Source organism: Chromobacterium sp. LK11 (assembly GCF_001043705.1).
Classification (GTDB): Bacteria; Pseudomonadota; Gammaproteobacteria; order Burkholderiales; family Chromobacteriaceae; genus Chromobacterium; species Chromobacterium alkanivorans.
Window position 1 is genome coordinate 165,166 of record NZ_LDUR01000004.1, and the last position, 57,671, is coordinate 222,836.

The window sequence follows — 57,671 nt, forward strand, 5'->3', positions numbered from 1 at the left end:
CGCTGAGCATCGCCCTGGGCGGCGTCACCGGCATCGTCAGCGCGGTGGGCTTCGGCTGGCTGTTCGGCTTGCCGCGGGAGGTGTTGTTGTCGCTGAGCACGCGAGCGGTGACCACGCCGATCGCGATGAGCGTGTCGCAAAGCGTGGGCGGGGTGCCCGAGCTGGCGGCGATGTGCGTGATCCTGTCCGGCATTTTCGGCGCGGTGGCGGCGCGGCCGCTGTTCAACGGCCTGCGGCTGCGCGACGATGTGGCGCTGGGGGTGGCCACCGGCATCTCCGCGCACGGGATTGGAACGGCGCGGGTGTTTCAGCTGTCGGAGACTGCGGGCGCCTTCGCCGGTCTGGCTATGGGCTTGAACGGGGTGTTCACCGCCTTGTTGGTGCCCTTGCTGTTGGCGCTGTTTCCGTTGTAGTGGGCCGGCGGCTTTTATTTCGCAGTCGCGCCAAGCCGCGCATCCCGCCTGGGGCGGGTGCTCGACTTGGCCCGCTTGCGCCTGGATTGAGAATATTTTAACGAGGGGTGTGTATGGATTTGATTTTGTGGCGCCACGCCGAGGCCGAGGACGGCTCCGATGATCTGGCGAGGGCGCTGACGCGGCGCGGGCAGCAGCAGGCGAGCCAGATGGCGGCTTGGCTGCGGGTGCGCCTGCCGCGTGATTATCTGCTGCTGGCCTCGGAGGCCAAGCGTTCGCAGCAGACGGCGGCCTTGCTGGCGAAAAGCTTTCAGACGCTGCCGGCTCTGAACCCGACGGCGTCGCCGGAAGAGGTGCTGGAGGCGATAGGCTGGCCGGAGGCCAACCGCACCGTGGTGCTGGTCGGCCATCAGCCCTATATCGGCTGGCTGACGTCCAGCCTGTTGTCCGAGCAGCAGCAGTTGTGGAGCGTGAAGAAGGGCTCGATCTGGTGGCTGAGCCACCGCGAGCGCCACGGCATAGAACAGACGCGCTTGAAGGCGATGATGACGCCGGGCATGTTGCAGCCCTGAGTCGGAAGGTAAAAAGGCCCCTCGATCGAGGGGCCTTTTCTTTATGCCGGCGGATTAGACGTTTCAAACCACGGCGTCGGCCTCCTGGGCCAGACGTTGGCGCAGCGTCTTGCTGACTTTGACCATGCTGGAGAGCGCGGCCTCCACTTCCGGCCAGCCGCGGGTTTTCAGGCCGCAGTCGGGGTTGACCCACAGTTTTTCCGGCTCGATCACCTGCAGCGCCTTTTCCAGCAGCTGTTGGATTTCGGCTTCCGGCGGCACCCGCGGGCTGTGGATGTCGTAGACGCCGGGGCCGATGGCGTTGGGGTAGCGGAAGTGGCCGAAGTCCTGCAGCAGCTCCATGTCGGAACGCGAGGTTTCTATGGTGATCACGTCCGCGTCCAGCGCGGCGATGGCCGGCAGGATGTCGCCGAATTCCGAATAGCACATATGGGTGTGGATCTGGGTGGCGTCGGCCACGGCGTGGCAAGACAGGCGGAAGGCCTGGCCGGCCCAGTCCAGGTAGGCGGCGCGGTCGGCGCGCTTCAGCGGCAGGCCTTCGCGGATCGCCGGCTCGTCGATCTGGATCACGCGGATGCCGGCGGTTTCCAGGTCGCGGACTTCGTCGTTCAGCGCCAGGGCGATCTGGCGGCAGACTTCGCCGCGCGGCAGGTCGTCGCGGACAAAGCTCCACTGCAGGATGGTGACCGGGCCGGTGAGCATGCCCTTGACCGGGCGCGGAGTCAGGCTTTGCGCGTACTCCGCCCATTCCACGGTCATCGCTTGCGGCCGCGCCACGTCGCCGAACAGGATGGGCGGCTTCACGCAGCGGCTGCCGTAGCTCTGCACCCAGCCGCCGGCGGTGAACACGAAGCCGGACAATTGTTCGCCGAAGTATTCCACCATGTCGTTGCGCTCGGCTTCGCCGTGCACCAGCACGTCGATGTCCAGCGCCTCCTGGCGGCGGATCGCCAGCTCGATTTCCTGCTGCATCGCCTGGCGGTAGGCGTCGGCGGACAACTCGCCGCGCTTGAAGGCGGCCCGGGCGCTGCGGATGGCCGCGGTTTGCGGGAAGGAGCCTATGGTGGTGGTGGGCAGCAGCGGCAGCTTGAGCCAGGCTTGCTGCGCGGCGGCGCGCGCCGGATAGGCGCTGTGGCGGCGGTCGGCGTCGGCCGGCAGCTCGGCCAGCCGCTGCTGGACGTCGGGGCGGTGGATCAGCGGGCTGGCGGCGCGCTGCTGACGAGCGTAGTCGCTGCCGGCCAATTCATTGGCGATGGCGTCGCGGCCTTGCTCCACGCCGCGTTTCAGCACTTTCAGCTCATTGAGCTTTTGCACCGCGAAGGCGAGCCAGGTCTTGACGTCGACGTCGAGCTGGGTCTCCGCGGCCAGGTCGAAGGGGGTGTGCAGCAGCGAGCAGCTGGGGGCGATCCACAGCCGTTCGCCCAGGTCGGCGGCCAGCGGTTGCAGGCTGGCCAGCACGCGGGACAGGTCGGCGCGCCAGATATTGCGTCCGTCGATGACGCCGGCGGACAGCACCTTGTCCTGCGGCCAGCCGTCGGCGAAGGCCGCCAGTTGCAGCGGCGCGCGCACCAGGTCCAGGTGCAGGCCGGCCACCGGCAAGCGTTGCAGTAGTTCCGCGTGTTCGGCGACGCTGCCGAAGTAGGTGGCCAGCAGCAGACGCAGCGGCGCGTCTTGCAGTTGACGGTAGGCGGGCTCGAAGGCGGCCAGCCATTCCGGCGGCAGGTCCAGGGCCAGGATGGGCTCGTCGATCTGCACCCACTCCACCTTGGCCGCCGCCAGCGCGGCCAGCACCTCGCGATAAGCCTGCAGCAGGGCGGGCAGCAAGGACAGCTTGTCCAGGCCGGCGTGCTTGGCCTTGCCCAGCCACAGCAGCGACAGCGGCCCCAGCAGCACCGGCTTGGCGCGCAGGCCCAGCGCCTGGGCTTCGCGCACTTGCGCCAGCAAGCGTTCCGGCTGCGCTTGGAAGGCGGTGTCGGCATGCCATTCCGGCACCAGATAGTGGTAGTTGGTGTCGAACCACTTGGTCATTTCCAGCGCCGGCTGGCCGGCGTTGCCGCGCGCCAGTTGGAAATATTGCTCGGTGCTGAGCTTGGCGGCGTCGAAGCCGAAGCGCGGCGGCACTGCGCCCACCAGCAGTTGCGCGTCCAGCACGTGGTCGTACAAGGAGAAGTCGCCTACCGGGGACAGTTCCACGCCGGCGCCTTTTTGCAGCAGCCAGTGGCGCTGGCGCAGTTCGCGCGCGCCGCCCAGCAGCGCGGCTTCGTCGATGTCGTTTTTCCAGTAGTTTTCCAGCAGGGTTTTCAGTTCGCGCTTGGCGCCGATGCGGGGGAAGCCGAGCAAGTGCAGGGTGGTCATGGTGGACTCCTTGGTTCGAGATGTCCCTAGCATTGCGCAAGCTGCTGTATGATACAAACTCATTATTTTGCCAGTTAATATGAAATGAATTCATAATGAGCGTTCTGGAGATTAGACATCTGCGCACCCTGCTGGCGCTGGCCGAAACCGGCAGCGTGTCCCTGGCCGCCAGCCGGCTGTTCCTGACTCAGTCCGCCTTGTCGCATCAGCTCAAACAGCTGGAGCAGGCCTACGGCATGGGCTTGTTCGAGCGCAAGACCCAGCCGCTGCGCTTCACCGCCGCCGGCGAACGTCTGCTGACGCTGGCCCATGATCTGAACGCCCGGGTGGCGGCGGCGGAGCGCGATCTGGCGCGGCTGCGCCAGGGCGAGGCCGGCGAGTTGCGGGTGGCGGTGGAGTGCCATACCTGCTTCGACTGGCTGATGCCGGCGATGGACGCGTTTCGCCAGCACTGGCCGGGCGTGGAGCTGGACATCGTGTCCGGCTTCCACACCGATCCGGTCAGCCTGTTGCTCAGCCACCGGGCGGATCTCGCCATCGTGTCCGAGGTGGAGCCTCAGGCCGGCGTCGATTACCAGCCGCTGTTCGCTTACGAGATGGTGGGCATCGTGGCGCGGGATCACCCGTTGGCGAACAAGCGCTGCTGGCTGGCGGAGGATTTCGCCGGCGAAACGCTGATCCATTACCCGGTGCCGGACGAGATGCTGGACCTGATGCGCAAGGTCTTGCGCCCGGCGGGCGTCAATCCGGCGCGGCGCAGCAGCGAACTGACCATCGCCATCATCCAGCTGGTGGCCAGCCGCCGCGGGGTGGCGGCCTTGCCTTACTGGGCGGTCAAGCCCTATCTGGAGCGCGGCTACGTGGTGGCGCGGCCGATAGGCGAGCGCGGGCTGAGCAGCGAGCTGTACGCCGCGGTGCGCGACGACGACGGCGGGCTGGCCTATATGCAGGATTTTCTGGCCACGGTGCGGGAGCAGAGCTTCGCCACTCTGCCGGGGCTGACGCCGCTGGGCGCGGCCGGCTGATTCAGGGCAGGGCCAGTTGCCGGCGCAGCGGCGGCAACTGCCGCCAGACGCAGCGCATGCGCTCCGGATGCGCCTGGCCGTAAGCCTTGCCGAACACCAGATAGTTGTTTTCGGTTTTCAGCGGCGGCAGCAGCTTTTTCATGCGCAGTTGCGGGTGTTGCGCCAGATAGGCGTCGCCGCCGGGTTCATGCATGGCGAAGGCGGCGATGCGCCCGGCCTGTAGCTTGGCGAAGTTCTCCTCCAGATCGGCGCCGGCCTCGGTCGGGATTCGGCGGGCCTTCAGCTCGCGGATGACCGACCAGCCGCGGTTGACGCCGACGCTGTCGTCTTCGGGCAGGTCCAGCCGGTAGCCGTCCCAGCGCAGCGTTGAGTCCTGCGGGACGTAGAGCACGTAGGACAGCGCGGTCAGCCTGAGCCGGCTGTCCGCCTGCCCGTCGCGCATCGGGTAGAGCATCTGTTTGGCGCGGTCAGCCTGGAAGGACAGCATGGCGGCGGCGTCGGCCTGGTCCAGCGCCAGGCTGCGCAGCAGCCGCCGCGCCGGCAGCTGCCGGAACTGAGCGTTCAGGCCGCAGTGTTCCGCCGCTTGCCGGGCGAGCTCGATGACGGGGCCGGACAGCTGGGCGGAGGCGTGTTGGATGAAGGGCGCCGGTTCGGCGCTGCCGACGACGATGCGCAGAACGGGGGCTGCATGGACCCACCCGCCGGCCAGCAGGGTGAGCAGCGCCAGCGCGGACTTGGACATGGGCGAGCCCTTGCGGAATGATCATGGCTTCATTTTATGAGCCCGAGATCGGCCTTGTCATGGCTTTCGTCGGCATGGGCCTCCAAACCCAGCTCCTGGATCTTGCGGGTCAGGGTGTTGCGACCCCAGCCCAGCAGGTGGGCGGCTTCCACCTTGCGGCCGCCGGTGTGGGCCAGGCCGCTGCGGATGCAGCTGGCCTCGAAGCGCCGGGTCAGCTCGTCGATGATGCCGGCCTCGCCGGCGCGCAGGCGGCGGCTGACTTCCTCCGCCAGCAATTGCGGCCAGTCCAGTTGCCCCGCGTCGGCGCCGCCGGCGTGGCGTCCGCCGGCGGCGGGGTCGCGCAGCTCCTGCGGCAGGTCGGCCACTTCCACGGTCTGGCCGGGCGCCATCACGCTGATCCACTGGCACAGGTTTTCCAGTTCGCGCACATTGCCGGAGAACAGGCTGTGCTTGACCACGTCCATGGCGGCGTCGCTGAGCCGCTTGGGCTCCACGCCCAGCTGGGTGGCGCTCTTGGCCAGGAAGTGGCGGGCCAGCAGCGGAATGTCTTCGCGCCGTTCGCGCAAGGGCGGCAGCCGCAGGCGGATCACGTTCAGGCGGTGGTAGAGGTCTTCGCGGAACAGGCAGTCGCGCACCCGTTGTTCCAGGTTCTGGTGGGTGGCGGCGATGACGCGGACGTTGGCCTTGATCGGGGTGTGGCCGCCGACGCGGTAGAAGTGGCCGTCGGACAGCACGCGCAGCAACCGGGTTTGCAGCTCGGTGGGCATGTCGCCGATCTCGTCCAGGAACAGCGTGCCGCCCTCGGCCTCTTCGAAGCGGCCGCGGCGGGTGGCTTGCGCGCCGGTGAACGCGCCTTTCTCATGGCCGAACAGTTCCGACTCCAGCAGGTCCTTGGGGATGGCGGCGGTATTGAGCGCGATGAAGGGCTTGCCGGCGCGCACCGAGTGGCGGTGCAGCGCTTCGGCCACCCTTTCCTTGCCGGTGCCGGATTCGCCGGTGATCAGCACGGTGACGTTGGACTGGGACAGCCGTCCGATGGCGCGGAACACGTCTTGCATCGCCGGCGCCTGGCCCAGCAGTACCGGCATCGCTTCGGGATGATCGCTGACCGCGATGTCCGGGCGGCTCTCCGCCAGCGCGCGCTCGATCAGCAGCACCGCCTGATCGACGTCGAAGGGTTTGGGCAGGTATTCGAAGGCGCCGCCCTGAAAGGCCGCCACCGCGGAATCCAGATCGGAGTGCGCGGTCATGATGATGACCGGCAGCGCCGGGTGCTCGGCTTTGACCTTGGACAGGAATTTCAGCCCGTCGGTGCCCGGCATGCGGATGTCCGAAACGATGACTTGGGGCGCGCGGTCGTACAGCGCGTTCAGCGCGTCGTCGGCGCTGGCGAAGCTGTCGAAGCCGATGCCGGCGCGCCCCAGCGCTTTCTCCAGCACCCAGCGTATCGCCTTGTCGTCGTCAATAATCCATACCGCTTGGTTCATCGCGAAATCCTTGTGCTCGGCGCCGCCGGCGAAGCGGGCGGCGGCAATGTGTTTGTGGGCGGGCGGCTCAGTCAGTGGCGAAAGGCAGCGTCACGGTGAAGCAGGTCTGTCCCGGGCGGGAGTCGAATTCGATGTTGCCGCCGTGTTGGTGGACGAAGGCCTGGGCCAGGGTCAGGCCCAGGCCGGTGCCTTCGGCGCGGCCGGTGACCAGCGGGTAGAAGACATGGTCCTTGATCTCGTCGGGGATGCCGGGGCCGTCGTCGATGATTTGCAATTTCAATGCCAGGGTGTGGCGTTTGCGCGCCAGCGTCACCTGGCGCGCCACCCGGGTGCGCAGAACCAGTTCGCCGCGGCCCTTCATCGCCTGGATCGCGTTCTTGACGATGTTGAGCGCCACCTGGATCAGTTGTTCCTTGTCGGCCACCAGCTGCGGCAGGCTGGTGTCGTAGTCGCGGCGGATCAGCAGGCCCTGCGGGTATTCGGCCAGCGCGATGCTGCGCACGCGCTCCAGCACTTCGTGGATATTGATCTCCCCGCGCACATGGCTGCGGTGCGGCGCCAGCAGCCGGTCGACCAGCGATTGCAGCCGCAGCGCCTCTTCCTTGATCACCGCGGTGTATTCCTTCAGTTCCGGGCGGTCCAGCAGCTCGTGCTCCAGCAATTGCGCCGCGCCGCGAATGCCGCCCAGAGGGTTCTTGATCTCATGCGCCAGATTGCGGATCAGTTCGCGGTTGGCCTGGTGCTGCAGCAGCAGCCGTTCTTCGTTGGCGATTTTCAGCTGCTGATCCAGCGGCCGCAGTTCGATCAGCGCCAGGCCGCCGTCCGCGTCCACCGGCGCGACCGACAGCGCGATGTGCAGCGGCTGCTCGCTGTGCTGCGGGACCAGTTCCAGATCGTGCTCGATGAAGCTGGCGTTGTGGCGCAAGGCGGTGGACAGCGCCTGGCGCAGCGCCGGGCAGGGCTGGAACAGATCGAACAGGCTGTGACGCAGCAGTTCGCGGCTGCCCAGCGCCAGCAGGTTTTCGCAGGCGGGATTGACGAAATGCAGCGCGCCGTCGGCGTCGACGATCAGCACGGGGGTGTCCAGCAGTTCTAGTCCGGCAAAGCTGGTCGGCGGCATGGTGCGGTGTGTCCTGTAGGCTGGAGCGGGGGCTTGCGCAGGCTGAGCAAAATTCGGGCCATGCCCGCGTGCCCGGGAATGGCCCATTCATCGTCAGTATGCACCACGATGGTGCGTCAAACTAGTTCTGTCCTAGCTCGCGGCGCAAGGCTTCCACGTTTTTCTGGCGATCGGTGACTTCGTCCTGCAGCTTCTGCACCCGGTTCAGGTATTTCTGGTAGTTGCGGGTTTCGTCGCCGTTGCGGGTGGCCTTGCCGTCGGTCAGCGCCTTTTCCGCTTCGGTCAGCGCTTTCTGCTCATTGGCCAGTTCCTGCTCCAGAATCTTGCGGCGGCCGTTGTCGCGCTGCTTCTGGGTGCCGGGATCGACGCTGGGGTAGCTGCCGGCGGGCTTGGCGTCGCCGTTGCCGCCGCTGCTGTTGCCGACGGCGTTGTTTTTCTTGTGCTGGCTGGGATAGGAAGACAGCGGATTGAGCCGGATCGCTTGCGCGCCGCGAATCGGCACATTGGTGAAAGTGACGTTGCCGTCTTTGTCCACGTACTTGTAAACGGTGGCTTGAGCGTAGGCGCTCAGCAACAGCATCAGACAAAGCGATAGAGTTTTCATGGGCGGCGTGTCGAGTTCCGGGTTTCAGCTCTGCAATGATATGCAAATCCGCCGGACAAGTCATATATGAAAACGGCAGCCCTTGGGCTGCCGTTTTTCCGCGCGCCGGTTTACAGCGAGTAATACATCGCGAATTCCACCGGATGGGTGGTCATGCGGGTCAGGTTGACTTCCTGCATCTTCAGCTCGATGTAGGCGTCGATCCAGTCATTGGAGAACACGCCGCCGCGGGTCAGGAACTCGCGGTCCTTGTCCAGCGCGGCCAGCGCCTCGTCCAGGCTGGCGCAGACGGTCGGGATCAGCTTGTCCTCTTCCGGCGGCAGATCGTACAGGTTCTTGTCCGCGGCGTCGCCCGGGTGGATCTTGTTCTGGATGCCGTCCAGGCCGGCCATCAGCAGAGCGGAGAAGCACAGGTAGGGGTTGGCCAGCGGGTCCGGGAAACGCGCTTCGATGCGGCGGCCCTTGGGGCTGGCCACGTGCGGAATGCGGATGGACGCGGAACGGTTCTTGGCGGAGTAAGCCAGCTTCACCGGCGCTTCGTAGTGCGGCACCAGGCGTTTGTAGGAGTTGGTGCCCGGGTTGGTGATCGCGTTCAGCGCCTTGGCGTGCTTGATGATGCCGCCGATGTAGTAGAGCGCGGTTTCGGACAGACCGGCGTAGCCGTCGCCGGCGAACAGGTTCTTGCCGTCCTTCCAGATGGACTGGTGCACGTGCATGCCGGAGCCGTTGTCGCCGACGATGGGCTTGGGCATGAAGGTGGCGGTTTTGCCGTAGCTGTGCGCCACGTTGTGCACCACGTATTTCAGGATCTGGGTCCAGTCAGCGCGCTGGGTCAGGGTGCTGAACTTGGTGCCGATCTCGTTCTGGCCGGCGGTGGCCACTTCGTGGTGGTGCACTTCCACCGGGATGCCCAGTTCTTCCAGCAGCAGCACCATGGCGGAGCGGATGTCCTGGGAGGAGTCCACCGGCGGCACCGGGAAGTAGCCGCCTTTAATGCCCGGGCGGTGGCCCATATTGCCGCCTTCGAACTCCTCGGCGGACGCCCAGGCGGCTTCTTCGGCCTTGATCTTGACGAAGCAGCCGGACATGTCGGTGCCCCAGGTCACGCCGTCGAAGATGAAGAATTCCGGCTCCGGGCCGAAGTAGGCGGTGTCGCCGAGGCCGGAGGCTTTCAGATAGGCTTCGGCGCGCTTGGCGATGGAACGCGGGTCGCGGTCGTAGCCCTTGCCGTCGGCCGGGTCGATCACGTCGCAATGCAGGAAGACGGTGGGTTCGTCGTAGAACGGGTCGATGCGGGCGGTGGCCGGGTCGGCCATCAGCAGCATGTCGGATGCCTGGATGCCTTTCCAGCCTGCGATCGAGGAGCCGTCGAAAGCGTGGCCGTGTTCGAACCATGCGTCCGGATCGTCCAGCAGGACGTGGGCCGGAATCGACACGTGTTGTTCTTTGCCGCGGGTGTCGGTAAAGCGCAGGTCGATGAACTTGACATCATTTTCGGTAATCAGCTTGACTACGTCTGCAACCGCCATGGTTTTCTCCTGAAAGGCTACATGCATCATGTGCGAATGAGTGGATGGCTAGCACTTAAGCATTAAGCGTGCCAGCTTTAAAATCGCTGAGATTCCATTGTGTCATAGCCCAAAATCGGGCGCTAGCGAAGTTGAATGAACCAGGCTGGTGCCTGGGCTGGATTTATGCACCAATATGGGGCGTTAATGGCGTTGCGGCCATCATCGTCGATATGGATAATCCGTATATAAGGTAACGGGGCGGCTGACAGCACCTCGCGGAGAGCCTGAGGCAAGACGCGCTGACGCGGACCGTGGCGAGTCAGCCCAAGGCGGAGGCGGAGGAGCGTCGGCGGCTCCGCAAGGCGGCGAGGCCGCGGGGAGAGCTTGCATGGATCAAGTGACACAGCTATTGCAGCAGGCGCGGCGCCGGGCCGAAGAGCAAGGCTTGCCCTATCGCGGCGCCTTGACGCCGCAGGAGGCGCACCAGCTGAAACAGGCGATGCCGGAGGCGGTGCTGCTGGACGTGCGCAGCGCGGCGGAATGGCAGTTCGTCGGCGTGGTGCCCTACGCGCAGCGGCTGGAGTGGCGCAGCTTCCCCGGCATGCAGCCCAACCCGCGCTTCATCGAGCAATTGCGGGACATGCTGCCCAAGGAGGGCGTGCTGATGCTGATGTGCCGCTCCGGCGTGCGTTCCGACGAAGTGGCGCGCATGGCCGCCGCCGCCGGCTACAGCGAGGCTTACAACGTGCTGGAGGGCTTCGAGGGCGACAAGGACGCCGCCGGCCACCGCAACAGCGTGGGCGGCTGGAAGGCGCGCGGCCTGCCCTGGCAACAAGGCTGAGCCGGGGCCGGCGCGGCGACGTCGTGGTTGATGTTTGGCGTATTCCACGGCAAAGTGTCATAGCGCCGCCGCGCCGTCGGCGCGGGCATGGCGAGAGCCGCCAACAAAGTCAGGCGCGAAGCGGCGCCGGGGGTTTTGTTAGCCGCTCTCTATCCGATACCGAAAACATACCCAATCTTGGAAAGCTGACTCATGACCGACCGTTACGCCGTTATCGGCAATCCTGTTTCGCACAGCCAGTCGCCGTTCATCCATAACGAATTCGCGGCGGCCACCGGCCAGGATATCGCCTACGACAAGTTGTTCGCCGAACTGGGGCGCTTCAACGACGTGGTGGCCGAGTTCGTCGCCGCCGGCGGCAAGGGCCTCAACATCACACTGCCGTTCAAGGGCGACGCCTACCGTTTCGCCAATGAGCTGACCGAGCGCGCCCGCGCGGCGGAGGCGGTCAACACCCTGTGCTTCCGCGACGGCAAGATCTACGGCGACAACACCGACGGCGTGGGCCTGGTGCGCGACATCGTCGACAATCTGGATTACCCGATCGCCGGCGCCAAGGTGCTGATCCTGGGCGCCGGCGGCGCGGTGCGCGGCGTGCTGGAGCCTATCCTGGCGCAAAAGCCGGCCTCCCTGACCATCGCCAACCGCACGCTGATCAAGGCCGAGGCGCTGGCCCACCACTTCGCGCCCTGGGGCAAGGTGGAGGCCATCGGCTACGAGCAATTGAAGGGCCGCAGCTTCGATATCGTGATCAACGCCACCTCGACCAGCCTCAGCAATGAACTGCCGCCGATTCCCTACGGCCTGTTCACCGCGCGCACCCTGGCTTACGACATGGTGTACAGCAAGGGCCTGACCCCTTTCCTGCAGCGCGCGCAGGCGGAAAACGCCGGCATGCTGGCCGACGGCCTGGGCATGCTGGTGGAGCAGGCGGCCGAATCCTTCTCCATCTGGCGCGGCGTGGAGCCGGCCACCCGCAAAGTGACCAATATGCTGCGCGAAGTGCTGGCCTGACGCTTCCCGGAGCCGGCCGGGCCGGCGCCGGAAGCGCGGCGCCGCCGGTTTCCTCCCGCGGTTTGAATCCCAATCCCCCGCCTTGCGGGGGCTCGCGTCGCGAGTCAGATAATGCGTCTCTTCCTGAAAGTGCTGGCGGCCCTGATGGCCGCCTTTCTGCTGTATAACCTGTGGATCTTCGGCCATATCGTCTATTGGCGCAGCCACGATCCGTCGGCCAGCTCCTTCATGAACGAACAGCTGGCCAAGTTGCAGCAGGAGGATCCCGAGGCGGAGTTGCGCCACAAATGGGTGAGTTACGAGCAGATTTCTCCCAATCTCAAGCGCGCGCTGATCGCGTCCGAGGACGCCAAGTTCGTCGATCACGAGGGTTTCGACTGGGACGGCATCGAAGTCGCTTTCGAAAAAAACCTGAAGAAGGGCAAGATCGTCGCCGGCGGCTCCACCATCAGCCAGCAGCTGGCCAAGAATTTGTTCCTGTCCAGCAGCAAGACGCCGTGGCGCAAGCTGGAGGAAGCCTTGATCACGGTGATGCTGGAGGCGGTGCTGGACAAGCGGCGCATCTTCGAGATTTACCTGAACGTGATCGAATGGGGCAACGGCGTGTTCGGCGCGGAGGCGGCGTCGCGCCATTACTACCGCAGCAGCGCAGCGCGGCTGTCCTCGGCGCAGGCGGCCAAGCTGGCGGCGATGGTGCCCAATCCGCGCTATTACGACACCCATCGCGCCGCGCCGGGCCTGGCGCGCAAGACCCGCATCATCCAGCGGCGCATGAGCTATGTGGAACTGCCGTGAGCGTCCGGAGGGCGGATTGGAGCGGCGCAGGCGGCATGTTACAATCGCGACTTTCTTTTTAGAGCGCGCCATGCGCGAGGCATGGCGGCTACGCAATGGACTTACCCAGTTACCCCGTAATCCAATCCCGATTTACCGTTAGAGAATAAGCCCGCCTCAGACCGCCCGCGCCGCGCGCGCCATCTGGGCGGAAGGAGACGTGCATGACGGTTGCCTTCAAGCAACAATCCGCCGATCGTCTGCAAGAAAGCCTGGCCCTGGTGCAGCGCCTGATCGAGCGCCAGCGGCAGTTGGAAGATCTTGTATCCCGTCCGGAGGTCTCCGAGCCGCCGACGGACCCGCTGGCCCCGCATTACAATCTGGAAGCGCTGCGCCTGAAGCTGGAACAGCTGCACCCGGCCGACGTCGCCCATATCCTGGAAGCCTTGCCGCTGGAAGACCGCCTGCTGGTCTGGGACCAGGTGGACGGCGCTCGCGACGGCGCCATCCTGCTGGAAGTGTCCGACGCGGTCAGGGAATCGCTGATCGAAGTGATGGAGCACGGCGAGCTCGTCAACGCCGCCGAGCAACTGGACGCGGACGAACTGGCCGAACTGGCGCCGGACATGCCGCGCCAGGTGGTGTACGAAGTGATGGGCGGCCTGGACGAAGAGGAACGCGCCCAACTGCAGTCGGCCTTGTCCTACGACGAGGACAAGGTCGGCGCGCTGATGGACTTCGACCTGGTCAAGATTCGCGCCGACGTCAGCTGCGAAGTGGTGCTGCGCTATCTGCGCCGTTTCGACGAGTTGCCGGCGCACACCGATAAAATCTTCGTCATCGACGACCTGGGCCTGCTCAAGGGCGTGCTGTCCATCCGCAAATTGCTGGTGTCCGATCCCGACGCGCTGGTGGCCGAAGTGATGGCCACCGAACTGGTCAGCTTCAGCCCCGACGAGGACGCCGCCGACGCGGCGCTGGCCTTCGAGCGCTACGACTTGATCACCGCGCCGGTGGTGGACGAGGCCGGCAAGCTGATCGGCCGGCTGACCGTGGACGAGATGGTGGACGTGATCCGCGAGGAGTCCGACAGCGAAGTGCTGAACCTGGCCGGTTTGAAAGAGGAAGAAGACCTGTTCGCCCCGGTCATCGATTCGGTGAAGAACCGCTGGGCCTGGCTGGCGATCAATCTGTGCACCGCCTTCGTCGCCTCGCGCGTGATCGGCGTGTTCGAGCACTCCATTTCCCAATTGGTGGCCCTGGCCGCGCTGATGCCCATCGTCGCCGGCATCGGCGGCAACTCCGGCAACCAGACCATCACCATGATCGTGCGCGCGCTGGCCATGGGGCAGATGCAGCTGAGCCAGGCCTGGCGCTTGTGGCGCAAGGAACTGCGGGTCAGCATGATCAACGGCGTGTTGTGGGGCGGGGTGATAGGCAGCGTCGCCTGGTTGTTGTACGGCAGCTTCTCGCTGGGCCTGGTGATGCTGGGCGCGATGCTGCTCAATCTGATGCTGGCCGCCACCATGGGGGTGTTGATCCCCTGCCTGATGCAGCGCTCCGGCCGCGATCCGGCGCTGGGCTCCAGCGTGCTGATCACCGCCTGCACCGATTCCGGCGGCTTTTTCATTTTCCTGGGGCTCGCCACCCTGTTCCTGTTGTGACGACCATGTTGACGATAGCCGAGGCGCTGCGCCTATACCCCTTGCCCCGTCTGGAGGCCCGCATGCTGTTGCAGCAGGCGGCGCCGGAACTGAGCCACGCCCGTATCGCCGCTTATCCGGAGCAGGAACTGAGCGCGGAACAGGAAGCGTGTTTCCGCGCGCTGGGGGCGCGCCGCGCCGCCGGCGAGCCGGTGGCTTACCTGATCGGCCGGCGCGAGTTCTACGGCCGCGATTTCTCCGTAGGGCCGCAGGTGCTGATCCCCAGGCCGGAAACCGAGCATTTGATCGAGGCTGCGCTGGAGCGGACCGGCCGCGGCGCCGCCCGCGTGGTGGACCTGGGCACCGGCAGCGGCGCCATCGCCGCGACCTTGGCGCTGGAGGCGCCGGCGTGGCGGGTCTGCGCCGTCGATCTGTCGGCGGAGGCGCTGGCCGTCGCGCGCGGCAACGCCGAGCGCCTGGGCGCGCGCGTCGATTTTTACCAAGGCAGCTGGTATCAGGCGCTGCCGGCGGACGCGGTGTTTGATCTCATCGTGTCCAATCCGCCCTATATCCGGCGCGACGACGAGCATCTGGGGCAGGGGGACGTGCGTTTCGAGCCGCGGATGGCCTTGACCGACGAGGCCGACGGCCTGGCCTGTCTGCGCGCCATCGCCGCCGACGCGCCGCGTCGGCTGGCGCCCGGCGGCTGGCTGATCGTCGAGCACGGCTACGATCAGGGCGAGGCGGTGCGCCGGCTTTTCACCGAAGCGGGTTTGCTGCAAGCGGAAACCATTGTCGACCTGGCGGGTCTGGATCGAATCACCCTTGCAACGATGAAAGCTGACTGATGTGGTTTAAGTGGTCCTGTTTGCGCCGGCTGTGGCCGGCGTTGTTGTTGTCGCCGCTGGCTATTCTGCTGGCGCTGTCGCCCGCCTCCAATCGCGAACTGTTCCTGATCTTGCACGAAGCCGGCCGCATCGCGCCCGGCGCGTTCTGGCGCTTGCTGAGCGTGTTGGGAGACTGGCCCACGGTGCTGGCCCTGCTGCTGGCCTTGAGCTGGCGGCGGCCGGACAAGCTGCCGGCCTTGCTGGTCGGCTGCGGGACGGGCGTGTTTCTGGCCATCGCGCTCAAGGCGGGCTTCGCCGAGCCGCGGCCGCCGCTGGTGTTGCCGCCGGGATCGGTGCGGCTGCTGGACGACTTGCCCGGCAACGGCTCCTTTCCTTCCGGCCACGCGATGGCTTCCGCCACGCTGGCGAGCTTTCTTTACTATTCCGGCATGCTGCGCCGCGGCGCGCTGCTGACGGCCGCGGTGGCGCTGGTGATGTTGTCGCGGCTGGCGATAGGCGTGCATTGGCCGTTGGACGTGGTCGTGGGCGCCTTGCTGGGTTGGGCGGCGATGTGGGGCGCCTGCCGCTGGGCCTGGCCCCGGGGCTGGCCGGCGGATTTAAGCGCGCGGCTGCAGTCGCTGATGCTGCCGGCCCTGGCGCTGCAGTTGCTGTGGCTGCTGTACAAGTCCGGCAGTCATGAGGAATACGGCTTGAGGCTGGCGCTGTGCGCGCTGGTGCTTGTCGCCGGTTGCCGCCGTTGGTGGCGAGGGCGTTCGGGATAGCGCGACGGATTCCGCGCGCAGGCATGACAAAGGCGGCCCATGGGGCCGCCTTTGTCGAAATCAGGCCGGCGCGCCGGCAAAAGCATTACAATGACGCCGATGCCGGCTGGGCCGGATGCCTGATCAATGGTGGTGGCCGTGCTCGCCGTGGGCGTGGCCGTGGCTGATTTCATCGGCGCTGGCGGCGCGGATTTCCACAACCTTGGCGGCGAAGCGGATGCTCTGGCCGGCCAGAGGGTGGTTGGCGTCGACCACGGCCTTGCCGTCGGCGATGTCGGTGACGCGGAACAGCAGCACGTCGCCGGTTTCCGGATCGTCGGCTTCGAACATCATGCCGACTTCGACGTCAGCGGGGAACACGTCCAGGTCTTCCAAGCGGATCAGTTCTTCTTCCGGGTCGCCGAAAGCGTCGTCCGGCGTCATCTTGACGTCGATGGCGTCGCCAACGGCCTTGCCTTCCAAAGCTTCTTCCACCAGCGGGAAGATGCCGTCGTAGCCACCGTGCAGATAGCTGATCGGCTCTTCGGTCTTGTCGAGGAGGTTGTTGTCAGCGTCGAACATCTCGTAGTGGAGGGTAACGACGGTGTTTTTGGAGATTTGCATGAGTGCGGATCCGTGAAGGAAGGTAAATAAAGCAGACGGCGGCGCAAGCCGGCCATCGAAAACGATTTTCAGGTGCGCCGCCATTGCGCGCATCCCATATTGTAAACCATTGCCGGGCGTTTCAGCCCGTGAAACTGCCATGAACACAACAACTTTGCTGGGCGGGATGTCGCCCGAACAGTTCCTCGCCGAGTACTGGCACAAGAAGCCTTTGCTGATCCGCGGCGCCCTGACCGAGGTGGGGCCGCTGGCGGATTTTTCGGTGTTGTCGCAACTGGCGACCCGCGAAGACGCGGAGTCGCGCTTGATCGAATGCCGCGACGGCCGCTGGAGTCTGGAGCGCGGCCCGTTCCGCCCGGCGCGCTTCCGCCGGCTGCCGGAAACGGATTGGACCCTGCTGGTGCAGGGCGTCAATCAACATCTGCCGCACATCGACGAACTGCTGTGGCGCTTCAACTTCATTCCCTACGCGCGGCTGGACGATCTGATGATCAGCTACGCGCCGCCGGGCGGCACCGTGGGTCCGCATTTCGACGCCTACGACGTGTTCCTGCTGCAAGTGGGCGGACGCAAGCGCTGGCAGATCTCCACCCAGCACGACGACGACTTCATCGAAGACGCGCCGATCCGGGTGCTGAAGGATTTCCGCTGCGAGCAGGAGTTCGTGCTGGAGCACGGCGACATGCTCTACCTGCCGCCCAAGTGCGCGCACCACGGCGTGGCGCTGGATCCCGGCATGACTTACTCGATCGGCTTCCGCGCGCCGCCGGCGCAGGAGTTGGCGACCCAATTCCTGGTGCACCTTCAGGACCGCATCTGCGCGGAAGGCGTGTACGCCGATCCCGACCTCAAACTGCAGCGGGAACCGGCGCGGATCGGCGACGAGATGGTGGAGCAGGTCAGCCGGCTGCTGGAGCAGATCCGCTGGGACAAGGCGGCGGTGGGCGACTTCCTCGGCCATTATCTGACCGAACCCAAGGCGCATGTATTTTACGACGCGCCGGAAGAAGAGCTGGACGAGGCCGAATTCGAGAGCGAAGCGCGCTTGCGCGGACTGGAACTGGACCGCAAGAGCCAGATCCTGTTCTGCGGCGACAGTTTCTATTGCAACGGCGAGAAATTGGAGGCGGAGGAGGGGGATTTCGCCGCCTGGCGCGCCTTCGCCAATGCCAGACGCATTGCCGGCGCGGCTTTGGGGCCGGGCATGCAGGAATGTTTGTACGAGGGATACCTGGCAGGCTATTGGCATTTGGCGACGAATGTAGCAAAATAACCACAGAAATTGTTCGGATGCGCAAGTGATATCGACAAATTCTGGCCTCAACGACAGGGGTAAACGCCCGTTTTTGTGGCTATGCTGCTTTGCGGAAGAGGATTATGGGCAAAGGTGTTTTTTTGGAATTTTGCCCCCTATACAGCCTTTTTTTTCGTGATACAATTTGCGCACTGATGGATTTTCAGTCGCCCGGCTTATTTCGAAGACCGTGCGATAACTGACGTCTTGTTCAACTTATCCTCAAAGGTAATGAAAAAATGAAACAGTCGCTCCTCGTTGCTGCCCTGCTGGCTGTAGCCCTGTCCGCTTGCGGTAAGAAAGCTGAAGCTCCGGCTGAAGCTTCCGCTCCTGCTGTTGAAGCATCCGCTCCGGCTGCCGCTCCGGCATCCGCTCCGGCTGCTGAAGCTTCCGCTCCGGCTGCTGCTTCCGCTCCGGCCGCTGAGGCTTCCGCTGCCAAGTAATTCTTGGCCTGCGACAAAAAAACCGGCTATGGCCGGTTTTTTTGTGCCTGTAGCAAATGGAACAAGAGGTGTTGCAACATGAAAACAACACAATTGTCTGTTCGCTACAAAGTGTTACATTTCGCTTGATTGTCGAAAGCCGGAGGCTTTGATCGCTGGTTTGACAATTAAGGCGCAAAACAAAGCCCGCGATAGCGGGCTTTGTTTTTTAAGGACGCGTGGATTTCGCGTCTTATTGCAGCTCGGTTTGCAGCTTGGACAGCGCGGCCTTGCTGAAGGCGTCCGACAGCGGCTTGCCCTGCTTGTCCTGGAGGGACACCGTGCTGGAGCCGGGCGCGGTTTCCTTGATCTGCACGCGGTACTCCTGCTCGGTGGGCTTGGCGGACTTGCCGTCGTCGCTCTTCCAGAAGGCCAGGCTGGACCAGAAGCCGCCGGATTCGTTCTTGTCGGTCTCGCTCTTGGCCGGTTTGACGAAGTAAACGCCCTGGGAGCGGTCGCGGTCGCTGACCACCAGGCCGACGCGGTCCAGCGCCAGGCCGACGCGGCGCCAGGCGCGGTCGAACTCGTCGCTGAGCACCAGCTGGCCGTCGACGATGGGCGTCTGCGGCTTGGCCGGCGCGCTCAGCGTCTGCTTGACCTGTTCGCGCGCCTTGTCCTCCGCCATGCCCAGATTCATCATGAAGCGGCCTAGCAACTCGGCCTCCAGGCCCGGGTCGGTGGCGCGCGGCTGCCAGATGGTGTTGGTCTTGGTGGTGTCGGCATAGACTTCTTCCATGCCGCGGTGCGAGAAGTAGACTTCGGTGCCGTTGGCGGTCTTTTCCAGACGGATGCGGAACTTGTCGCGCTCGCCGGTGGAGTAGACGCTGCCGAGGCCGACGGTTTCCAGCAGCTTGCGCAGGCCGTCGTTGGGCAGCTTGGCGCGGTTTTCCGCCCAGTCCGTTTCCATCACGCCCACGGCCGGGTCTTCGCTCTTGATCACGAAGCCGTTGTCCTGCCAGAAGGCCTTCAGCGCCGGCCACAGTTGTTCCGGGCTCTTGCCGGACACCACCAGCCAGCGTTGGGTGCCGGCGCGCTCCATCTTGACGTTGTCAAGCTGGTTCAGCGCGACCGAGCTGCCGGCCGCCGGCTGCTGGGCCGGAGCGTCGGTCTTGGCGCCTTGGGCCGCGGCGCTGGCGGCGCCGGGGATGGTGTATTTGTTCTGGACTTGCGGCGCGGTCAGATCCGGCGGCACTTCCAGAGTGTTGACGCTTTTGGGCTTGTCGGACTGATAGTCCAGCTTCTTGGTCAGCGGCTGTTGCGAGCTGCAACCGGCGATAATGCCGGTTGCCAGCAGAATCGCGGCGGGCGCGGTTCGTTTCATGCGGTCTCCCATCGTTTCGGCAGGGGAAAGGTTAAAGGACGTCGGCTTGTTTCATCGCCGCTTCCACGGCGGCTTGCGCGTCGGTGGAGAGCGGGGTCAGCGGCAGGCGGATGCCGGAGGGTATCCGGTTCATCCGCGTCAGCGCCCACTTGGCCGGAATCGGGTTGGGTTCGATGAACAGCTGCTTGTGCAGGCCTTGCAGCTTGTCGTTGATCTCGCGAGCCCGCTTGGCGTCGCCGCCGGTGGCGGCTTTGCACAGCTCGCTCATGAATTTGGGGGCGATGTTGGCGGTGACCGAGATCACGCCGTGGCCGCCGCACAGCATGAAGGCCATGCCGGTGGCGTCGTCGCCGGAATAGAGGATGAAGCCTTCCGGAACGCGCATGACCAGATCGCAGGCGCGGCCAATGTCGCCGGTGGCGTCTTTCAGGCCGACGATGTTGGGGTGCGAGGCCAGGCGCAGCGCGGTGTCGTTGCTCATGTCGGCGACGGTGCGGCCGGGCACATTATAAAGAATGACCGGCAGCTTGCTGGCGTCGGCTATCGCTTTGAAATGCTGATACAGACCTTCCTGAGTGGGCTTGTTGTAATAAGGCACGACCGACAGTACGTAATCGGCGCCAACCTCCCGGGACAGGTGGCTCAGTTCGATCGCTTCGGCGGTGGAGTTGCCGCCGGCGCCGGCGACGACTTTGACGCGGCCGGCGGCGTATTCGACAACCGCCTTGACCACGGCGATGTGCTCGGTCACGTTCAATGTGGCGGATTCGCCCGTGGTGCCAACCGCGACAATGCCGTCGGTGCCATTCTCAATATGGAAATCGACGAGTCGTCGCAGTGCCTCGTAGTCGACCGAGCCGTCTGCGGACATCGGGGTGACCAGGGCGACCAAGCTGCCGGTAAGCATAGTTCAGCCTATCTCAGGGAATAGAAAACAAGGCTTACGATTGTAGCGGAATTCGAGAAGCTGGCAAAAGGTAGGCGGCGTTTCCTTGACGGACGGCTCGGGAAAACGCCGGCACTGTGCTAGAATCCCACGTTTTTCCGATACTTACGGCTATTTGGCTGAAGGATCCCTAAGCGTGATTACCACAAGCAATATTACCATGCAGTTTGGCGTCAAACCTTTGTTTGAAAAGGTTTCCGTCAAATTTGGCGAAGGCAACCGTTACGGCCTGATCGGCGCCAACGGTTCCGGCAAATCCACTTTTATGAAGATTCTGGGTGGCGACCTGGAGCAGACCAGCGGCGAGGTGGCCATCGAGAACGGCCTGCGCCTGGGTAAGCTGCGCCAGGATCAGTTCGCCTATGAGGATCAGCGCGTCATCGACGTGGTGATGATGGGCCACACCGAGATGTGGGCGGCGATGAGCGAACGCGACGCCATCTACGCCAACCCGGAAGCCAGCGAAGACGATTACATGCACGCGGCCGAACTGGAAGCCAAGTTCGCCGAGTACGACGGCTACACCGCCGAAGCGCGCGCCGGCGAACTGCTGATGGGCGTGGGCATTCCGGTGGAGCAGCACGGCGGCCCGATGAGCGAAGTGGCGCCGGGCTGGAAGCTGCGCGTCTTGCTGGCGCAGGCGCTGTTCTCCAATCCTGATATCCTGTTGCTGGACGAACCGACCAACAACCTGGACATCAACACCATCCGCTGGCTGGAAAACGTGCTCAACGAGCGCAACTCCACCATGATCATCATTTCGCACGACCGTCACTTCCTGAACTCGGTGTGCACCCATATGGCGGACTTGGACTACAACACCATCCGCATCTACCCGGGCAATTACGACGACTACATGATCGCGTCGGCCCAGGCGCGCGAACGCCAGCTGTCGTCCAACAGCAAGGCCAAGGAACGCATCCAGGAACTGCAGGAGTTCGTGGCCCGCTTCTCCGCCAACAAGTCCAAGGCGCGTCAGGCGACCAGCCGGCTGAAGCAGGTGGACAAGCTGAAGTCCGAAATGGTGGAAGTGAAGCCGTCCAGCCGTCAGAACCCGTTCATCCGTTTTGAAATGGACGACAAGTTCAAGCTGCACCGCCAGGCGGTGGAGGTGGACCACCTCAACAAGGCCTACGACGCCAAAGTGCTGTTCAAGGACTTGAGCCTGATCCTGGAGGCCGGCGCCCGTCTGGCCGTGATCGGCCCCAACGGCGCGGGCAAGACCTCGCTGGTCAAGCTGCTGGCCGGCGCCTTCAACGCGCCGTTCGCCGAAGGCCTGAGCGCGGACCGCGGCTCGATCAAATGGGCGGAGAAAGCCCAGGTCGGCTATTTCGCCCAGGACCACGAGGCTGATTTCGACAGCGACATGACGCTGACCGAATGGATGCGCGAGTGGGGCCAGGAAGGCGACGACGAGCAGGTGATCCGCGGCACGCTGGGCCGCCTGCTGTTCGGCGGCGACGAAGTGGGCAAGCCGGTGCGCGTGCTGTCCGGCGGCGAGAAGGGCCGCATGCTGTACGGCAAGCTGATCCTGCAAAAGCCCAATGTGATGATCATGGACGAGCCGACCAACCATATGGACATGGAGTCGATCGAGTCCCTGAACATGGCCTTGGAAAAGTACAAGGGCACCCTGGTCTTCGTTTCCCACGATCGTCAGTTCGTCAGCTCGCTGGCGACGCACGTGCTGGAATTGGACGGCAAGGGCGGTTACGACTACTACACCGGCAATTACGAAGACTATCTGGCCAGCAAGGGCCTGGAATAAGCAGGGGCTTGATCCGGGCGGTTACACGCGGTAACTGACCTGTAGAGCAGTTGCTTTACCGGCGGGAGTGAGTGCGCTATATTGCAGTGCGTCTTGTGCGCTGCAATGGCTGCGGTGCACAAACTCCCGCTTTTCTTTTTTGTACAGAAAATAATCAATAAAAACAGGTGTTTGGCCATAGGTGGTCGATGGTGGAGTTGTGAGTCCGGCCTCCGGGCGGATTGCCTGTCATCTACAAAGTCAGTAAGGAAAATCCATGCGCTTGAAAGGTAAAGTCTCCATCATCACCGGCGCCGCCAGCGGCATCGGCAAGGCGACCGCCGAGAAATTCGTCAAAGAAGGCGCAGTCGTCGCCGTTTGCGACCTCAATCTGGACGCGGTCAACGCGGTGGTCGAGGAGTTGCAGCAGGCCGGCGGCGAAGCCATAGGCTACAAGGTGGACGTCACCGATAAGGGCCAGATCGCCGACATGGTCGCCGATCTGAAAAACCGCCGCGGCCGCATCGACGTGTTGGTCAACAACGCCGGCATCGTCATGGACGCCCAACTGATGAAGATGACCGAAGACCAGTTCGACAAGGTGATCGACATCAATCTGAAAGGCGTTTACAACTGTGCCCGCGCAGTGATCGACACCATGGTGGAGCAGGGCGGCGGGGTGATCCTGAACGCGTCCTCGGTGGTGGGCGTCTACGGCAACTTCGGCCAGACCAATTACGCGGCGTCCAAATTCGGCGTCATCGGCTTCGTCAAGACCTGGGCCAAGGAATTGGGCAAGAAGGGCATTCGCGCCAACGCGGTATGTCCGGGCTTCGTCGCCACCCCCATTCTGCAATCGATGCCGGAAAAAGTGATTCAGGCGATGGAGGACAAGGTGCCGATGCGTCGCATGGCCGACCCGACCGAGATCGCCAACGTCTACGCCTTCCTGGCGTCCGACGAGGCCAGCTACATCAACGGCGCGGCCATCGAAGTGACCGGCGGCCTGACGCTCTGATCCGGCGCCGGTGAACGCGAAAACGCCCCGATATCGGGGCGTTTTGCTTTGCCGGGCCGCAAAGGGCTCAATCCTCGCTGTCGGGGTCGCGCGCCAGCAGCGCCGCCTCGACTTCGCGCCGGTGCAGATGCGGCGCGAACAGCTCGATGAAGGTGTAGGCGAAGCCGCGCAGATAGGCGTCCTTGCGGATGCCTATCTTGGTGGTGGACGGCTCGAACAGATGGCCGGCGTCCAGCAGCTGCAGATTGAGGTCGCGTTCCGGCTCGTAGGCCATGCTGGCGATGATGCCTATGCCCAGCCCCAGGCCGACATAGGTCTTGATCACGTCGGTGTCTATCGCGGTCAGCACCACGTTGGGCGCCAGGCCCTGATCGGCGAAGGCCTTGTTGATCTTGGAGCGGCCGGCGAAGGCGAAGTCGTAGGTGACGATGGGATAGCGGGCGATGTCCGCCAGCGTCAGCGGACGCTCCAGCGTTGTCAGCTCGTGCCCTTCCGGCACCACGATGGAACGGTTCCATTCATAGCAGGGCAGCATCGCCAATTCCTTGTACAAGGCGATGCCTTCGGTGGCGATGGCGAGGTCGGCTTCGCCCGACACCACCATTTCGCAGATCTGGGTGGGGCTGCCCTGCTTGATCGACAGTCTCACCTTGGGGTAACGTCGAACGAACTCGGCGATGGCCGGCGGCAGCGCGTAGCGCGCCTGGGTGTGCGTGGTGGCGATGGTCAGCGCGCCTTCCGCCTCCTTGGAGAATTCGTCGCCCACCCGTTTCAGATTCTGCGCCTCGCGCAGGATGCGTTCGGAAATGCGCAGCACCTCCTTGCCCGGCTCGGACACCGACACCACCCGCTTGCCGTTGCGGATGAAAACCTGGATGCCCAGCTCGTCTTCCAGCAGCCGGATCTGCTTGGAAATGCCCGGCTGCGAGGTGTGCAGCTTTTCCGCGGCCTCCGAGACGTTCAGCCCTTGCTTGGCCACCTCGACCAAGTAACGCAGTTGTTGCAGCTTCATGCGACGCCATCCTCTTTAAAACCTGTAGTAATTAAATACTAACACAATATTCTTTTCGGTTTATAAGCGGCTTGGGTAGGATTGTCGTGAAATTTCCTGCCTGGAGTCTTTGATGAGCCTGGAAGCAAAACTGGACGCCACCGTCGCCTGCCTCGGGACGATCGCGGCCGAGCATCCGGACGCCGTGCTGGCCAACAGCTACGGCGCCGAGGACATGGTGCTGACCGATCTGATCGCCCGCCTGGGCCTAGGCATCGCGGCCTTCAGCCTGGACACCGGCCGCCTGCCGGCGGAAACCTACGATCTGATGCAGCGGGTGGAAGAGCGCTATCCCAGCCACCCGGTCGCCGTGTATTTCCCGCAGGCCGCCGCGGTGGAGCAGTACGTCGGTCTCCACGGCATCAACGGCTTTTACCACAGCGTGGACGCGCGCAAGTCCTGTTGCCAGGTGCGCAAGCTGGAGCCGCTCAAGCGCGCGCTGGCCGGCCGCTCGGCCTGGATCACCGGGCTGCGGCGCGAACAGTCGCCGACGCGCCAGGATCTGCAGGTCAGCGAATACGACGCCGACAACGGCCTGCAAAAGTTCAGCCCGCTGCTGGACTGGAGCGAGCGCGATGTCTGGGACTACCTGCGCGCGCACGAAGTGCCCTACAACGCCCTGCACGACCGCCATTACCCCTCCATCGGCTGCGCGCCCTGTACCCGGGCGATCTCGGTGGGCGAGGACGTCCGCGCCGGACGCTGGTGGTGGGAAAACCCCGATTCCAAGGAATGCGGCCTGCACGTCAAGGCCAGCCCGTTGAAACGTCCGGCATAGCGCCGTCTGAAAGAGCACCATGTATCAATATGATGAAGTCGATCACCGCATCGTGCGCGAGCGCGTGGTTCAGTTCCGCGATCAGACCCGGCGCTATCTGGCCGGCGAACTGAGCGAGGACGAATTCCGCCCGTTGCGGCTGATGAACGGCCTGTACGTGCAGCGCCACGCGCCCATGCTGCGCGTCGCCATTCCCTACGGCCATCTGCGCAGCGGCCAGCTGCGCAAGCTGGCCGACATCGCCCGCCGCTACGACAAGGGCTACGGCCATTTCACCACCCGCCAGAACATCCAGTTCAACTGGCCGGAACTGGCGCGGGTGCCCGACATCCTGGAAGAGCTGTCCACGGTGGAAATGCACGCGATCCAGACCTCAGGCAACTGCGTGCGCAACACCACCACCGACGCCTTCGCCGGCGTGGCCGGCGACGAACTGCTGGACCCGCGGCCCTGGTGCGAAATCATCCGCCAGTGGAGCACGCTGCACCCCGAATTCACCTTCCTGCCGCGCAAATTCAAGATCGCGGTGTCAGGTAGCGTGGAAGACCGCGCCGCCACCCGCGTACACGACATCGGCCTGCACGTGGTGCGCAACGAGGCCGGCGAAGTGGGCTTCCGCGTGATGGTGGGCGGCGGCCTGGGCCGCACCCCCATCGTCGGCGACGTGGTCAAGGATTTTCTGCCCACTCCCCATCTGCTGACCTATCTGGACGCGGTGCTGCGGGTCTACAACCGTTTCGGCCGCCGCGACAACAAGTACAAGGCGCGCATCAAGATCCTGGTCAAGGCGATGACGGTGGAGGGCTTCGCCGCCAAGGTCGAGGACGAATGGCTGCACATCAAGGGCGGCCCGGCCACCTTGCGCGACGAGGACGTCGCGCATTACGCCAGCTTCTTCACCGACCCGCCGTATCTGGCGCTGCCGGCCAACCCGCCCGAACTGGGGGCTCTGCTGGAAGAGGACAAGGGCTTCGCCCGCTGGGCGGAGCGCAACACCCGCGCCCACAAGCGGCCGGGCTATCGCTCGGTGGTGCTGTCGCTGAAGCGCGCCGGCGTGCCGCCCGGCGACATCAGCGCTGAGCAGATGGACGCGGCGGCGGATTTGGCCGACCGCTTCGGCTTCGGCGAACTGCGCGTCGCCCACGAACAGAACCTGGTGCTGCCGGACGTGCCGGAGAAGGATTTGCACGCGCTGTGGCTGCTGGCGCGCGAGCACGGCTTCGCCACCCCCAATATCGGCCTGCTCACCGACATCATCTGCTGTCCGGGCGGAGACTTCTGCTCGCTGGCCAACGCGCGCTCTATCCCGGTGGCGGAGGCGATTCAGCAAACCTTCGAGGACATGGACTATCTGTACGACCTCGGCGACATCGACTGCAACTTCTCCGGTTGCATGAACGCCTGCGGCCATCACCACATCGGCAACATCGGCATCCTCGGCGTCGACAAGAACGGGGAGGAGTGGTACCAGATCACGCTGGGCGGCAGCCAGGGCAGCGCCACCAGCATAGGCAAGGTGATCGGGCCCTCGTTCGCCCAGGCCGACGTGCCCAAGGCCTTCACCACCATCATGAGCGTCTACCTGGAACAACGCGGTCCGGGCGAGCGCTTCATCGAAACCGTGCGCCGCATCGGCATCGAACCCTTCAAGGAGCGGGTATATGCCAAACATCATTAAACAGGGACAAGTCCGGCCGGACGATTGGAATCTGCTGCGCCAGGATGAAAACGGCCAGTTGCCGGAAACCGCGGCGGGCGGCAATGTGATCGTGCCGCTGTCCGATTGGCTGGAGCGGCGGGCGTTCTGGCGCAGCCATGCCGCGCGGGTGGGCGTCTGGCTGGGGCCGGACGACGAGCCGGCGCGGCTACTGGCCGATTTGCCAGAGCTGGAGCTGATCGCCGTCGATTTTCCTGCCTTCACCGACGGCCGCGGCTACAGCCATGCCCGCCTGTTGCGTGAACGCTATGGCTATCGTGGGGAACTGCGGGCGATCGGAGATGTCTGGCAAGACTTACTGCACTCCATGGCGCAAGTCGGTTTTGATGCATTTGCCATCAAGGACGGCAAGACGCTGGAATCTTCGCTGGATGGTTTCAATACTTTTAGCGAAAACTATCAGGCTACCGTGCTGAATCCGCTGCCACTGTTTCGTAGGCGCGTCACATCGCCGTAATGTGTGGTTTATGCGAGACAAAGACCGCAAAAAAACGCTTTTTTTGATGTTTTTTTGCAACGGATTGCTCGCAATCTGTGGCGCCCTAAGTTGACATGGGGTTGCAGCGTTTCTATAGTGCGGGTTAACTGCATAAACACAGTTTGCAGATCACCCTGTTGTTTGCAGTAAAATTGTTCGTGTGGTCTTTGCGTCAGCCCGCATTGCTACCCATTTTATAGATTAAAGAGGGAATAACATGACTAAACAGCTGAAACTGAGCGCCCTGGTTGCTGCTCTGTTGGTTTCCGCTAGCGCTTTTGCTGCTAAACCTGGCTATGCCGTTGACCAGTCCACCGAATCCGTGACTCGCAACAACTACGGCGAGTGCTGGAGAACCAACTTCTTCGACAAGGCCAAAGACGGCCTGGTTGAATGTGGCGACCGCGAAGCTACCAAGGTAGCTGAAGCTCCGAAGCCGGTGCTGGTTTCCGAAAAAGAAAAAGTCACCCTGTCCGCCAAAGTTCTGTTCGACTTCGACAAGGCCAAGCTGCGCGCTGACGCCAAGAACGAACTGGACCCGCTGGTTGAAAAGCTGAAAGCCAACGCTGGCAAAGGCTACCTGAAGTCCGTTGAAGTTGCTGGCTACACCGACTTCATGGGTTCCGCTGCTTACAACAACCGTCTGTCGCAAGAGCGCGCCGACGCAGTTAAAGGCTACTTCGTAGCCGCCGGCGTTCCGGCCGACAAAGTGACCTCCGTAGGTCGCGGCGCCGCCGAAGCCAAGATGACTGCCGAGTGCAAGGCCAAATTCCCGAAATACCAGAAGAAAGGTTCCAAGCAGAACCTGGCTATCAAGGAATGCATCGAGTCTGACCGTCGCGTAGAACTGACCATCGACGCCGTTAAAGAGTCCCTGGTTGAGAAGAAGTAATCTCGACTAGCCGCTCTGTTCAAAAAGCCCCGCAATCTTGCGGGGCTTTTTGCATTGGCAGGCGGACGGACGGCCTCGTTCGCCGTCGCCGACCCAATTGCGTCGCAAGTCTGGACGCTATCCGTGGCAGGCAGATACAATCGAAGGTTTTCAGGACGCAATAAGACCAGCACATGCAGGTATTTTTTGGAGATCCGCGGCGTTATCAGCTGCCAGCCTGCGCCTTGACCATCGGCAATTTCGACGGCGTGCACCTTGGCCATCAGAAAATGCTGCAGCGGCTGCGGCTGGAAGCCGACGCGCGCGGCTTGCCGACGGCCCTGTTGACCTTTGAGCCCCATCCGCGGGAGTTCTTCGCGCGCGACAATCCGCCGGGCCGCTTGTCCACGCTGCGCGACAAACTGGCGTTCTTGCAGCGGCTGGGCCTGGTCGACTATGTGTTCGTCTATCGCTTCAACCGCGGCTTCGCCGGCATGTCGGCGCCGGATTTCATCGACAAGGTCCTGGTGCAGGGCCTGCAGACCAAGTATTTGCTGATCGGCGACGATTTCCAGTTCGGCGCCAAGCGGCAGGGCCATTTCGAGATGCTGAGTTCCTGTCCCCACTTCGTCACCGAGGCGATGCCGACGGTGCTGGCGATGGGCGAGCGGGCTTCCAGCACCTTGGTGCGCGAGCGGCTGGCCGCCGGCGACCTGAGCGGAGCGGAAAGTCTGCTGGGGCGCGAGTACCAGATCTCCGGCCGCGTGGTGCACGGCAAGAAGCTGGGCCGCACCATAGGCTTCCCCACGGCCAACATCCATTTGCCGCATTTGCGTCCGGCCTTGCAAGGCGTGTTCGTGGTGCAGGCGGAAACCGCCGACGGCGTGCTGGGCGGCGTGGCCAGCCTGGGTTTGAACCCGACGGTCAGCGATACTCCGGATTACAAGCTGGAAGTGCATCTGTTCGATTTCGCCGGCGATCTCTACGGCCAGCGGCTGACGGTGCGATTCCTGAAGAAACTGCGCGACGAGGCGCGGTATGATGATTTATCGGCGCTGATCGCTCAGATCGAAAAAGACGCGGCCAGCGCCAAGACCTATTTGACAAGTTTGCAGCGAGAGCAGGCATGAGCATCGATTATCGAAAAACCGTAAACCTGCTGGATACCCCCTTCGCCATGCGCGGGGATCTGGCCAAACGCGAACCGGCCTGGGTCAAGCGCTGGCAGGAGGAGAAGCGCTACGACAAGCTGCGCAAGCTCTCCGCCGGCCGCCCCAAGTTCATCCTGCACGACGGCCCTCCGTACGCCAACAACGACATCCACCTGGGCCACGCGGTCAACAAGGTGCTGAAGGACATCATCGTCCGCTCCAAGACGCTGGCCGGCTTCGACGCCCCCTATGTGCCGGGCTGGGACTGTCACGGCCTGCCCATCGAGCTGATGGTGGAAAAGCTGCACGGCAAGGACATCCCCGCCGCCAAGTTCCGCGAGCTGTGCCGCGAATACGCCAAAGAGCAGGTGGCGCGCCAGAAGAAGGGCTTCATCCGCCTGGGCGTGCTGGGCGATTGGGACAATCCCTATCTGACCATGGACTTCAAGACCGAGGCCGACATCGTGCGCACCCTCGGCAAGATCTTCGAGAACGGCTATCTGACCAAGGGCGAGAAGCCGGTGCACTGGTGCATCGAGTGCGGCTCCTCGCTGGCCGAGGCCGAGGTCGAGTATGAGGACAAGGTGTCGCCGGCGATCGACGTCGGTTTCAAAGTGCTGGACGCCGACAAGGCGGGCGCGGCCTTCGGCGCCGACGCCTCCGGCGCGATGGCGGTGATCTGGACCACCACGCCGTGGACCTTGCCGGCCAACCAGGCCGTCGCCGCCGGCGCCGAGCTGGTTTACCAATTGCTGGACACCCCCAAGGGCAAGCTGATCCTGGCCAAGGACCTGGCAGAGTCCGCGCTGAAGCGCTACGGCGTCGAAACCAGCCAGGTGCTGGGCGAGGCCAAGGGCCGGGCGCTGGAGCTCTTGCAGCTGCAACACCCGTTCTACGCGCGCCAAGTGCCGGTGATCCTGGGCGACCACGTGACCACCGACGCCGGCACCGGCCTGGTGCACACCGCGCCGGCCCACGGCCTGGAAGACTTCCAGGCCGGCCTGCATTACAAGCTGCCGGTGGCCAACCCGGTGGCCGACAACGGCCGCTACAAGACCGGCACCGAGCTGTTCGCCGGCCTGCTGGTCTGGGACGCCAATCCGCGCATCATCGAAACGCTGGAAGAGCACGGCGCTCTGGTGCACAAGGCCAAGCTGGAGCACAGCTACCCGCATTGCTGGCGCCACAAGACGCCCATCATCTTCCGCGCCACGCCGCAGTGGTTCATCGGCATGGACAAGGCCGGCCACGGCGGCGAGACCCTGCGCGCGATCAGCCAGCGCGCGGTGGACGCCACCGAGTTCTTCCCGGCCTGGGGCCGCGCGCGCCTGGACGCGATGATCAAGAACAGCCCCGACTGGTGCGTGTCGCGCCAGCGCAACTGGGGCGTGCCGATGACCTTCTTCATCCACAAGGAAAGCGGCGAGCTGCACCCGCGCTCGGCGCAACTGCTGGAAGAAGTGGCGCTGCGCATCGAGCAGCAAGGCATTGAAGCCTGGTTCAGCCTGGACGCCAAGGAGTTGCTGGGAGACGAGGCCGAGCACTACCGCAAGCTGTCCGACACCCTGGACGTGTGGTTCGATTCCGGCTCCACCCATTTCGCCGTGCTCAAGCAGCGCGCCGAGCTGGCCTGGCCGGCTGACCTGTATCTGGAAGGCTCGGACCAGCATCGCGGCTGGTTCCAGTCCTCGCTGAAAACCGGCTGCGCCACCATAGGCCGCGCGCCGTACAAGCAGTTGCTGACTCACGGCTTCACCGTGGACGACAAGGGCTACAAGATGTCCAAGTCGCGCGGCAACGGCATCGCGCCGGAAGAAATCTGCGGCAGCTTGGGCGCCGACATCCTGCGCCTGTGGGTGGCCAGCGCCGACTACTCCGGCGACATGTCGCTGTCTCAGGAAATCCTGAAGCGCACGACGGAAAGCTATCGCCGCCTGCGCAACACCATCCGCTTCCTGCTGTCCAATCTGTCGGATTTCGATCCGCTGGAACACGCCGTGCCGCTGGCCAATATGGTGGAGCTGGACCAGTACGCGCTGCTGCGCGCGCGCGAAGTGCAGGAGAAGGTGGCGGGCGAGCTGTACTCGCGCTACGCCTTCCACCACGTGGTGCAGGAAGTGGTCGGCTATTGCTCCGAGGATCTGGGCGCCTTCTATCTGGACGTGATCAAGGACCGCCTGTACACCACCAAGGCGGACAGCCACGCGCGCCGCAGCGCCCAGACCGCGCTCTACCACATCACCCGCAGCCTGCTGCTGCTGGTGGCGCCCATCCTGTGCTTCACCGCCGACGAGGCGTGGAACGTGCTGGTGGACAGCGAGGAAGAGTCGACGCTGTATCACGTCTGGCACGAGTTCCCGGCCCAGGCGGCCGAGCGCGAAGCGGCCTTGTCCGCCAAGTGGCAGGCCATCCGCGAGCTGCGCGCCCAGGTCAACAAGCAGATCGAAGCGCTGCGCAGCGCCGATCAGCTGGGCTCCTCGCTGCAGGCCGAGATCGAAATCGAAGCCGACGCCGAGCTGTCGCAGTGGCTGAACGCCTTGGGCGATGAACTCAAGTTCGTGCTGATTGTCTCTAAAGCCAGCGTCAAGCAAGGCGAGCAAACCCGCGTTAGCGTGGCGTCGTCGACGCAGCAGAAGTGCGAGCGTTGCTGGCACTACCGCGCCGACGTCGGCAGCCACGCCGGCCACGGCGCGGTGTGCGGCCGTTGCGTGGACAATATCGACGGCAAGGGCGAGACGCGCCGCTTCGCCTGATCCGCGTTAACGGGACGCGGCGGCACGGCCGGGCCGGAAGCATGGGGCGCTAAGCGTTCCGGGCTTCCGGCGCTTTGATATAGAGTGCGCGGAGTTCCGCTTCGCATCGTGGAAAGGTCTGATGGAATCTGCAATGACTATGCCCAAGGCCAAGCAATGGCCGAAGTGGTTCGCGCTGGCGGCGGTGATCGTGCTGCTGGATCAATTGACCAAGATTTATTTCAACGGCAATTACCAGTACGGCGAAGTCCGGGAAATCATTCCCGGCTTTTTCGGATTCACCTTGCTGTACAATCCGGGCGCGGCGTTCAGCTTCCTGCACGACGCCGGCGGCTGGCAGAAGTATCTGTTTTCCGGGCTGGCCTTCGCCGTCTCCGGCTGGCTGGGCTGGAACATCTTCAAGAACCGCTTCAGCGGGCTGATGAACCTGGCCGCGGCCTTCATCATGGGCGGCGCGCTGGGCAATGTGATAGATCGCATCGTCCATGGCCATGTGATCGATTTCATCCAGGTGCATTACTACAGCAGCTGGTCGTACCCGGCCTTCAATCTGGCGGACTCCTTCATCTGCGTCGGAGCCGCCCTGATGGTGCTGGACAGTTTCAGAAAGCCGCGCGCCTGAGCGCCGCGGCTTGAGCAAGGATTTGTGATGACGAAGACCATCATGCTGGCCAACCCGCGCGGTTTCTGCGCAGGGGTGGACCGGGCCATCGCCATCGTCGAGCGGGCGATCGAACTCTACGGCGCGCCGATCTACGTGCGCCACGAAGTGGTGCACAACCGCTTCGTCGTCGAGAACCTGCGCGCCAAGGGCGCCGTGTTCATCGAAGAACTGAAGGACGTGCCCAGCGGCAGCACCCTGGTGTATTCCGCCCACGGCGTGCCGCTGTCGGTGCGCGAAGAGGCGGCGGCGTTGGGCCTGCAGGTGTTCGACGCCACCTGTCCCTTGGTGACCAAGGTGCACGTCGAAGTCAAGCGCATGAACAAGGCGGGCATGGAGATCGTCATGATAGGCCACGCCGGCCACCCCGAGGTGGAAGGCACCATGGGCCAGGTGGACGGCGGCATGTATCTGGTGGAGAACGTCGCCGACGTCGCCAAGCTGCAAGTGCGCAACCCGGCGGCGCTGTCCTACGTCAGCCAGACCACGCTGTCGGTGGACGAGACTCGCGACATCATCGCCGCGCTGAAGGCGCGTTTCCCCGAGATCTCCAGCCCGAAAAAAGACGATATCTGCTACGCCACGCAAAACCGGCAGGACGCGGTGAAGGTGTTGGCCGACGAGTGCGACATCGTGGTGGTGGTGGGCTCGCCCAACAGCTCCAACTCCAACCGCCTGCGCGAAGTGGCCGCGCTCAAGGGCGTGGACGCCTATATGGTGGACAACGCCGGCCAATTGGTGGAAGCCTGGTTCGCCGGCAAGCGTCGCGTCGGCGTCACCGCCGGCGCCAGCGCGCCGGAAGTGCTGGTGCAGGCGGTGATAGACCAGATCAAGGCCTTCGGCGCGGACAGCGTCAGCGAGCTGGACGGCGTGGAGGAAAACACGGTGTTCGCGCTGCCGCCGGCGCTGCGCGAGGACAAGCGCGCCTGAGCCGGCCCGGCACGGCTTGAAGCGCCAAACCGCCCCGCGATCCCGCGGGGCTTTTTCATGCGCGCGCGGCGGCGATCCCGGGTTGAGGGCAGGGGTATTGAAAAGCCCGCGACAGCCCTTATCTGATGCGCATCGTTGACCAACTATTGTGTAAGTCACCATGAGCGCATTGAAAGAAACCCTGGGTTTTCAGACCGAAGTCAAGCAGCTGCTGCAGCTGATGATCCACTCCTTGTACTCCAACAAGGAAATCTTCCTGCGTGAACTGATTTCCAACGCCTCCGACGCCGCCGACAAGCTGCGCTTCGAAGGCCTGGCCAAGCCCGAGCTGTTCGAGAACGAGCCGGAGCTGAAGATCACCATCGGCTACGACGCCGAGGCGCGCACGCTGACCATCGCCGACAACGGCATCGGCATGAGCCGCGACGAAGTCATCGCCAATATCGGCACCATCGCCAAGTCCGGCACCAAGGCCTTTTTCGAGCAGCTGTCCGGCGACGCCAAGAAGGACGCCAACCTGATCGGCCAATTCGGCGTCGGCTTCTACTCCGCCTTCATCGTCGCAGACAAGGTCACGCTGACCACCCGCCGCGCCGGCGACGCCGCCGCCACCCGCTGGGAATCCCAGGGTGCCGGCGAATACACGCTGGAGCAGGTGGAGAAGGCCGGCCGCGGCACGGAAATCGTGCTGCACCTGAAGGAGGGCGAGGACGAGCTGCTGAACGACTGGAAACTGAAGGGCATCGTCCGCAAGTACTCCGACCACATCTCGATCCCGATCGAGATGAAAAAGGGCAATAGCTACGGCGAGAACGGCGAAGTCATCGTCAGCGACGAGATGGAAGCGGTCAACTCCGCCTCCGCGCTGTGGACTCGCGGCAAGAGCGAGATCAGCGAAGAGCAGTACAAGGAGTTCTACAAGCACGTCGCCCACGATTTCACCGACCCGCTGGCCTGGAGCCACGCCCGCGTCGAGGGCCGCCAGGAATACACCGAGCTGTTGTACATCCCGTCGCGCGCGCCGTTCGACCTGTTCGACCGCGAACGCAAGCAGGGCGTCAAGCTCTACGTGCGCCGCGTCTTCATCATGGAAGACACCGAAAAGCTGATGCCGCACTACCTGCGCTTCGTGCGCGGGGTGATAGACAGCAACGACCTGCCGCTGAACGTGTCGCGCGAGATCCTGCAGGAAAGCAAGGACATCGACGCCATCCGCAACGGCTGCGTCAAGAAAGTGCTGGGCCTGCTGGAAGACCTCTCGGCCAATCAGCCGGAAAAATACACCGAATTCTGGCAAGAGTTCGGCCAGGTGCTGAAAGAGGGCGTTGGCGAGGACATGGCCAACAAGGAGCGCATCGCCAAGCTGCTGCGCTTCGTCTCCACCGCGTCCGAAGGCGTCGAGCCGGCGGTGACGCTGGGCGACTACGTGGCCCGGATGAAGGAAGGCCAGGACAAGATCTACTACATCACCGCCGACACCCTGGCCGCGGCCAAGAACAGCCCGCATCTGGAAGTGTTCAAGAAGAAGGGCGTCGAGGTGCTGCTGCTGACCGACCGCGTCGACGAGTGGGTGGTGGGTTCGCTGTTCGAATTCGACGGCAAGGCGCTGCAATCCGTGGCCAAGGGCGCGCTGGATCTGGGCGCTTTGGAAGACGAAGCCGACAAGGAAGCGCAGAAGCAGGTGGAGGAAAGCGCCAAGCCGGTGGTGGAAAAAGTGCAGAAAGCGCTGGCCGACCGCGTCAAGGAAGTGCGCGCCACCGCCCGCCTGACCGAGAGCCCGGCCTGCCTGGTGGCCGGCGAGCACGATATGAGCGCCCATCTGGAGCGCATGTTGAAGGCGGCGGGCCAGAAGGTGGAAGCCAGCAAGCCCACGCTGGAGATCAACCCCGAGCACGTGCTGGTGAAAAAACTGGCCGAGGAGGCCGATGAGGCGCGCGCCGACGATCTGGCCCAGGTGTTGTACGACCAGGCCCTGCTGGCCGAGGGCGGCAAGCTGGAGGACCCGGCGGCCTTCGTCAAGCGCATCAACAAGCTGATGCTGGAGCTGTCGGCTTAAGCCTGAGGCCGCTCCGATCGGAATGCCCCGCCGCGCGCGGGGCATTTTTTTGCGCTGGCAATAATGCCGCGCCAAAAATCATGGCTGGGCGTATCATCGGCGGCTTCTCTTTCGCTATGACTTGGTCATGATGGAACTGTCGCTGATTCACGCCTTGCCGGAAGGCCCCTGGCTGACATTGGACCTCAAGGCGGTCCAGGCGCAATGGGAGACGCTGGCGGCGCAGCCGGCCGCCCTCGCCGCGGACAAGGCCGGCCAGTGGCTGGAGCAATGGCGGCGCTCGGCCCTGGCGCCGGCGGAACGCCTGCAGCTCTTGCAGGCGCTGCGGGCGCCGCTGGCCGCGCTGGCGGCCAGGCTGGAGCGCGCGGCGGCGAGGCAGGACCCGTCCTGCACCCCGGAAGCGCGCGCGGCCTTGCAGTCGGCCCGCCAATTGCTGCGGCAATGGCATGAGCAGTGCAAGCTGCTGGCCCAGGCCTTCAGCGCGCAGGAGGCCGGCCGTTTTTCCAGCTCGCGTCCGCGGCTGGAGGCCCTGCAACTGGCGCTGGCCAGCGGCTACGACTTGCTGGCCTTGCACGCGCGCGGCTACGCGCCGCCGCACAAGGGCTTCTGGCGCGATTGCCACCGCCTGTACGCCTACGCGCTGGCCCAGGGTTGGGAGGGGCGGCAGGCGTCCAGCAGCGCGCCGCCGCCGGGACTCAGCTATCGCCGCATCATGCTGTTGGGCCTGACCGCCAGCAACCGTTTGGAAGCGGCCAAGATCGCCTTGCTGCTGCAATGGTTGGAGCAGCACGCCGGCCTGCTGCGCGTGGAGCAACTGGATCAGCCTTTGGGCGACGACGGCGCGCTGGCTTTCCGCGCCGACGCCGACCGGCCGGCGCGCTTCTGCGCCGAACTGGACCTGGACGGCGACGGCGTGTGGTGGCGGCTGGACGCCGGCCGCCTGCTGCAGCGTCTGGACGAGCTGGGCCGCCAACGCCAGCGCCAGGGACTGGACGACGGCCACGAAGCCTGGCTGCTGGCGCGACTGCGCCAGGAGTGGGGCGCGCCGCCGCGCCGACGGCACGTCAGGCTGCGCCGGCTCAGCGTCGAAACCGTCGAACTGGTCAGCCTGTTGCCGCGCTGCTGGCGACTGGCCGCCGGCGAGCCGGCCGACGGGGAACTGGAGCCCTGCCGGCTGCAGATCAGCAATCTCAGCGCTTCCGGCCTGCTGCTGCAGGGCGAATCCCTGCGGCAACCCTTGCGCGCCGGCGAAGTGGTGATGCTGCGCCGCCGCGGCTTCGGCTGGCAGCTGGGCCTGGTGCGCTGGGTCAGCTTCGGCGGCGAGGACATGCAGACCGAGTGTGGGATAGAGTTCATCGGCAAGCGGCCGCAGGCGGTCGAGGTCGCCGCGGTCACCAGCCACGCGGCCGGCGGCTTCGAGCCGGCGCTGCGCATGCAGGCCGAGCGCCATTTCCGCCATTCCGGCATCCTGGTGTTGCCGGGCCGCCTGTATCAGGCCATGCGGCCGTTTCATCTGCGCGGCGCCGACGGCGAATGCCGGGTGCGCGCGCTGCGCTTGTTGCAGCAGACCGCGCATTATCAATTCGTCGAGATCAAGGTCGACGAGCTGTTGCCCGCCGACGCGCAGGCTTGAACGGCGGGCCCGGCGGCGGACAAGTTCCGCCACGGCGCCGGCCAGTGCTGGTATCCTTGCCGCCATGAGCAACGCCCCCCTTCCCGAGACCGGGCCTTCGGCCGACGATTTTCAGCTGACCGCGCCGGAACTGCCGGCCAGCGTGCCGATCGCGCACGTGTTCGGCCAGCCGGTGCTGGAAGTGCCGCAGGATCTGTTCATCCCGCCGGACGCGCTGCAAGTGATTCTGGACAGTTTCGAAGGCCCGCTGGACCTGCTGCTTTACCTGATCCGCAAGCAGAACCTGGACGTGCTGAACATTCCGATGGCGGAGATCACCGTCCAGTACATGGCCTATATCGACGCGATGCGCGACGGGCGCCTGGAACTGGCCGCCGAATACCTGCTGATGGCGGCGCTGCTGATCGAGATCAAGTCTAGGCTGCTGCTGCCCAGGCCGCAGCTGGACGAGGAGGGCGAGCCGGACGATCCGCGCGCCGAGCTGGTGCGCCGGCTGCTGGAGTACGAGCAGATGAAGCTGGCGGGGCTGGAGCTGGACAAGCTGCCGCAGGCCGACCGCGACTTCGCCTGGCTGGCGGTGCTGATCGAACAGTCGGCCGAGCAGCGGCTGCCCGACGTCAGCCCGGCGGACCTGCGCCAGGCGTGGATGGCGATTCTGTCGCGCGCACGCCACCATCGCCACCACAAGGTGGAGAAGGACGAATTGTCGGTGCGCGAGCAGATGAGCTGGATTCTGCGCTATCTGGACGGCCGCGAATACGTGCCTTTCGAAGAGCTGTTCGACGCGGACAAGGGCGTCGCCCATCTGGTGGTCAACTTCATCGCGGTGCTGGAACTGGTGAAGGAGGGGATGGTCAAGGTCAGCCAGGAGGCGCCGTACCAGCCCATTTATGTCAGGATTGCGCTGGTCTGAGGCGGGCGCGCGCCGATTTGCACTTGATGTTGGCGCGGCAGCGATTAGGATACAGATATCCATTGCGAGAGCATGCCATGCACATCGAAGCGGCCGACCAGAAGCATCTGCCAGCCTATCGGACTTTTTTCCAGGCCTGCCGTGAGGAAGGGCTGGATTATTACCGCCGCGCCGGCGCGGATTCCGACGCCTGGCTCGGACAATTGCTGCAGCACGCCGAAGGGCGGGCGCTGCCCGAAGGCTGGGTGCCGTGCCGCACCTGGTTTCTGATCAACGGCCGCACCGAGATCATAGGCGCGATCCGCCAGCGGCTGGCCGACAGCGCGCTGATCGTGGAGCGCATCGGCCACATCGCTTTCGAAGTGCTGCCGGCCTGGCGCGGCCACGGCTACGGCCGAGTGCTGCTGCAGTACGTGCAGACCCTGGGCGAGAAGCCGGCGCACGGCAACTGGGTGCTGGTCTGTCCGGCGGACCGGCCGGCCGCGGTGCGCACGGTGGAGGCCTGCGGCGGCCAGTTGCTGGAAACGATGGAGCACGGCGGGCGGGCGTTCCGGCGTTACAGCCTGACCGCGCTGGCGGCCTGGGACGACATGGCGGAAGGATTAATTTAGCCCCGGACGGAGAGTTCATGTAGAATATCCGGTTTCCTGCGCAAACGTGTTTCGGCTTCACGGCTCAATGTCCACCATCACCGACCTAAAATATCTGAAGATCGTGCTGGAGACGGCGTTACTGACCGCGCAGGAACCTCTGTCGGTTGCCATGCTCAAAAAGCTGTTCACCGAAGAGGTGAAAGCCGCGTTGATCAACGACATCCTCGACGATATCCAGAGCGACTGGAGAGGCAAGGGCGTTGAACTGGTCAAATTGGCGTCGGGATGGCGCTTTCGCGCCCGAGCGGAGTTCACGCCATACTTGAACCGCTTGAACCCGGAAAAGCCGCCGCGATACTCGCGCGCGGTAATGGAAACCTTGGCGATCATCGCCTACAAACAACCTGTGACCCGTGGCGATATCGAAGCGATACGCGGCGTATCGGTGTCCACCGGCGTGATGCAGACTCTGCTGGAACGCGGCTGGATCGAAGTCATCGGCCACAAGGACGTACCCGGCAGGCCGGGCTTGTATGCCACTACCCGAAAATTCCTGGACGATCTGGGCTTTGTCTCGCTCAAGGATCTGCCGCCGTTGGCGGAGCTGGGAAGCCTGGTAGTGCCCGAGGCGGCGCCTCGGGATCAAGGCCCGGCAGCGGCCACAGACGACATCCCCCTCGACGATGAGGCGGATAATTTCGAGCCCATCGCAGAATAACATCGACATTCTGCCGGTTGCTCGCACGGAAAGAGCAAAGCACATATGTCTAAAGGACAACGCAATCACGCCCGCCAGCCGGTGGCGCGTGTCAAAGGTCGCGAAACATCCCAAGCGCGCCAGCCGGGCACCGGCGGCGTTCAGCCGCGCGGCAAGACCCAGGGCGGCATGATCAAGAACCGCAACGGCCAGCCGGCCGAGGCCAACGCCAGGCAAGGCCAAGCCCGCGCCAACGGCGGCAAGGGCCGCGCGCCGCAGAACGGCCGCGCCGCGCGCGACGCCTACGGCAACCCGCTGATGCACGAAGGCACGCCGCTGTTCAAGCTGAGCCGCCGCGAGCAGGAACAGCAGCAGATGCAGCAGGCGCAAGGCCGCAACAAGCCGACCTACCAGCGCGACAGCAACGGCGACGTCAACGGCAACGTGGCCTTGGATCACGAGCGCCGCTTCGGCAACAAGAACGCCGCCGCGCCGGCGGGTCAGCCGGCCGCCGGCAAGGGCGGCGCTCAGCCGCGCCAGGGCAAGCCGGAGGGCGGCAGGCCGCAATTGGTGCAGAAGGCCAAGAAGCTGCGCTTGCGCAGCCCCAATCAGGACATCAAGGACAAGGCCAAGCGCCTGCGCGAAGTCCGCGTGGACCTGGACGACATCGAGCCGGTGCGGCTGCAAAAAGCGCTGGCGGCGTCCGGCGTCGGCTCGCGTCGCGAAATGGAAGAGTGGATCGAGGCCGGCCAGGTCACGGTCAACGGCAAGAAAGCCAGTCTGGGCGACCGCGTCGGCCCGCGCGACCGCGTGATGGTCAAGGGCGACCAGATCAAGCTGAAATGGCCGGACCGCCTGCCGCGCGTGATCATGTATCACAAGGAAGAAGGCGAAATCGTCAGCCGCGACGATCCGGAAGGCCGCGTCACCGTGTTCGACCGTCTGCCGCAAGCCAAATCCAGCCGCTGGGTGGCGATAGGCCGCCTGGACGTCAACACCTCGGGCCTGTTGCTGATCACCACCAGCGGCGAGCTGGCTAACCGCATGATGCACCCCAGCTTCGAAGTGGAGCGCGAGTACTCGGTGCGGGTGCTGGGCGAGTTGACGCCGGAAATCATGAAAGAGATGGTGGCCGGCGTGGAACTGGAAGACGGCGAAGCGCGCTTTGACCGCATCTTCCAGAAAGGCGGCCCGGAAGAAGCCGCCAACCAATGGTTCAACGTAGTGATCAAGGAAGGCCGCAACCGCGAAGTGCGCCGCATGTTCGAGCATTTCGGCCTGACCGTCAGCCGCCTGATCCGGGTGCGCTTCGGCAATATCGGCCTGCCTCCGCGCTTGAAGCGCGGCCAGTTCTACGAACTGAACTCCGCTGAAGTGGCGGCGGTGATGAAGTGGTCCAATCTGACCGTCACCGGCGGCAAGAAGGCGCCGCCGGTCAAGAAGGCCTCGGCCAAGGCGCACCGCTGAGCGCGCGCGCGATGCTGTGGAGCCTGGCCGCGCGCGCCTGGTCGCGTTTGCGCGGCGGCGCGGCGCCGGCCCCGGAGCCGGCTCCGCCGGCGGGAGGCAAGCGCCAGCGCGCCGCCATCGCCATCGTCGACGGCGGCCGCATCTTGCTGATGCATCGCGTTAAACCCGGCAAGGACTATTATGTGTTGCCGGGTGGCGGCATCAAGCGTCGCGAGACGGCGGCCATCGCCTGCGTGCGCGAGACGCGCGAGGAAACCGGGCTCAACGTCCGTCTGGGCGGCAGGCTGTGCACGCTGGACGGCAAGGACAGGGTGGAGCACGTGTTCCTGGCTGCCAGCCACGCCGGGGAGCTCAGACTGGGCGGTCCGGAGTTGGCCAAGATGGGGCCGGACAATCGCTACGAGCTTGAGTGGCTGGACCGCGAGCAGCTGCAGCGGATCAAGCTGAAGCCCAAGGGCCTGCTGCCGCATTGCCTGGCCTTGTTGGAACCCGCCGCCGGCCGTTGAGGCTGGCGTTTTTCATGGATGGATGGACGAAGATGAGCAAGGCGTTTACCAAGGAAAACGACGAGGCGGAAGAGGATCTCCCGCTTGAGCGGCGCTTGCCCGCCTCCACCAAGAACTACATCACGCCCGGCGGCTGGCAGCGGCTGAAGGACGAGCTCTATCACCTGGTCAACCGAGAGCGACCGGAGATGGTGCAGATCGTGAACTGGGCGGCCAGCAACGGCGACCGTTCCGAGAACGGCGATTATCTGTACGGCAAGCGCCGTCTGCGCGAGATCGACCGCCGCATCCGTTTCCTGACCAAACGCCTGGAGATCGCCGAGGTGGTGGATCCGGAAACCCGGGAGGCGACCGACCAGGTGTTTTTCTCCGCCACCGTGCTGATAGAGCGCGGCGACGGCAGCGAGCAATTGCTGCGCATCGTCGGCGTCGACGAGATCGATCTGGCGCGCGGCCGGATCAGCTGGATCTCGCCGATCGCGCGGACGCTGTTGAAGGCGCGCGAAGGCGACTCGGTGTTGTTTCGCGGGCCGGAAGGCGACGAGGACATCGAGGTGCTGGAAGTGCGTTACGAACGCATAGACTGAGCTCTTCCGCAGACACGAGGGACAACGGCCCGGACATGAGTCCGGGCCGTTTTTTTATCCGGGGGCGGATCAGTCCAGCAGCTTGCGCAGCCAGCCATGCTTGCCGCCGTGATGGCCTCCGTAGCGGCCGTCGCGACGGTGTTCGTCGTCATGGCCGCGACCGTGCGCGGCCGGCGCGTAAGACGCGGCGGCCGGCGCCGCCGGCGCTTGGGTTTGCAGCAGGCGTTCAAGCTGGCCGGGCGCCAGCCAAACGCCGCGGCATTGCGGGCAGTAATCGATGGCGATGGACAGCCGCTCGCCCATCAGCAGGGTGACTTGGCAACTGGGACAATTCATGGCGTGCTCCTCGGCGCGCCGCAACGGCGCGGTGGTTCGGGAAATGCGCAAGCTAGGCCGCGCTCGCGCATTGCAAACCATGAAGCGGCTACAGGGTCAAGCTTTGCCGCGAGAGGGCGCGTCGTCGGGGCGGGAGTGGGCGGCCAGGCTGCGGTTGATCTGCATCCAGCCGGCGGTGGCCGGCTTGCCGGTCTGCTCGAACGCCGCTTGCAGCAATTTCAGTTGCTCGCGGTGCAGGGCCTCCTCCAGCCTGCGGCCTTCCGAAGTCAGCGTCAGCTGTTTGACCCGCTTGTCGTGCGGCGCGGCCACGCTTTGCACCAAGGCCATTTCCAGCAACTGGCGCAGCGGCATATTGATGGCCTGCTTGGTCACGCCCAGCGCGGCCAGCAAATCCTTGACCGACAGGCCGGGATAGCGGGCGACGAAGAACAGGATGCGGTGATGCACGCGAGCCAGGCCGCGTTTGGCCAGCATTTCATCCGGTTTGTCGGTGAAAGCCTTGTAGGCATGGAAGAAGGCTTCCATGGCGGCGCGCATGTCGTCGGACGGAGATAGGTCAGCCATGTTGACGGAGCCTGTTGTGAGCGGTAGATTGAGTCAATATTATTGACGTTAGTAACAAAGCTGGGGACAAGATTAATGGAGAGTACCATGTTTTCGGAGCGCATCGAACGGCTCAGCGGCTCGCTGATCCGGGAGATACTGGCGGCGGCGCAACAGCCGCAGATGATCTCTTTCGCCGGCGGCCTGCCGGCCAGTCAATGCTTGCCGCGGCTGGATTTCGCCGAGATGCCGGCGGGACTGGCGCAATACGGCTCCACTGAAGGAGAGCCGGAACTGCGCGAGCTGATCGCGGAGCAGGCGCGGCGCATGGGCATGGATTGCAGCGCCGAGCAGGTGCTGGTGTTGTCCGGCTCCCAGCAAGGCATAGATCTGTGCGCCAAGCTGTTCGTCGATCCCGGCACGCCGGTGGTGACCGAGGGACCGACCTATCTGGCGGCCTTGCAGGCCTTCAAGCTGTTCGGCGCCCGGGTTCACGCGGTGGGGCAGCGGGACGGCAGGCTGGAGCCGCAGGCGTTGGCCGCCGCGCTGGAGCAGGCGCGGCCGCGCTGCTGTTATTTGATTCCCAGCTTCCAGAACCCGGCGGGCAGCTGTTACAGCGCCGAAGACCGGCAGGCGCTGGCGGCCGTCGTCGACGCCGCCGGCGTGCCCCTGATCGAAGACGATCCGTACCGCGCGCTCAGCTACGACGGCGAAGCGCCGGCGCCGCTGGTCAGCCATTTGAAGCGCGCGCCGTGGATTTACTCCGGTTCCTTCTCCAAAACCCTGGCGCCGGGGCTGCGCGTCGGCTTCCTGATCGCCTCGCCCGAGCTGTACCCCTATTTGATGCGGCTCAAGCAGGCGACCGATCTGCACACCAACCGTCCGGCGCAGTGGTTCATCGCCCGCCAGCTGCGCGATCCCGGCTATGAGCAGCGCTTGCTGGGGCTGCGCGAGGTGTATCGCGCCGGACGCGACGCGATGCAGGCTTCGCTGCAGCGCCATTTCGGCGATCTGGCCGATTGGCAGCTGCCGCGGGGCGGCTTGTTTTTCTGGCTCAAATTGAAGCGGGCGAGGGACACCCGCGAGCTGCTGCCGCTGGCCTTGAAGCAGAACGTCGCCTTCATGCCGGGGGAAGCGTTCTTTCCCGAGCCGGAACAGAATCTGGGCTATTTGCGCTTGAACTTCAGCCATGCCTCGCCGGAACGGATCGAGACTGGCATCGCCAGGCTGGCGGCCTTGCTGCGCGATCCGGCCGCGGCGGAGTAAGCCGCGGCTCAAGGTCTCCGCGCAGCCCGCGCGTAAAGCGGAACAGCGCCGCCTCGTCGATGGGCGGCGCTTCACTCTCCCCCGCCGTCCGGCGCTTGTTCGCATCTCCCTTCTTTCCTGCGGCCTGCAGCTGTGGCGCTGACGCGCTCCCCGGCGAGCGTCAAGCCAAGCCGCCGTTGATCTCTCCCTTATCGTCCCGTCCTGAGCGGATGGCCGATGCGCTCGGCCGTCCGGCTTGCATTATTAAGAAAATTCAATATGTCAAAAGCATTGATTTTGATGCGAACATTATGACGATCACGGCTGCGCCGGATGTTTCGCCCTCGGGCGCCATTCTTATATTTGTTTTATTTAATAAAAAATTTGCCGGTATTGGATCAATTAATTGAACAACTGCCGGTGGTTTATGCCGTAATTGTCATGTCGATTAAGATTTAATTCATCGACTCCGGCCAATTTTTATGTGGTCAATTCTCGGCGCTTAAATCATTGATATCGCCGTGGAAATCTGCGTTTCAAAAAAATATAAGCCGTAAATCGGCTGAAGTTGTAACTGGCAGTTCGGGGGATGCTTTTCCTAGAGGTCTTTCAGTATAGTGCTGACGCTTATTCTTCCCATATGGCTTTGGGGGGATTAATGCGATCAATCAAATCTATACGAAAACAATTTTAGCGTCAATATTCATTGCATTTCCAAGTTTACAGGTGGATGGAAAATATAAACGCACAGCCTAAGACTGTGCTGGTTTGCAATGATTTGACCGCTGAAGTGATATCGAATCATCTCAAAAGAAAGTCCGACCACGGCGAATGAGACACACAGGCAATCCTTTTCTCTTGATTCAAACGCTGCGTAGGCGAATTGCCGCGCACGCGTCACGCATCCTCACGTGAAAACAAAGGGATGACCCTCTCCATTCTGTCGAAGCAACAGTTTCGACAGGGCGGGATATATCAAAACCAGCATGACTGCTTCTTGAACGGGGCGGGCTCTCGCCCGGCCCGCATTTAAAGTCCTCGCGAGCGTCGCGGCCATCGCCGCGGCCGTGCGCGCGGCGGGGCGACGGAGCTCGTCGGCCCAGTGAGGGCGAAGCGGCGACCCGACTTATGCCGTCCGGGTTTCTGTCGGCCGGCGCTCGCCTCGTACACCGGAGTTAGTTGTCGATACATGGAGGTCATGCAATGTATTCCTCATCCGATGCCTCATCGCGGCGGACGTCCGCCGGCGACCAGTTCGGACCTCATCCTGCTTTTTCGCACCGCGAAGCGCTGAGCATTGCTCGGCAGCTGATGTCGCGGGCGGAAGCGAGTCCCGACCGTCTCGCGTACGCGTCCGCCGATCCGGCGAAAAACGTCGCGCTGAGCTACGCGGCGCTGTGCGAACGCGCGTCCGCCGTCGCCGCGCGCCTGGCGCAAGCGAGCCAGGCGGGAGACCGCGTGATGCTGGTCTATCAGGAGCCCCTCGATTTCATTCCGGCCTTCTTCGGCTGCAGCCTGGCCGGGGTGATCCCGGTGCCGGTGGCGCCGCGCCACGGCCGCGACACCATGCTCGCGATCGCCAAGGACTGCGGCGCGGCCATCGCGCTGACGGCCGAGGCGCGCGACGCGCTGCCGGGCCTGCGCTGGATGCGCACCGACGAGGCCGAGCGCGCCGCCCCCTTTCTGCGAGCCGCGGACGACGGCAGCCCGGCGCTCTTGCAATACACCTCGGGTTCGACGCGCACGCCGCAGGGCGTGGTGGTCACGCAATCCGGGCTGTGCGCGACGATAGACGATCTCGACCGCGGCGCGATGCACGACGCGGACAGCGTGATGATCAGCTGGCTGCCGTACTTTCACGACATGGGCCTGGTGTACGGCATTCTCACCCCCTTGCAATGCGGCTTTCCCGCCTATCTGATGGCGCCGGAGAAATTCGTCGCCCAGCCCATGTCCTGGCTGCGCGCGATAGACGCGCGGCGCGGCACCCACACCGCCGCGCCCAATTTCGCTTACGCCTTGTGCGCGGACCGCGCGGCGGATCTCGCGCCCGGCACCGATCTGTCGTCCCTGCGCTACGCGCTGAACGGCGCGGAGCCGGTGCGCTGCGACACGGTGCGCCGTTTCGAGGCGGCCTTCGCGCCGTTTGGACTGAAGCCGTCCGTGGTGGCGCCGGGCTACGGCCTGGCCGAGGCGACTTTGAAAGTGACCGCCGGCCGTTGCGGCGAAGGCACGCGCGGCGTGCGTTTCGGGCGGGAGGCGCTGGCGCGCGGCCGCGTGTCGCCGCAGGCCGACGGCGTTGAATTGGCGGCCTGCGGCGCGAGCCTGATCGATACGCGCGTCCGCATCGTGGACCCGGACACGCGCGCGCCGTGCGCGCCGGACGCCGTCGGCGAAATCTGGGTGGCGGGGCGCACGGTCGCCGACAGCTACTGGCGCCGGCCGGAGGAGTCGCGCGAGATCTTCGGCGCGCGTTTGGCCGACGGCGACGGCGCCTGGTTGAGAACCGGCGATCTCGGCTTTCTGCACGACGGCGATCTGTTCGTCACCAGCCGCTTGAAGGATTTGATCATCGTCGGCGGCCGGAATTTCTACAGCCACGATCTGGAGGACACGGTGTCGGCCTGCCATCCGTCGATTCGGAAGGGGCGCGCCTTCGCCGCCGCCGTCGACGGCGAGGAGGGCGAAGGGATTCTGATCGGCGCCGAGGTGCGCGGCGGCTGCGGGGAGGCGGAAGCCCGCGACATTCTGCCTATGATTCGCGCGGCGCTGGCGCGGGAGCACGGCGTGGCGCCGGCGCGCATCGCGCTGCTGCGGCGCGGCAGCATCCTGCGCACCTCCAGCGGCAAGACCCGGCGCGGCGCCACCCGCGACGCGCTGCTGCGCGGTGAATTGAGCATTGTCGCCGACGACGCGGCAGGCGCGGCCGACGACGCGATTCTCGCCGAGATCGCGCGCTTCGTGCCCGGCGCGGCGGCGGCCCCCGAGGCCCGGCTGATCGATCTGGGGCTGGATTCGCTGTCGGCCGCGCGGCTCGCCGCCGCGGCGCGCGCGCGCCACGGCGTGGAATTGTCGTTCGCGGCGCTGTTCGCGCTCACGGCCGAACAACTGAGGCGCGAGATCGTCACCGCCCCGCGCGTGGACGCCGCGGCGCCGGTCGCGGCGCGGCGCTACGCGGCGGGGGAGCCGTTCGAATTGTCCGAGATGCAGCAGGCCTACTGGATAGGCCAGCAGGGCGGCGTGCCGCTGGGCAGCGTGTCGCCGCACATCCGCGTGGACTTCGAGATCGACGCCGCGCGCGCGCCGGAACTGGGCCGACGCCTCGCGCGGCTGGTCGCCCGCCATCCGTCCTTGCGGATGACGGTGGGGGCGGACGGGCGCGGCGCCTTCGACGCGCTCGCCTACGATCCCTTGCTGCCGCCGCAGGATCTGCGCGGGCTGGACGCGGCGGAGGCGGCCGAACGGCTGGAGGCGACGCGGGCGAGCCTGGCCGAGCGCGACGGGCCGCCGCTGGTCGCGGCGGTCACCCGTCTGACGGACGACGCGGCCATCCTGCACCTGCGGCTCAGCCTGTTGGCCGGCGATCTGCGCAGCTTCCTGCAATTGATGGCGGAACTGGCGCGCGGCGCGTCCGACGATCCCCCGGCGCAGTTCATCGCGCCGCTGACGCCGCCGGCGATGCCCGACGCGCATCGAGAGGCCTGGTTGCGCCGGGTCGAGTCGATCGCGCCCGCTCCCGAGCTGCCGATGAAGATGGGGCTGGCCGAAGTGGCCGAGCCGCGCTTCGCCGTCCGCCGCCGGGAACTGCCGGCCGCGCTGTCCGCCGCCTTGACGGCGCGCGCGCAGGCGCTCGGCGTCACGCTGACTTCGCTGTGCATCGCCGCCTTCGCCGACGCGCTGCGGCTGTGGACGGCGGCGCACGCGTTCACGCTCAACGTGACCTGCAACACGCGGGCGGAGCAGGCGGGGCAGGCGATAGGCGACTACACCAGCAACGCCTTGCTGTCGCTGAGCGAAAGCCACGAGTCCTTCGCCGCGTTCGCGCAGGCGGTGCAGCGGCAAGTATGGGCCGATCTGGACGCGCCGTGGTGCTCCGGCGTGTCCATCCTGCGCGAGCTGAGCCGCCGCAACGGCGCGCCCGTGCTGATGCCGGTGGTGCTGACCAGCCTGCTGTCCGGCGACCCGGCGGACGATCTGGCCGTCCTCGACGGCATCGGCCGCGTGGTCGACATGGCCAATCCGACGCCGCAGGTGTCGCTGCACGCCGTCCTCGGCCGCCGCGGCGACAGGCTGCTGGTGATGTGGGAGTTCGTCGCCCAATTGTTCCCCGAGGGCATGATGGACGCGATGTTCGACGCCTTCCTCGGCGCGCTGGAAACGGTGGCGAGCGAAGCGGCGGCGGCGGAGCGGCCGACGGTGGCCCGGCTCGCGCCGCAACAGGCGGCGCGGCGCGCGGCGGTCAACGCCACCGCGGCGGAGCGCGCGCCGCGCCGGCTGGAAGCCCCCATCGTCCGGCAGGCGCGGATCGCGCCGGAGGCGGTGGCGGTCAGGCAGGGCGAGACCACGCTGAGCTACGGCGCGCTGCTGCGCGACGCGGAGGACATCGCCGGCGCGCTGCGGCAAGGCGGCGTCGCGCGCGGCGACGTGGTGGCGGCCATCGTCGCGCCGGGGCCGCGCGCGGTGGCGGCGCTGTTGGGCATCGTGATGGCGGGCGCGGTCTATCTGCCGATGGAGCCGTCCTGGCCGGCCGCGCGCATCGAGGAACTGCTCGGCGAAGCCGGCGCCCGCCTGGCGGTGGTGGACGAGGGCGGCCGGGCGCTGCCGGTGCCGGCGTTGCGCCTGGACCTGCCGCTGCCGCGCTGCGCTTGGGAGCCGGCGGCGGAGGCGGCGGCCGGCGACGCGGCCTACGTGATCTTCACCTCCGGCTCGACGGGACGGCCGAAGGGCGTGCTGATCTCGCACGAGGCCGCGGCCAACACCATAGACGACATTAACGAGCGCTTCGCGGTCGGCCCAGCCGATCGCGCGTTGTGCGTGTCCTCCCTGGCCTTCGACTTGTCGGTCTACGACATCTTCGGCCTGCTCGCGGTGGGCGGCGAGTTGGTCTTCCCCGAGCGCGCGCGCGATCCGGAGGCGATGGCCCAGGCGCTGCGCGACGGTCGGGTCACCATCTGGAATTCCGTGCCGGCGGTGCTTGAGCTCTTGCTGGACGTGGCCGCGCCGCGTTCGCCGGATTTGCGGCTGGCGCTCTTGAGCGGCGACTGGATCGCGCCCGGGCTGGCCGGGCGGCTGCGCGAGGCGTTTCCTGGCCTGCGGCCGATCAGCCTGGGCGGAGCGACCGAGGTGTCGATCTGGTCGGTGGTGCATCCGATCGCGCCGGAGGACGCGGTGTTGGCGTCGATTCCCTACGGCAGGCCGCTGAGCAATCAGCAATGCTTCGTGCGCGCGCCGGACGGCCGGGAGCGTCCGGACAGCGTGGTGGGCGAACTGCTGCTGGGCGGACGCGGCCTCGCGCTCGCCTATCTGGGCAACGAGGCGGAAACCGCGCGCCGCTTCTTCGTCGACGCCGAGGGCCGCAGGCTCTACCGCACCGGCGATCTGGCGCGCTGGCTGCCGGACGGCGAGCTCGAACTGCTGGGGCGGATGGACGGGCAGGTCAAGGTGCAGGGCTACCGGATCGAACTGGGCGAGATCGAGGCCGCCGCGATGCGCGCCGGCTGCCTGGCGCGAGCGGTGGCCTCGGTGGTCCGGCGCAAGGACGCGACGGCGATCCAGCTGCACGTGGTCGCGCGGCCGGATTACGACGGAGACGTCGTCGCGGCGGTGCGCACCCAGCTGGTGCTGCATCTGCCCGCCTATATGCAGCCGCATCACGTGACGGTGCTGGACGCCTTGCCGCTGACGGCCAACGGCAAGGTGGACCGCGCTCGCCTCGCCGCGCTGGCGGCCCCGGCGCCCGCGCCGACGCAGCCGGCCGCCGCGACGCGGCGCGACGCCTCGCTCGAGGCGACGATGCTGGCCGCCTTCGCCGAGGTGGTCGGCGTGGAGATAGACCCGCGGCAGGGCTTCTTCGACGCGGGCGCCACCTCGATGCACGTGGTGCGCCTGCGCGCGCTGCTGGCGTCGCGCGGCGTCGCGGTGCCCCCCTTGGTTGACTTCTTTTCGCTGGCCACGATACGGGCGCTCGCCGAGCGCGCCGACGTGGGCGACGCGGATCTTTCCCCGATGATTGACGTCGACGGCGTGCGCGCCTATCGACAGCGCGTGCGCGCACGCAAGGAGGCTTTGTAATGACTTATCCCACACCCGTCGACGCCGTAGCCATCATAGGCGCAAGCTGCCGCCTGCCCGGCGTCGCCACCCTGGAACAGTTCTGGTCGATGATCGCCGACGGCCGGGTCGCGATCGAGCGCTTCGGCGCGGACGCGGCGCGCCGCGAGGGCGTGCCGGAGACGGTGCTGGCCCAGCCCGGCTTCGTCGGCGTCGGCGGTCCGCTGGACGGCGTCGATCAATTCGACGCCGGCTACTTCGGCATACCGCCGTCGCAGGCGGCGGCGATGGATCCGCAGCAGCGCATCTTCCTGGAGTGCGTGCACGAGGCGCTCGAGCGCGCCGGCCACGGCGCGGCGCGCGGCGCGCGCGTCGGCGTCTGGGCCGGCTCGGCCAGCGTCGATTATCTGGTCGACCACGTGCGCGACCGGCTGGACCGCGCATCGCCCAACCGCTATCTGCAGCAATGGGTGGGCGTGGACAAGGATTATCTCGCCGCCCAGGTCGCGTATCGGCTCGACTTCGGCGGTCCGGCCATCAGTTTGCAGACCGCGTGCTCGACGTCGCTGGTCGCCGTGGTCCAGGCGATGCAGGGGCTGCTGAGCTTCCAGTGCGATTTCGCGGTGGCGGGCGGCGTCAGCGTCGCCCTGCCGCAGCGGCAGGGCCATGTGTACGAGGAGGGCAGCATTCTGTCCGCGGACGGCGCCTGCCGTCCGTTCACCGCGGACAGCAGCGGCACGGTCTTCGGCAACGGCGCGGGCGCGGTGGTGCTGCGCCGCCTGGAGGACGCGCTGGCCGACGGCGATCCCATCATGGCGGTGATACGCGGCGGCGCGGTCAACAACGACGGCGCGGCCAAGGTGGGCTTCACCGCGCCCGGCGGGCGCGGGCAGCAGGACGTGATCCGCCAGGCGCTGGCGCTCAGCGAGGTGGACGGCGCGTCTATCGGCTACGTCGAGACGCACGGCACCGGCACGGCGATCGGCGACGAGGTCGAGCTGGCGGCGTTGGGCGCGGCGCTGGGCCAGCGCGCCGCGGCCGACGCGCGCTGCGCGCTCGGCACCTTGAAGGCAAATGTCGGGCATCTGAACGCGGCGGCGGGGGTCTGCGGGCTGATCAAGGCCGCGCTGGCGGTGGAGCATGGGCGGATTCCGGCCGCCGTCGGCGCGGAGCGCGCGATAGACGCGCTGCGCGGCGACGCCGGCTTCTACCTGCCGACGGAAACCGCGCGCTGGGACGCGCCGCAGCGTCGCGCCGGCGTCAGTTCCTTCGGCATAGGCGGCACCAACGCCCACGTGATCATAGAAGCGGCGCCGCCGCGCGCGCCGCGCGCGGCCGACGTCGCGCCGCTCTTGCTGTTGTCGGCGCGCGGCGAGGCCTTGCCCGCGCTGTGCGCGGACTACGCGGACTTTCTCGACGGCCATCCCGAGCTGAGGGTGGAGGACGTTTGCCTGACGGCGGCGCTGGGGCGGCGTCATTGGGAGCGGCGTGCGGCGTTCCGCGCCGAATCGCGCGAGGCCTTGATCGCCGCGCTGCGCGCCTTCGCCGCCGGCGAGCCGGATGCGGGCGTGATCGCGGCGGAAACGCCGGCGCGCGCGCCGGAGCTGAGTTTCGCCTTCGGTGGCGCGGCCGATCTGGACGCGGTGCTCGCCCGGCTTGAGCTGTGGCAGGCGAGCGGCGTCGTTCCGGCCAGCGTGTGCGCAACGGGGGACGGCGTGTTCGCCGCGGCTTTCGCTGCCGGCGCGCTGAGCCTGGCCGACGCGCGGCAACGCCGCGCGGACCGCGCCGTCGCGCCGTCGCGGCTGTGGGTCAGCGCGGCCTCGGGCCTGCCGCTGGACAGCGAGCAGGCGGTGCGCGAGGAACTGGCGCGCGCGGGAACGATGGTCGGCGCAGCCGACGCCGCCGCCGCGCTGGAGGCGGCGGGCGCGGAACTGGTGCTGGACTTCGGCGACGAGGCGCTGGGCGCGGGCGGAGCCGGCATGGCGTCGCTGGATCCCGCCTCGCCGGACGCGCTGGCGCGGTTGTGGACCGCGGGCGTGACGCTGGACCTGGCCCAGCATTACCGCGGCGGCAACCGGGTGGCCTTGCCGACCTATCCCTTCCAGCGCCAGCGTTACTGGATAGACCGCGCGCCGCGCTTGCTGGCGGCGGGCGCGACGCCCTTCCTCGGCCGGCGCACCGACGCGCCGGCGCTGGACGCCACCTTCTTCGACGCGGAATGGAGCGTGGCCGCCTTGCCCTTCCTGCAGGACCACGTGATCTACGACAAGGTGGTGGTGTCCGGCGCGGCGCTGGCGGTGATGATCGCCGACGGCGCGCGCGAGCTCACCGGATCGGACGGCTGCGTGCTGAGCGATTTGCGCTTCCCGGCCGCGCTGGTGATTCCGCCGGGCGCGGCGCGCAAGGTCCAGTTGCAGCTGGTGCGCGACGGCGACGGTTTCGAAGCCACGGTGTTGACGCTGGAGTCCGCCGACGTCCACGCGACGGCCAGGGTGGACGCCGGCGAGGCGCCGGGCGCCGCGCCGTCGGAGCCGGCGCGCGGAGCAGCGATCTCCGCCGAACTGATGGACAGCTGGCTGCGCGCGCGCAGCGTGGTGATGGGGCCGACCTTCCGGCGGCTGTCCGACATCGTGGTCGGGGACGGCGACGCGTCTTGCGACATGCGCTCCGACGCCGACGACGCGGGCTGGCTGCTGCATCCGGGGATACTCGATTCGGTGCTGCAACTGGTGGCCGCCGCCGCGCGGCCCGAGGGCAGCAAGGCCTTCGTGCCGACGCGCATCGCGCGGCTGGCGCTGCAGGGGCGGACCGGCGCCGGGATGCGCTGTCGCGCGTCGGCCGAGCGGGGGCAGGCCAGCCTGTTCGACGCCGGCAAGGTGCTGCTTGAAATGACCGGCCTGGAATCGCGCGAGGTCACCCGCAACGAATTGTTGCGCGTCGAGCCGCTGCGCGAGGGCTACGCGGTGGAATGGCGCGACGCGGCGGGCGGCGAACCGGCCGCGCTGCCGGAGTCCATCGCCATCCTGAGCGACGCGGGGCAGGCGGCGGCGGGGCTGGCCGCGATGCTGCGCGACGAAGGCAAGGAGGCCGTCGTCGTGGCGGCGGTGGCGGACATTCCCTTCGACAAGGTGGGCCTGATCGTCGATTGCCGCGGGCTGGAGGCGCGCGGCGACGCGCCGGCGCCGGCGGTTTACGCCGGCGCGCTGGAATTGTTCGCGACGGCCGCGCGTCGCGAGCGGCCGTGCCGCATCGCCGTGGCGCTGGCGCCGGACGCGCCGGCCTCGGCGCCGCTGCAGGCGCTGTCGCGCGCGGTGGCGATGGAAACGCCGCATCTGCAGACGCTGGCGCTGCATGCCGGCGACGCGCGGGCGATCCGCCGCGGCCTCGATTGCTTCGAGCGCGAGACCGAAGTCGCGGTGCGGGGCGAGGCGATCACCGCGCCGCGCTTCGACGAGCGCGCGCTGCCGCTGCGGGCGGACCTGGCGTTATCGGAGAACGCCACCTGGCTGATCACCGGCGGGCTCGGCGAGCTCGGCCTGCGCGTCGCCGGCTGGCTCGCCGCCTTGGGCGCGCGCGCCTTGGTGCTGACCGGCCGCCGGCCGGCCGACGCCGCCGCCGAGGCGGCGCTGGCCGCTCTGCGCCGTGACGGGGTGGAGGTGAAAGTATGGCAGGCCGACGTGGCGGTGGAGGCGGACGTCGACGCGCTGCTGGCCGAGATCGACGCGACGCTGCCGCCGCTGCGCGGCGTCTGCCATCTGGCGGGCGTGGTCGAGGATTGCCTGGTCGGCGACGTGACGCCGGCCTCGCTGGCCGCGACCCTGGCCGGCAAGGCCCGCGGCGCCTGGTTGCTGCATGAACGCACGCTGGCGTATCCGCTGGAGCACTTCGTGCTGTTCTCGTCGGCGGCCGCCGCCTTCGGCGCGCCGGGGCAATCGAGCTACGCGATGGCCAACGCCTATCTCGACGCGCTGGCCGCGCGCAGGCGCGAGCAAGGGCTGCCCGCGCTGTCCATCGCCTGGGGGCCGTGGCAGGACGTCGGCATGCTGGCCCGCTCGAGCGCCAACGCCAAGCGGCGGCTCGCGCAGCTGGGCATAGGCCAGATCGAGGCCGAGTGCGGCCGCGCCACCTTCGAGATCGCGCTGGCGGCGGACCTGCCGCCGCACATGGTGCTGCTGCCCATCGATTGGGGGCGGCTGATCGAACAATGGCCGCCGCATGTGCCGGCCAGCCGCTTCGCCGGCATCGCTTCCGCGCGGCCGGGCGCGGGCTCGACCTCCTCGGTCAGCGAGTTGCTGGCGCTGACTCCGGACGAGCGGCGGATCCGGCTGTTCCAGCTGCTGGCGGAAGACGCCGCGCTGGTGACCGGCACGCCGCTGGCCTCGCTGGACCCCGAGCGTTCCTTGTTCGACTACGACCTGGACTCCCTGCTGATCACCGATCTGCGCGTATTGCTGGAAAAGCGTTTCGGCCGCGCGATCCCGACCACGGTGATTTTCTCGAACCCGACCATAGCCGCGCTGGCGGACCATCTGGCGCGGACGGTGTTCGGCGCGGCCGAGGCGGAGGCGACGGCCGCCGCGCCCGCCGCCGAGACGGACGCGCCGGCGGACGCCGCCTCGCTGTCGCAGGAGGAAATCGTGGAAATGCTGTCCGCGAAACTGGACGAACTGAATAGAAAGGGCGCGCGATGAGCCAAATCGACACGACTGCGCTGATGCGGAACGCGCTGCGCGAGATCCAGCGTTTGCAAGGCGAGCTGGACGGCGCCGAACAGCGGCGGCACGCGCCTATCGCCGTGGTGGGCATGGGCTGCCGCTTCGCCGGCGTCGATTCGCCTGAGGCGCTGTGGCGGAGTCTGCTCGACGGCGCGGACGGCGTCGGCGAGGTGCCGGCCGAGCGCTGGGACGCCGCGCGCTACTTCGACGCGGACCCGGACGCGAGCGGCCGCATCTACTGCCGCACCGGCAGCTTCCTGGACGACATCGCCTCCTTCGACGCCGGCTTCTTCGGCATCTCGGCGCGCGAGGCGGCGATGCTGGATCCGCAGCAGCGCATGCTGCTGGAGGTGGCGTGGGAGGCGGTGGAGCGCGCTGGCATGACGGCGGCGGAACTGAAGGGCTCGGCCACCGGGGTGTTCGCGGGCGTCATGCATCAGGACTACGCGCACCGCTTCCGCCGGGCCGACGACGTCGATCTCTACACCGCCTCGGGCAACGCGCCCAGCGTGCTCGCCGGACGCGTGTCGCACGCGCTGGGCTTGCACGGGCCGACGCTGACGATAGACACCGCCTGCTCGTCGTCGCTGGTCGCCGCGCACCTGGCGTGCAATGCGCTGCGCGCGGGCGAATGCGACATCGCCATCGTCGGCGGGGTCAATGTGGTGCTGTCGCCCTTGTCCACCGCCGCCGAGTGCCGCGCGCACATGCTGTCGCCCAGCGGCCGCTGCCGTTCCTTCGACGACGGCGCGGACGGCTTCGTGCGCGGCGAGGGCTGCGGCGTGGTGGTGCTGCAGCGGCTCGCCGACGCCGAGGCCGCCGGGCGCAGCATAGACGCGCTGATCGCCGGCTCGGCCGTCAATCACGACGGCCGCAGCGCGGGACTGACGGTGCCGAACGAGCACGCGCAGCGCGAGCTGGTGCGGGCCGCCTTGCGCGCCGCGCGCATCGACGCGTCGCAAGTGCGCTATGTCGAAGCGCACGGCACCGGCACCGCGCTCGGCGATCCGATAGAAGCGGCGGCGCTGGCCTCCGTGTTCGCGGGCCGCGAGCGCGGGGAGCGCGTGCTGCTGGGCTCGATCAAGAGCAATTTCGGCCACCTGGAAGGCGCGGCGGGGATAGCCGGGCTGATCAAGGCGGCGCTGACGGTGCGCCATGGCGTCGCGCCCGCCACGCTGCACGTGCGCACGCCCAACCGCGGCGTCGAGTGGGACGCGTCGCCGCTGCGGCTCGCGCTGCGCGCGGAACGCATAGACGCCGGGAACGAGCCCTGCGTCGCGGGCGTCAGCTCCTTCGGCTTCAGCGGCACCAACGCGCACGCGGTGCTGGTCGCGCCGCCGTGCGAGGCCGCCGGCGCAAGCGCGGCGAGCGCGGGCGAAGGCGTTCAACTGCTGGTCGTCTCCGCGAAGTCCGAAGCCTCCTTGCGCGGCAACGCGGCGCGGCTGGCCGACCATCTGGCCGGCCTCGACGCCTCGGCCTGGGCGGCCGCCTGCCACGCGTCGCGCGTCGCGCGTTCGCATTTTCCCCATCGGCTGGCGCTGACGGCCGCCGACGCGGACGAAATGGCGCGCGAGCTGGGCCGCTTTGCGCGCGGCGAGGACGCGGCCGTTCACAGCGGCGTCTGCGGCGGGATGCCGGCCGGCCGCGACGCGACGCCGGCCGAAGCGGAGGCGGAGAAGGAGCCGGCCGAACGGCTGGCCGCGCTGGCGCGGCGCTACGTGGCCGGCCTGCCGCTTGATTGGCCGGAGGCGGCCGTCGGCCGCCGCGCCGCGCGCCTGCCGACCTACGCCTTCGACCGGCAGCGCTACTGGGTGGACGAAGGGAGAGCGGTCGAGGAGTCGCCGCTGTACCGGGTGGCCTGGCAGCCGGTGCCGGCCCCGGCCGGCGCGCGCCGCTCGGGCGAGCGCATCGTCGCCGGCGATCCGGCTTTGTGCGCGGCAGTGGCGCGCGCGCTGGAAGCCGCCGGCGAGCGCTGCGTGATCGCGGCCGCCGAGATCGACGCCATCCGCCGCGCGGGCGACGCCGGCCTCGTGCTCGCTTTCGACCGCGCGGCCGGAGACGAGGACGCGGCGGCGGCCGTCGCGCGCCGCGGCGCCTTGCTGGGCGCGCTGGCGCGCGAGCGCGCCGCGACCTCGTCGACGGCGCCGATCACCGTCGTCACGCGCGGCGGAGCGGCCGCCGGGCCGGCGGAGGACGTCGACCCCGTCCTCGCCGCCTTGAACGCGGCCGTGCGCGTCGCGCGGCGCGAACAGGGCCGGACCTGGCGCGGCGCGATCGATATCGACGGCTCGCCGGCCTCCTTCGACGCGCTGGCTGCGCTGCTCGCCGACGATGCGGCGGAGGAACAACTGGCGGTGCGCGGCGCCGTCGTGCTGGCGCCGCGGCTGCGGCGCGCGGGCGCCGGGACGGCCGACGCGCTGCCGGCGCTGGACGCCGACGCCGTCTACGTGGTGAGCGGCGGCACCGGCGCGCTGGGCCTCGCGACCGCGCGCTGGCTGGCCGGCCGCGGCGCGCGCCATCTGCTGCTGATCAGCCGCGGCGGCGAAACCGGCGACGCCGCGCAAGCCGCTTGCGCCCGTCTGCGCGGCGACGGCGTCGA

45 protein-coding genes (2 of these 45 only partly in view) are annotated in these 57,671 nt (G+C 66.3%); 33 read left to right on the forward strand and 12 right to left on the reverse strand.

What is annotated here, in order from left to right; all coding sequences use genetic code 11:
- Both VK98_RS02745 and VK98_RS02750 read left to right on the forward strand, forming a co-directional pair.
- Positions 1–413 carry the 3' portion of an LrgB family protein gene (locus tag VK98_RS02745; protein ID WP_048412555.1) on the forward strand. Its footprint begins 304 nt before the window's first position, so only the last 413 of its 717 coding nucleotides appear in the window; its start codon lies off the left edge, out of view; its stop codon occupies positions 411–413.
- A 113-nt stretch (positions 414–526) separates the two neighbouring features.
- A complete protein-coding gene (locus VK98_RS02750) occupies positions 527–985 on the forward strand; it encodes a histidine phosphatase family protein (RefSeq protein WP_048412556.1) in 459 nt (152 codons plus the stop codon).
- A gap of 63 nt (positions 986–1,048) precedes the next feature.
- Here VK98_RS02750 and metE read toward each other — a convergent pair whose 3' ends face one another.
- Positions 1,049–3,340, reverse strand: coding sequence for a 5-methyltetrahydropteroyltriglutamate--homocysteine S-methyltransferase (gene metE, locus VK98_RS02755; protein WP_048412557.1), 2,292 nt, complete (start codon positions 3,338–3,340; stop codon positions 1,049–1,051).
- A gap of 95 nt (positions 3,341–3,435) precedes the next feature.
- On the opposite strand from metE, the gene VK98_RS02760 reads away from it, so the two are divergent.
- Positions 3,436–4,365 (forward strand): LysR family transcriptional regulator, encoded by a 930-nt coding sequence (locus tag VK98_RS02760; RefSeq protein ID WP_048412558.1) that lies wholly within the window; start codon positions 3,436–3,438, stop codon positions 4,363–4,365.
- A gap of 1 nt (position 4,366) precedes the next feature.
- Here VK98_RS02760 and VK98_RS02765 read toward each other — a convergent pair whose 3' ends face one another.
- The 5 genes from VK98_RS02765 to glnA form a co-directional block, all read right to left on the reverse strand.
- Positions 4,367–5,107, reverse strand: coding sequence for an ABC transporter substrate-binding protein (locus tag VK98_RS02765; protein WP_053077188.1), 741 nt, complete (start codon positions 5,105–5,107; stop codon positions 4,367–4,369).
- A 29-nt stretch (positions 5,108–5,136) separates the two neighbouring features.
- Complete coding sequence (ntrC, locus tag VK98_RS02770; protein WP_048412559.1) at positions 5,137–6,594, reverse strand: nitrogen regulation protein NR(I); 1,458 nt, start codon at positions 6,592–6,594, stop codon at positions 5,137–5,139.
- Positions 6,595–6,661: 67 nt separating this feature from the next.
- Positions 6,662–7,714, reverse strand: a complete 1,053-nt coding sequence (gene glnL / locus VK98_RS02775; RefSeq protein ID WP_048412560.1) for a nitrogen regulation protein NR(II) — start codon at positions 7,712–7,714, stop codon at positions 6,662–6,664.
- A 121-nt stretch (positions 7,715–7,835) separates the two neighbouring features.
- Positions 7,836–8,318, reverse strand: a complete 483-nt coding sequence (locus VK98_RS02780) for a DUF4124 domain-containing protein (protein WP_048412561.1) — start codon at positions 8,316–8,318, stop codon at positions 7,836–7,838.
- A gap of 110 nt (positions 8,319–8,428) precedes the next feature.
- Positions 8,429–9,847, reverse strand: coding sequence for a glutamate--ammonia ligase (gene glnA, locus VK98_RS02785; RefSeq protein WP_048412562.1), 1,419 nt, complete (start codon positions 9,845–9,847; stop codon positions 8,429–8,431).
- 370 nt (positions 9,848–10,217) lie between these two features.
- On the opposite strand from glnA, the gene VK98_RS02790 reads away from it, so the two are divergent.
- The 6 genes from VK98_RS02790 to VK98_RS02815 all read left to right on the forward strand — a co-directional run bounded on the left by VK98_RS02790 (position 10,218) and on the right by VK98_RS02815 (position 15,710).
- The gene (locus VK98_RS02790; protein WP_048412563.1) at positions 10,218–10,670 is read left to right on the forward strand and encodes a rhodanese-like domain-containing protein; all 453 of its coding nucleotides are present in this window, start codon (positions 10,218–10,220) and stop codon (positions 10,668–10,670) included.
- Between the two features lie 192 nt (positions 10,671–10,862).
- A complete protein-coding gene (gene aroE / locus VK98_RS02795; RefSeq protein WP_019102659.1) occupies positions 10,863–11,684 on the forward strand; it encodes a shikimate dehydrogenase in 822 nt (273 codons plus the stop codon).
- A gap of 111 nt (positions 11,685–11,795) precedes the next feature.
- A complete protein-coding gene (gene mtgA / locus VK98_RS02800; RefSeq protein WP_043591006.1) occupies positions 11,796–12,479 on the forward strand; it encodes a monofunctional biosynthetic peptidoglycan transglycosylase in 684 nt (227 codons plus the stop codon).
- Between the two features lie 203 nt (positions 12,480–12,682).
- Entirely contained in the window at positions 12,683–14,122 is a 1,440-nt protein-coding gene (gene mgtE, locus VK98_RS02805; RefSeq protein ID WP_048412564.1) for a magnesium transporter, read from the forward strand.
- Between the two features lie 8 nt (positions 14,123–14,130).
- On the forward strand, positions 14,131–14,949 hold the full coding sequence (gene prmC, locus VK98_RS02810; RefSeq protein ID WP_048412616.1) for a peptide chain release factor N(5)-glutamine methyltransferase: 819 nt from the start codon (positions 14,131–14,133) through the stop codon (positions 14,947–14,949).
- Positions 14,949–15,710, forward strand: coding sequence for a phosphatase PAP2 family protein (locus tag VK98_RS02815; protein WP_048412565.1), 762 nt, complete (start codon positions 14,949–14,951; stop codon positions 15,708–15,710). The genes prmC and VK98_RS02815 overlap by 1 nt, the downstream gene beginning before the upstream one ends.
- Positions 15,711–15,833: 123 nt before the next feature.
- Here VK98_RS02815 and VK98_RS02820 read toward each other — a convergent pair whose 3' ends face one another.
- On the reverse strand, positions 15,834–16,313 hold the full coding sequence (locus tag VK98_RS02820; RefSeq protein ID WP_048412566.1) for a peptidylprolyl isomerase: 480 nt from the start codon (positions 16,311–16,313) through the stop codon (positions 15,834–15,836).
- 139 nt (positions 16,314–16,452) lie between these two features.
- Here VK98_RS02820 and VK98_RS02825 point away from each other — a divergent pair, with 139 nt between their 5' ends.
- A complete protein-coding gene (locus VK98_RS02825; RefSeq protein WP_048412567.1) occupies positions 16,453–17,586 on the forward strand; it encodes a cupin domain-containing protein in 1,134 nt (377 codons plus the stop codon).
- Positions 17,587–18,282: 696 nt separating this feature from the next.
- Here VK98_RS02825 and bamC read toward each other — a convergent pair.
- Together bamC and dapA are read right to left on the reverse strand one after the other, a co-directional pair.
- On the reverse strand, positions 18,283–19,410 hold the full coding sequence (bamC, locus tag VK98_RS02830) for an outer membrane protein assembly factor BamC (protein ID WP_048412568.1): 1,128 nt from the start codon (positions 19,408–19,410) through the stop codon (positions 18,283–18,285).
- Between the two features lie 31 nt (positions 19,411–19,441).
- On the reverse strand, positions 19,442–20,317 hold the full coding sequence (dapA, locus tag VK98_RS02835; protein ID WP_048412569.1) for a 4-hydroxy-tetrahydrodipicolinate synthase: 876 nt from the start codon (positions 20,315–20,317) through the stop codon (positions 19,442–19,444).
- A gap of 175 nt (positions 20,318–20,492) precedes the next feature.
- Here dapA and VK98_RS02840 point away from each other — a divergent pair, with 175 nt between their 5' ends.
- Together VK98_RS02840 and fabG are read left to right on the forward strand one after the other, a co-directional pair.
- Complete coding sequence (locus tag VK98_RS02840) at positions 20,493–22,124, forward strand: ABC-F family ATPase (protein WP_048412570.1); 1,632 nt, start codon at positions 20,493–20,495, stop codon at positions 22,122–22,124.
- A 256-nt stretch (positions 22,125–22,380) separates the two neighbouring features.
- Positions 22,381–23,121: a 3-oxoacyl-ACP reductase FabG gene (gene fabG, locus VK98_RS02845; protein ID WP_048412571.1), complete on the forward strand. Its 741-nt coding sequence runs from the start codon at positions 22,381–22,383 to the stop codon at positions 23,119–23,121.
- Positions 23,122–23,188: 67 nt separating this feature from the next.
- Here the strand turns inward: fabG and cysB are convergent, their stop codons facing one another.
- A complete protein-coding gene (cysB, locus tag VK98_RS02850) occupies positions 23,189–24,133 on the reverse strand; it encodes an HTH-type transcriptional regulator CysB (RefSeq protein ID WP_048412572.1) in 945 nt (314 codons plus the stop codon).
- Positions 24,134–24,245: 112 nt separating this feature from the next.
- Between cysB and VK98_RS02855 the strand changes: the two genes are divergently transcribed.
- The 16 genes from VK98_RS02855 to greB all read left to right on the forward strand — a co-directional run bounded on the left by VK98_RS02855 (position 24,246) and on the right by greB (position 41,963).
- Entirely contained in the window at positions 24,246–24,950 is a 705-nt protein-coding gene (locus VK98_RS02855; RefSeq protein WP_048412573.1) for a phosphoadenylyl-sulfate reductase, read from the forward strand.
- Positions 24,951–24,969: 19 nt separating this feature from the next.
- On the forward strand, positions 24,970–26,628 hold the full coding sequence (locus VK98_RS02860) for a nitrite/sulfite reductase (RefSeq protein ID WP_048412574.1): 1,659 nt from the start codon (positions 24,970–24,972) through the stop codon (positions 26,626–26,628).
- Entirely contained in the window at positions 26,612–27,124 is a 513-nt protein-coding gene (locus VK98_RS02865; protein WP_048412575.1) for a DUF934 domain-containing protein, read from the forward strand. The genes VK98_RS02860 and VK98_RS02865 overlap by 17 nt, the downstream gene beginning before the upstream one ends.
- Positions 27,125–27,362: 238 nt before the next feature.
- Complete coding sequence (locus tag VK98_RS02870; protein WP_048412576.1) at positions 27,363–28,037, forward strand: OmpA family protein; 675 nt, start codon at positions 27,363–27,365, stop codon at positions 28,035–28,037.
- A 173-nt stretch (positions 28,038–28,210) separates the two neighbouring features.
- A complete protein-coding gene (locus tag VK98_RS02875) occupies positions 28,211–29,146 on the forward strand; it encodes a bifunctional riboflavin kinase/FAD synthetase (RefSeq protein WP_048412577.1) in 936 nt (311 codons plus the stop codon).
- Positions 29,143–31,920 carry an isoleucine--tRNA ligase gene (gene ileS / locus VK98_RS02880; RefSeq protein WP_048412578.1) on the forward strand — a complete coding sequence of 926 codons (2,778 nt, stop codon included), beginning with the start codon at positions 29,143–29,145 and terminating at the stop codon, positions 31,918–31,920. The genes VK98_RS02875 and ileS overlap by 4 nt, the downstream gene beginning before the upstream one ends.
- A 133-nt stretch (positions 31,921–32,053) precedes the next feature.
- The gene (lspA, locus tag VK98_RS02885; RefSeq protein WP_048412579.1) at positions 32,054–32,542 is read left to right on the forward strand and encodes a signal peptidase II; all 489 of its coding nucleotides are present in this window, start codon (positions 32,054–32,056) and stop codon (positions 32,540–32,542) included.
- A gap of 27 nt (positions 32,543–32,569) precedes the next feature.
- Complete coding sequence (gene ispH / locus VK98_RS02890; protein ID WP_048412580.1) at positions 32,570–33,511, forward strand: 4-hydroxy-3-methylbut-2-enyl diphosphate reductase; 942 nt, start codon at positions 32,570–32,572, stop codon at positions 33,509–33,511.
- A gap of 160 nt (positions 33,512–33,671) precedes the next feature.
- Positions 33,672–35,567 carry a molecular chaperone HtpG gene (htpG, locus tag VK98_RS02895; RefSeq protein WP_048412581.1) on the forward strand — a complete coding sequence of 632 codons (1,896 nt, stop codon included), beginning with the start codon at positions 33,672–33,674 and terminating at the stop codon, positions 35,565–35,567.
- Positions 35,568–35,694: 127 nt separating this feature from the next.
- Entirely contained in the window at positions 35,695–37,200 is a 1,506-nt protein-coding gene (locus VK98_RS02900) for a hypothetical protein (RefSeq protein ID WP_048412582.1), read from the forward strand.
- Between the two features lie 64 nt (positions 37,201–37,264).
- Positions 37,265–38,113, forward strand: a complete 849-nt coding sequence (locus VK98_RS02905) for a ScpA family protein (RefSeq protein WP_082158728.1) — start codon at positions 37,265–37,267, stop codon at positions 38,111–38,113.
- 77 nt (positions 38,114–38,190) lie between these two features.
- Positions 38,191–38,724 carry a GNAT family N-acetyltransferase gene (locus VK98_RS02910; RefSeq protein WP_048412583.1) on the forward strand — a complete coding sequence of 178 codons (534 nt, stop codon included), beginning with the start codon at positions 38,191–38,193 and terminating at the stop codon, positions 38,722–38,724.
- 67 nt (positions 38,725–38,791) lie between these two features.
- The gene (gene scpB / locus VK98_RS02915; protein ID WP_019102634.1) at positions 38,792–39,424 is read left to right on the forward strand and encodes an SMC-Scp complex subunit ScpB; all 633 of its coding nucleotides are present in this window, start codon (positions 38,792–38,794) and stop codon (positions 39,422–39,424) included.
- Between the two features lie 45 nt (positions 39,425–39,469).
- The gene (locus tag VK98_RS02920; protein WP_048412584.1) at positions 39,470–40,870 is read left to right on the forward strand and encodes a pseudouridine synthase; all 1,401 of its coding nucleotides are present in this window, start codon (positions 39,470–39,472) and stop codon (positions 40,868–40,870) included.
- A gap of 11 nt (positions 40,871–40,881) precedes the next feature.
- On the forward strand, positions 40,882–41,376 hold the full coding sequence (locus VK98_RS02925) for an NUDIX domain-containing protein (protein ID WP_053077189.1): 495 nt from the start codon (positions 40,882–40,884) through the stop codon (positions 41,374–41,376).
- Positions 41,377–41,408: 32 nt separating this feature from the next.
- Positions 41,409–41,963, forward strand: a complete 555-nt coding sequence (greB, locus tag VK98_RS02930; RefSeq protein ID WP_048412585.1) for a transcription elongation factor GreB — start codon at positions 41,409–41,411, stop codon at positions 41,961–41,963.
- Positions 41,964–42,032: 69 nt separating this feature from the next.
- On the opposite strand, the gene VK98_RS02935 is transcribed toward greB, so the two are convergent.
- Positions 42,033–42,299, reverse strand: a complete 267-nt coding sequence (locus VK98_RS02935; RefSeq protein WP_048412586.1) for a zf-TFIIB domain-containing protein — start codon at positions 42,297–42,299, stop codon at positions 42,033–42,035.
- Positions 42,300–42,395: 96 nt separating this feature from the next.
- Positions 42,396–42,863, reverse strand: coding sequence for a MarR family winged helix-turn-helix transcriptional regulator (locus VK98_RS02940; RefSeq protein ID WP_048412587.1), 468 nt, complete (start codon positions 42,861–42,863; stop codon positions 42,396–42,398).
- Positions 42,864–42,950: 87 nt separating this feature from the next.
- On the opposite strand from VK98_RS02940, the gene VK98_RS02945 reads away from it, so the two are divergent.
- The 5 genes from VK98_RS02945 to VK98_RS02960 form a co-directional block, all read left to right on the forward strand.
- Positions 42,951–44,108 (forward strand): PLP-dependent aminotransferase family protein, encoded by a 1,158-nt coding sequence (locus VK98_RS02945; protein ID WP_048412588.1) that lies wholly within the window; start codon positions 42,951–42,953, stop codon positions 44,106–44,108.
- Positions 44,109–44,203: 95 nt separating this feature from the next.
- Positions 44,204–44,497 (forward strand): hypothetical protein, encoded by a 294-nt coding sequence (locus VK98_RS23580; protein ID WP_197082943.1) that lies wholly within the window; start codon positions 44,204–44,206, stop codon positions 44,495–44,497.
- Positions 44,498–45,290: 793 nt separating this feature from the next.
- A complete protein-coding gene (locus tag VK98_RS02950; protein ID WP_197082944.1) occupies positions 45,291–50,378 on the forward strand; it encodes an amino acid adenylation domain-containing protein in 5,088 nt (1,695 codons plus the stop codon).
- Positions 50,378–55,048, forward strand: a complete 4,671-nt coding sequence (locus tag VK98_RS02955) for an SDR family NAD(P)-dependent oxidoreductase (protein ID WP_048412589.1) — start codon at positions 50,378–50,380, stop codon at positions 55,046–55,048. Before VK98_RS02950 ends, VK98_RS02955 begins: the two co-directional genes overlap by 1 nt.
- On the forward strand, positions 55,045–57,671 hold the 5' portion of the coding sequence (locus VK98_RS02960; protein WP_048412590.1) for an SDR family NAD(P)-dependent oxidoreductase. The gene runs 925 nt beyond the window's last position; 2,627 of the gene's 3,552 nt are visible here — the first part of the coding sequence; the start codon lies at positions 55,045–55,047; its stop codon lies off the right edge, out of view. Before VK98_RS02955 ends, VK98_RS02960 begins: the two co-directional genes overlap by 4 nt.

Coding starts and splice junctions, on each gene's coding strand:
- VK98_RS02750 (WP_048412556.1), top strand. CDS start 527: ATGGATTTGATTTTGTGGCGCCACGCCGAGGCCGAGGACGGCTCCGAT.
- metE (WP_048412557.1), bottom strand. CDS start 3,340: ATGACCACCCTGCACTTGCTCGGCTTCCCCCGCATCGGCGCCAAGCGC.
- VK98_RS02760 (WP_048412558.1), top strand. CDS start 3,436: ATGAGCGTTCTGGAGATTAGACATCTGCGCACCCTGCTGGCGCTGGCC.
- VK98_RS02765 (WP_053077188.1), bottom strand. CDS start 5,107: ATGTCCAAGTCCGCGCTGGCGCTGCTCACCCTGCTGGCCGGCGGGTGG.
- ntrC (WP_048412559.1), bottom strand. CDS start 6,594: ATGAACCAAGCGGTATGGATTATTGACGACGACAAGGCGATACGCTGG.
- glnL (WP_048412560.1), bottom strand. CDS start 7,714: ATGCCGCCGACCAGCTTTGCCGGACTAGAACTGCTGGACACCCCCGTG.
- VK98_RS02780 (WP_048412561.1), bottom strand. CDS start 8,318: ATGAAAACTCTATCGCTTTGTCTGATGCTGTTGCTGAGCGCCTACGCT.
- glnA (WP_048412562.1), bottom strand. CDS start 9,847: ATGGCGGTTGCAGACGTAGTCAAGCTGATTACCGAAAATGATGTCAAG.
- VK98_RS02790 (WP_048412563.1), top strand. CDS start 10,218: ATGGATCAAGTGACACAGCTATTGCAGCAGGCGCGGCGCCGGGCCGAA.
- aroE (WP_019102659.1), top strand. CDS start 10,863: ATGACCGACCGTTACGCCGTTATCGGCAATCCTGTTTCGCACAGCCAG.
- mtgA (WP_043591006.1), top strand. CDS start 11,796: ATGCGTCTCTTCCTGAAAGTGCTGGCGGCCCTGATGGCCGCCTTTCTG.
- mgtE (WP_048412564.1), top strand. CDS start 12,683: ATGACGGTTGCCTTCAAGCAACAATCCGCCGATCGTCTGCAAGAAAGC.
- VK98_RS02815 (WP_048412565.1), top strand. CDS start 14,949: ATGTGGTTTAAGTGGTCCTGTTTGCGCCGGCTGTGGCCGGCGTTGTTG.
- VK98_RS02820 (WP_048412566.1), bottom strand. CDS start 16,313: ATGCAAATCTCCAAAAACACCGTCGTTACCCTCCACTACGAGATGTTC.
- VK98_RS02825 (WP_048412567.1), top strand. CDS start 16,453: ATGAACACAACAACTTTGCTGGGCGGGATGTCGCCCGAACAGTTCCTC.
- bamC (WP_048412568.1), bottom strand. CDS start 19,410: ATGAAACGAACCGCGCCCGCCGCGATTCTGCTGGCAACCGGCATTATC.
- dapA (WP_048412569.1), bottom strand. CDS start 20,317: ATGCTTACCGGCAGCTTGGTCGCCCTGGTCACCCCGATGTCCGCAGAC.
- fabG (WP_048412571.1), top strand. CDS start 22,381: ATGCGCTTGAAAGGTAAAGTCTCCATCATCACCGGCGCCGCCAGCGGC.
- cysB (WP_048412572.1), bottom strand. CDS start 24,133: ATGAAGCTGCAACAACTGCGTTACTTGGTCGAGGTGGCCAAGCAAGGG.
- VK98_RS02855 (WP_048412573.1), top strand. CDS start 24,246: ATGAGCCTGGAAGCAAAACTGGACGCCACCGTCGCCTGCCTCGGGACG.
- VK98_RS02860 (WP_048412574.1), top strand. CDS start 24,970: ATGTATCAATATGATGAAGTCGATCACCGCATCGTGCGCGAGCGCGTG.
- VK98_RS02865 (WP_048412575.1), top strand. CDS start 26,612: ATGCCAAACATCATTAAACAGGGACAAGTCCGGCCGGACGATTGGAAT.
- VK98_RS02870 (WP_048412576.1), top strand. CDS start 27,363: ATGACTAAACAGCTGAAACTGAGCGCCCTGGTTGCTGCTCTGTTGGTT.
- VK98_RS02875 (WP_048412577.1), top strand. CDS start 28,211: ATGCAGGTATTTTTTGGAGATCCGCGGCGTTATCAGCTGCCAGCCTGC.
- ileS (WP_048412578.1), top strand. CDS start 29,143: ATGAGCATCGATTATCGAAAAACCGTAAACCTGCTGGATACCCCCTTC.
- lspA (WP_048412579.1), top strand. CDS start 32,054: ATGACTATGCCCAAGGCCAAGCAATGGCCGAAGTGGTTCGCGCTGGCG.
- ispH (WP_048412580.1), top strand. CDS start 32,570: ATGACGAAGACCATCATGCTGGCCAACCCGCGCGGTTTCTGCGCAGGG.
- htpG (WP_048412581.1), top strand. CDS start 33,672: ATGAGCGCATTGAAAGAAACCCTGGGTTTTCAGACCGAAGTCAAGCAG.
- VK98_RS02900 (WP_048412582.1), top strand. CDS start 35,695: ATGATGGAACTGTCGCTGATTCACGCCTTGCCGGAAGGCCCCTGGCTG.
- VK98_RS02905 (WP_082158728.1), top strand. CDS start 37,265: ATGAGCAACGCCCCCCTTCCCGAGACCGGGCCTTCGGCCGACGATTTT.
- VK98_RS02910 (WP_048412583.1), top strand. CDS start 38,191: ATGCACATCGAAGCGGCCGACCAGAAGCATCTGCCAGCCTATCGGACT.
- scpB (WP_019102634.1), top strand. CDS start 38,792: ATGTCCACCATCACCGACCTAAAATATCTGAAGATCGTGCTGGAGACG.
- VK98_RS02920 (WP_048412584.1), top strand. CDS start 39,470: ATGTCTAAAGGACAACGCAATCACGCCCGCCAGCCGGTGGCGCGTGTC.
- VK98_RS02925 (WP_053077189.1), top strand. CDS start 40,882: ATGCTGTGGAGCCTGGCCGCGCGCGCCTGGTCGCGTTTGCGCGGCGGC.
- greB (WP_048412585.1), top strand. CDS start 41,409: ATGAGCAAGGCGTTTACCAAGGAAAACGACGAGGCGGAAGAGGATCTC.
- VK98_RS02935 (WP_048412586.1), bottom strand. CDS start 42,299: ATGAATTGTCCCAGTTGCCAAGTCACCCTGCTGATGGGCGAGCGGCTG.
- VK98_RS02940 (WP_048412587.1), bottom strand. CDS start 42,863: ATGGCTGACCTATCTCCGTCCGACGACATGCGCGCCGCCATGGAAGCC.
- VK98_RS02945 (WP_048412588.1), top strand. CDS start 42,951: ATGTTTTCGGAGCGCATCGAACGGCTCAGCGGCTCGCTGATCCGGGAG.
- VK98_RS02950 (WP_197082944.1), top strand. CDS start 45,291: ATGTATTCCTCATCCGATGCCTCATCGCGGCGGACGTCCGCCGGCGAC.
- VK98_RS02955 (WP_048412589.1), top strand. CDS start 50,378: ATGACTTATCCCACACCCGTCGACGCCGTAGCCATCATAGGCGCAAGC.